55 protein-coding genes, 1 tRNA gene and 1 pseudogene (2 of these 57 running past the window's edge) are annotated in these 57671 nt (G+C 58.0%); 24 read left to right on the top strand and 33 right to left on the bottom strand.

Going from position 1 to position 57671, the window contains the following annotated elements; all coding sequences use genetic code 11:
* On the bottom strand, positions 1–81 hold the 5' portion of the coding sequence (locus U6G28_04105) for a ribonucleoside triphosphate reductase (protein ID WRS30875.1). Its footprint begins 1761 nt before the window's first position; the window shows 81 of its 1842 coding nt (coding positions 1–81); it begins with the start codon at positions 79–81; the stop codon falls past the left edge of the window.
* A gap of 225 nt (positions 82–306) precedes the next feature.
* Positions 307–1227, bottom strand: coding sequence for a phosphatase PAP2 family protein (locus U6G28_04100; protein ID WRS30874.1), 921 nt, complete (start codon positions 1225–1227; stop codon positions 307–309).
* 80 nt (positions 1228–1307) lie between these two features.
* On the opposite strand from U6G28_04100, the gene U6G28_04095 reads away from it, so the two are divergent.
* Positions 1308–3743 (top strand): DEAD/DEAH box helicase, encoded by a 2436-nt coding sequence (locus U6G28_04095; protein ID WRS30873.1) that lies wholly within the window; start codon positions 1308–1310, stop codon positions 3741–3743.
* Between the two features lie 174 nt (positions 3744–3917).
* Here U6G28_04095 and U6G28_04090 read toward each other — a convergent pair whose 3' ends face one another.
* From U6G28_04090 to U6G28_04050, 9 genes are all read right to left on the bottom strand, one after another.
* Positions 3918–4298 (bottom strand): PIN domain nuclease, encoded by a 381-nt coding sequence (locus U6G28_04090; GenBank protein ID WRS30872.1) that lies wholly within the window; start codon positions 4296–4298, stop codon positions 3918–3920.
* Positions 4283–4750 carry a hypothetical protein gene (locus U6G28_04085; protein WRS30871.1) on the bottom strand — a complete coding sequence of 156 codons (468 nt, stop codon included), beginning with the start codon at positions 4748–4750 and terminating at the stop codon, positions 4283–4285. The genes U6G28_04090 and U6G28_04085 overlap by 16 nt, the downstream gene beginning before the upstream one ends.
* 37 nt (positions 4751–4787) lie before the next feature.
* Entirely contained in the window at positions 4788–5372 is a 585-nt protein-coding gene (locus U6G28_04080; GenBank protein WRS30870.1) for an Rv3654c family TadE-like protein, read from the bottom strand.
* Positions 5369–5740 carry a hypothetical protein gene (locus U6G28_04075; GenBank protein ID WRS30869.1) on the bottom strand — a complete coding sequence of 124 codons (372 nt, stop codon included), beginning with the start codon at positions 5738–5740 and terminating at the stop codon, positions 5369–5371. Before U6G28_04075 ends, U6G28_04080 begins: the two co-directional genes overlap by 4 nt.
* A gap of 26 nt (positions 5741–5766) precedes the next feature.
* On the bottom strand, positions 5767–5952 hold the full coding sequence (locus U6G28_04070; protein WRS31191.1) for a DUF4244 domain-containing protein: 186 nt from the start codon (positions 5950–5952) through the stop codon (positions 5767–5769).
* 238 nt (positions 5953–6190) lie between these two features.
* A complete protein-coding gene (locus tag U6G28_04065) occupies positions 6191–7282 on the bottom strand; it encodes a hypothetical protein (protein WRS30868.1) in 1092 nt (363 codons plus the stop codon).
* A 2-nt stretch (positions 7283–7284) separates the two neighbouring features.
* The gene (locus U6G28_04060; protein WRS30867.1) at positions 7285–8430 is read right to left on the bottom strand and encodes a TadA family conjugal transfer-associated ATPase; all 1146 of its coding nucleotides are present in this window, start codon (positions 8428–8430) and stop codon (positions 7285–7287) included.
* A complete protein-coding gene (locus U6G28_04055; GenBank protein ID WRS30866.1) occupies positions 8414–9364 on the bottom strand; it encodes a hypothetical protein in 951 nt (316 codons plus the stop codon). The genes U6G28_04060 and U6G28_04055 overlap by 17 nt, the downstream gene beginning before the upstream one ends.
* A 131-nt stretch (positions 9365–9495) precedes the next feature.
* The gene (locus U6G28_04050; GenBank protein WRS30865.1) at positions 9496–10314 is read right to left on the bottom strand and encodes a hypothetical protein; all 819 of its coding nucleotides are present in this window, start codon (positions 10312–10314) and stop codon (positions 9496–9498) included.
* Between the two features lie 45 nt (positions 10315–10359).
* On the opposite strand from U6G28_04050, the gene U6G28_04045 reads away from it, so the two are divergent.
* The 3 genes from U6G28_04045 (at position 10360) to U6G28_04035 (ending at position 13251) form a co-directional block, all read left to right on the top strand.
* Positions 10360–11298, top strand: a complete 939-nt coding sequence (locus tag U6G28_04045; protein WRS30864.1) for a hypothetical protein — start codon at positions 10360–10362, stop codon at positions 11296–11298.
* A gap of 56 nt (positions 11299–11354) precedes the next feature.
* Entirely contained in the window at positions 11355–12377 is a 1023-nt protein-coding gene (locus tag U6G28_04040; protein ID WRS30863.1) for a hypothetical protein, read from the top strand.
* A gap of 190 nt (positions 12378–12567) precedes the next feature.
* Positions 12568–13251 (top strand): Crp/Fnr family transcriptional regulator, encoded by a 684-nt coding sequence (locus U6G28_04035; GenBank protein WRS30862.1) that lies wholly within the window; start codon positions 12568–12570, stop codon positions 13249–13251.
* A gap of 328 nt (positions 13252–13579) precedes the next feature.
* Here U6G28_04035 and U6G28_04030 read toward each other — a convergent pair whose 3' ends face one another.
* Together U6G28_04030 and U6G28_04025 are read right to left on the bottom strand one after the other, a co-directional pair.
* Entirely contained in the window at positions 13580–13741 is a 162-nt protein-coding gene (locus U6G28_04030) for a hypothetical protein (protein ID WRS30861.1), read from the bottom strand.
* Positions 13742–13798: 57 nt separating this feature from the next.
* A complete protein-coding gene (locus U6G28_04025; GenBank protein ID WRS31190.1) occupies positions 13799–14152 on the bottom strand; it encodes a WhiB family transcriptional regulator in 354 nt (117 codons plus the stop codon).
* Positions 14153–14247: 95 nt separating this feature from the next.
* Between U6G28_04025 and U6G28_04020 the strand changes: the two genes are divergently transcribed.
* The 3 genes from U6G28_04020 to U6G28_04010 all read left to right on the top strand — a co-directional run bounded on the left by U6G28_04020 (position 14248) and on the right by U6G28_04010 (position 17694).
* Positions 14248–16485, top strand: coding sequence for a transglycosylase domain-containing protein (locus tag U6G28_04020; protein ID WRS30860.1), 2238 nt, complete (start codon positions 14248–14250; stop codon positions 16483–16485).
* A gap of 30 nt (positions 16486–16515) precedes the next feature.
* On the top strand, positions 16516–17520 hold the full coding sequence (locus U6G28_04015; protein ID WRS30859.1) for a metallophosphoesterase: 1005 nt from the start codon (positions 16516–16518) through the stop codon (positions 17518–17520).
* A gap of 97 nt (positions 17521–17617) precedes the next feature.
* Positions 17618–17694: transfer RNA gene (locus tag U6G28_04010), tRNA-Pro, on the top strand.
* Between the two features lie 195 nt (positions 17695–17889).
* Here the strand turns inward: U6G28_04010 and U6G28_04005 are convergent.
* The 5 genes from U6G28_04005 to rocD all read right to left on the bottom strand — a co-directional run bounded on the left by U6G28_04005 (position 17890) and on the right by rocD (position 22467).
* Complete coding sequence (locus U6G28_04005) at positions 17890–18717, bottom strand: HAD-IIA family hydrolase (protein ID WRS30858.1); 828 nt, start codon at positions 18715–18717, stop codon at positions 17890–17892.
* Between the two features lie 98 nt (positions 18718–18815).
* Positions 18816–19781 (bottom strand): lysylphosphatidylglycerol synthase transmembrane domain-containing protein, encoded by a 966-nt coding sequence (locus tag U6G28_04000; GenBank protein ID WRS30857.1) that lies wholly within the window; start codon positions 19779–19781, stop codon positions 18816–18818.
* A gap of 105 nt (positions 19782–19886) precedes the next feature.
* Positions 19887–20237: a DUF4342 domain-containing protein gene (locus U6G28_03995; GenBank protein WRS30856.1), complete on the bottom strand. Its 351-nt coding sequence runs from the start codon at positions 20235–20237 to the stop codon at positions 19887–19889.
* A 320-nt stretch (positions 20238–20557) separates the two neighbouring features.
* Complete coding sequence (locus U6G28_03990) at positions 20558–21031, bottom strand: ribose-5-phosphate isomerase (GenBank protein ID WRS30855.1); 474 nt, start codon at positions 21029–21031, stop codon at positions 20558–20560.
* A gap of 203 nt (positions 21032–21234) precedes the next feature.
* A complete protein-coding gene (gene rocD / locus U6G28_03985; GenBank protein WRS30854.1) occupies positions 21235–22467 on the bottom strand; it encodes an ornithine--oxo-acid transaminase in 1233 nt (410 codons plus the stop codon).
* 376 nt (positions 22468–22843) lie between these two features.
* On the opposite strand from rocD, the gene U6G28_03980 reads away from it, so the two are divergent.
* Positions 22844–23254, top strand: coding sequence for a phage holin family protein (locus U6G28_03980; GenBank protein ID WRS30853.1), 411 nt, complete (start codon positions 22844–22846; stop codon positions 23252–23254).
* On the opposite strand, the gene U6G28_03975 is transcribed toward U6G28_03980, so the two are convergent.
* Positions 23239–24963: a hypothetical protein gene (locus tag U6G28_03975; GenBank protein ID WRS30852.1), complete on the bottom strand. Its 1725-nt coding sequence runs from the start codon at positions 24961–24963 to the stop codon at positions 23239–23241. The two genes, U6G28_03980 and U6G28_03975, sit on opposite strands and share 16 nt — an antisense overlap.
* Positions 24960–25217, bottom strand: coding sequence for a hypothetical protein (locus U6G28_03970; GenBank protein WRS30851.1), 258 nt, complete (start codon positions 25215–25217; stop codon positions 24960–24962). Before U6G28_03970 ends, U6G28_03975 begins: the two co-directional genes overlap by 4 nt.
* A 167-nt stretch (positions 25218–25384) precedes the next feature.
* On the opposite strand from U6G28_03970, the gene purB reads away from it, so the two are divergent.
* Complete coding sequence (purB, locus tag U6G28_03965) at positions 25385–26824, top strand: adenylosuccinate lyase (protein ID WRS30850.1); 1440 nt, start codon at positions 25385–25387, stop codon at positions 26822–26824.
* A gap of 15 nt (positions 26825–26839) precedes the next feature.
* Here the strand turns inward: purB and U6G28_03960 are convergent, their stop codons facing one another.
* On the bottom strand, positions 26840–27589 hold the full coding sequence (locus U6G28_03960) for a hypothetical protein (protein WRS30849.1): 750 nt from the start codon (positions 27587–27589) through the stop codon (positions 26840–26842).
* The gene (locus U6G28_03955; GenBank protein WRS30848.1) at positions 27582–29060 is read right to left on the bottom strand and encodes an alpha/beta hydrolase; all 1479 of its coding nucleotides are present in this window, start codon (positions 29058–29060) and stop codon (positions 27582–27584) included. The genes U6G28_03960 and U6G28_03955 overlap by 8 nt, the downstream gene beginning before the upstream one ends.
* Positions 29061–29224: 164 nt before the next feature.
* On the opposite strand from U6G28_03955, the gene U6G28_03950 reads away from it, so the two are divergent.
* Positions 29225–29470: a heavy-metal-associated domain-containing protein gene (locus tag U6G28_03950; GenBank protein ID WRS30847.1), complete on the top strand. Its 246-nt coding sequence runs from the start codon at positions 29225–29227 to the stop codon at positions 29468–29470.
* A gap of 158 nt (positions 29471–29628) precedes the next feature.
* Here the strand turns inward: U6G28_03950 and U6G28_03945 are convergent, their stop codons facing one another.
* Both U6G28_03945 and U6G28_03940 read right to left on the bottom strand, forming a co-directional pair.
* Positions 29629–30432, bottom strand: a complete 804-nt coding sequence (locus tag U6G28_03945) for a glycosyltransferase (protein WRS30846.1) — start codon at positions 30430–30432, stop codon at positions 29629–29631.
* A gap of 79 nt (positions 30433–30511) precedes the next feature.
* Positions 30512–31414 (bottom strand): DUF5926 family protein, encoded by a 903-nt coding sequence (locus U6G28_03940; GenBank protein WRS30845.1) that lies wholly within the window; start codon positions 31412–31414, stop codon positions 30512–30514.
* Positions 31415–31514: 100 nt separating this feature from the next.
* On the opposite strand from U6G28_03940, the gene pgm reads away from it, so the two are divergent.
* The 7 genes from pgm (at position 31515) to U6G28_03905 (ending at position 40575) form a co-directional block, all read left to right on the top strand.
* A complete protein-coding gene (gene pgm / locus U6G28_03935) occupies positions 31515–33188 on the top strand; it encodes a phosphoglucomutase (alpha-D-glucose-1,6-bisphosphate-dependent) (protein ID WRS30844.1) in 1674 nt (557 codons plus the stop codon).
* Positions 33189–33283: 95 nt separating this feature from the next.
* Positions 33284–34516 (top strand): MFS transporter, encoded by a 1233-nt coding sequence (locus tag U6G28_03930; protein ID WRS30843.1) that lies wholly within the window; start codon positions 33284–33286, stop codon positions 34514–34516.
* A 27-nt stretch (positions 34517–34543) separates the two neighbouring features.
* Entirely contained in the window at positions 34544–35728 is a 1185-nt protein-coding gene (locus U6G28_03925; protein WRS30842.1) for a phosphatase domain-containing protein, read from the top strand.
* Between the two features lie 240 nt (positions 35729–35968).
* Positions 35969–36997, top strand: coding sequence for a hypothetical protein (locus tag U6G28_03920; GenBank protein WRS30841.1), 1029 nt, complete (start codon positions 35969–35971; stop codon positions 36995–36997).
* 7 nt (positions 36998–37004) lie between these two features.
* Positions 37005–38432, top strand: coding sequence for a hypothetical protein (locus U6G28_03915; GenBank protein WRS30840.1), 1428 nt, complete (start codon positions 37005–37007; stop codon positions 38430–38432).
* A complete protein-coding gene (locus tag U6G28_03910; protein ID WRS30839.1) occupies positions 38429–39271 on the top strand; it encodes an ABC transporter ATP-binding protein in 843 nt (280 codons plus the stop codon). Before U6G28_03915 ends, U6G28_03910 begins: the two co-directional genes overlap by 4 nt.
* Positions 39271–40575 (top strand): ABC transporter permease, encoded by a 1305-nt coding sequence (locus U6G28_03905; protein WRS30838.1) that lies wholly within the window; start codon positions 39271–39273, stop codon positions 40573–40575. Before U6G28_03910 ends, U6G28_03905 begins: the two co-directional genes overlap by 1 nt.
* 12 nt (positions 40576–40587) lie before the next feature.
* Here U6G28_03905 and U6G28_03900 read toward each other — a convergent pair whose 3' ends face one another.
* From U6G28_03900 to U6G28_03870, 7 genes and pseudogenes are all read right to left on the bottom strand, one after another.
* Positions 40588–41559: a class C sortase gene (locus U6G28_03900; GenBank protein ID WRS30837.1), complete on the bottom strand. Its 972-nt coding sequence runs from the start codon at positions 41557–41559 to the stop codon at positions 40588–40590.
* 321 nt (positions 41560–41880) lie between these two features.
* Positions 41881–43377, bottom strand: coding sequence for a SpaH/EbpB family LPXTG-anchored major pilin (locus U6G28_03895; protein ID WRS30836.1), 1497 nt, complete (start codon positions 43375–43377; stop codon positions 41881–41883).
* 221 nt (positions 43378–43598) lie between these two features.
* On the bottom strand, positions 43599–45731 hold the full coding sequence (locus tag U6G28_03890; protein ID WRS30835.1) for a hypothetical protein: 2133 nt from the start codon (positions 45729–45731) through the stop codon (positions 43599–43601).
* A 623-nt stretch (positions 45732–46354) separates the two neighbouring features.
* Positions 46355–48016, bottom strand: coding sequence for an NAD(P)-binding protein (locus tag U6G28_03885; protein WRS30834.1), 1662 nt, complete (start codon positions 48014–48016; stop codon positions 46355–46357).
* A gap of 488 nt (positions 48017–48504) precedes the next feature.
* A pseudogene (locus U6G28_03880) lies at positions 48505–49602 on the bottom strand (thiamine pyrophosphate-dependent enzyme).
* Positions 49603–49612: 10 nt separating this feature from the next.
* Positions 49613–50869 (bottom strand): transketolase C-terminal domain-containing protein, encoded by a 1257-nt coding sequence (locus tag U6G28_03875; GenBank protein ID WRS30833.1) that lies wholly within the window; start codon positions 50867–50869, stop codon positions 49613–49615.
* Entirely contained in the window at positions 50862–51431 is a 570-nt protein-coding gene (locus U6G28_03870; protein ID WRS30832.1) for a 2-oxoacid:acceptor oxidoreductase family protein, read from the bottom strand. Before U6G28_03870 ends, U6G28_03875 begins: the two co-directional genes overlap by 8 nt.
* A gap of 234 nt (positions 51432–51665) precedes the next feature.
* Between U6G28_03870 and U6G28_03865 the strand changes: the two genes are divergently transcribed.
* Together U6G28_03865 and U6G28_03860 are read left to right on the top strand one after the other, a co-directional pair.
* Positions 51666–52139, top strand: coding sequence for a nucleotidyltransferase family protein (locus U6G28_03865; GenBank protein ID WRS30831.1), 474 nt, complete (start codon positions 51666–51668; stop codon positions 52137–52139).
* A 2-nt stretch (positions 52140–52141) separates the two neighbouring features.
* Positions 52142–52462 (top strand): HepT-like ribonuclease domain-containing protein, encoded by a 321-nt coding sequence (locus U6G28_03860; GenBank protein ID WRS31189.1) that lies wholly within the window; start codon positions 52142–52144, stop codon positions 52460–52462.
* 49 nt (positions 52463–52511) lie between these two features.
* Here U6G28_03860 and dnaB read toward each other — a convergent pair whose 3' ends face one another.
* Positions 52512–53861: a replicative DNA helicase gene (dnaB, locus tag U6G28_03855; GenBank protein WRS30830.1), complete on the bottom strand. Its 1350-nt coding sequence runs from the start codon at positions 53859–53861 to the stop codon at positions 52512–52514.
* Positions 53862–54167: 306 nt separating this feature from the next.
* Here dnaB and U6G28_03850 point away from each other — a divergent pair, with 306 nt between their 5' ends.
* The 5 genes from U6G28_03850 (at position 54168) to rplI (ending at position 57435) form a co-directional block, all read left to right on the top strand.
* A complete protein-coding gene (locus U6G28_03850; GenBank protein WRS30829.1) occupies positions 54168–55553 on the top strand; it encodes an MATE family efflux transporter in 1386 nt (461 codons plus the stop codon).
* A 225-nt stretch (positions 55554–55778) separates the two neighbouring features.
* A complete protein-coding gene (gene rpsF, locus U6G28_03845) occupies positions 55779–56069 on the top strand; it encodes a 30S ribosomal protein S6 (protein ID WRS30828.1) in 291 nt (96 codons plus the stop codon).
* Positions 56070–56091: 22 nt separating this feature from the next.
* Complete coding sequence (locus tag U6G28_03840; GenBank protein ID WRS30827.1) at positions 56092–56637, top strand: single-stranded DNA-binding protein; 546 nt, start codon at positions 56092–56094, stop codon at positions 56635–56637.
* A gap of 79 nt (positions 56638–56716) precedes the next feature.
* Positions 56717–56956, top strand: coding sequence for a 30S ribosomal protein S18 (rpsR, locus tag U6G28_03835; GenBank protein ID WRS30826.1), 240 nt, complete (start codon positions 56717–56719; stop codon positions 56954–56956).
* Between the two features lie 20 nt (positions 56957–56976).
* On the top strand, positions 56977–57435 hold the full coding sequence (gene rplI / locus U6G28_03830) for a 50S ribosomal protein L9 (GenBank protein WRS30825.1): 459 nt from the start codon (positions 56977–56979) through the stop codon (positions 57433–57435).
* 211 nt (positions 57436–57646) lie between these two features.
* Here the strand turns inward: rplI and U6G28_03825 are convergent, their stop codons facing one another.
* On the bottom strand, positions 57647–57671 hold the final stretch of the coding sequence (locus U6G28_03825; protein WRS30824.1) for a transglycosylase domain-containing protein. The gene runs 2258 nt beyond the window's last position; 25 of the gene's 2283 nt are visible here — the last part of the coding sequence; its start codon lies beyond the right edge, outside the window; its stop codon occupies positions 57647–57649.

Raw genomic sequence — 57671 nt, 5'->3', positions numbered from 1 at the left:
CGCATTCGCGTGCACGCGCCAGTCCGCACGTGATAGGTACTCATCAATAGTTCCCAATGCGTCAACGTCATAGCGCGCCATTTTGCTCGTCTCTCTTCGCCTCAATGCTTGCTTATTCTGATCGGCCCAGCCGGGCCTCAATCGGCCGTCCGAATGGCCTAGGGGCCGGTGAGTGCTGAACTCAATTTCTAGCCCAAATAACTAGATATCGTGGTTAGACACGCCATTCAACACTATATGTTGTACTAATCGACTGTATTACAAGCCTGTAATTTATGCATTAGGACAATTGTCCCGAACCGCATATTAGCGCCCGAAACTGCCTGCCAAAGACCTCACGGAAGCAAAAAGAAGACCACTAAATGAGACGGTAATCAGGCAAGCGGCAGCAGCGAGAATTAGGCCCGGCGAGTTTAGGGCTGCGAGGTCGACTATCTGCGCCTGGCTCACGGGCGGCGCCGTGTCCCATAGCCCGTAGGTAACTAGACCAATTCCGATCAGCGACAGGACGATTCCGAAGGCCGAGAAAGCGACGCCAATCGCTAACCCAAAGCCACCCACCTTCGGATCCCATTCGGTGGGTAGGGTCACCATGGCGCTAAGCAGGACGATCGCCAGTGCGCCAAGGACATCCGATGGGCGATGCCACGACAGGGCCATCACTGCAATCGAGGTGGCGGAGGTGACGAGGAAGCCCAACAGAGCCAATGGCCCTCTCGCTCGCAGGGGAACAACCGCGACCAGAGCAACCGCGATGGAGGCAATCACCGTTACATGCCCAGATGGGAACGAGTTCACCAACGAGTGGCCGACTCCCAGGTCGGGCCGAACCAGGACGGCCTTCAGCAACTGGGTGAGCCCGTTGGCAAGAAGCAGCATCAGAAGAACGCGGACACCGAGGGGAACACGCCGCCTGGTAACGGCAGTCCCGAAGGCAATGATGGCTGCGATTGCCACCGTCGTCTCGGAGACTAAGGAAGAAAAGCTCTCCGATAAAGGACCACCAAAGTCCAATCGCGCCTTAACGGACTGCATCGACAGGGTGTCTATTAGCTGACCTGTCGGGGTTGTCACCGCGAGAGACCAGAGTAGGGCAACCAGGATTACAGCAATTACAACGATAATCCCGCGCCGCAGGGCTACGCGATGACTAAAATCGCGTATTTGCTCGTCAAGCGCCGAATATCTCGGAGCCGACGCAGGCCAGTAATCGGTGCCAGAACTCATTTGCCTCCAAAGCTACAGAGAGAAGACTAACCTGCCAAGCTAAAGTGTTGGTGCCAGCCAGTGGGAAAGGCAGTGATTCGATGAGTCCTCAAGACGATAGCCTCGCGGGACCCGTGTCGAGTCAGTTGCTCGACTATTTGGTTCGGACCGGCTCAAAGGATGACCGCCTAGTTCACGTACAGCAGATTCCCGGCCGGAAAGAACGGACAGCTTCCTGGCCGCAGTGGGTCGATGCTCGCCTGCGCAAGGTCTACTCAGAGATGGGGATCAACTCGATCTGGTCCCACCAGAGCGAGGCGCTGACGGCCATTGCTGACGGCAACGATGTCGTTCTCTCAACCGGGACCGGCTCAGGCAAATCGCTAGCCGCCTGGGTACCAATCATCTCTGATTTGCTCGGTGCATCTGAAGACACTTCACTTGCCGCCCATCGAAACAGGCCCACCGCGCTATACCTGGCCCCTACAAAGGCCCTGGGCGCAGACCAACTTTCGCACCTCAACCGCTTAACTGCGGGACTCGATAAACCAATCAGGGTGGCCCCGGCCGACGGGGACACTTCAAGTGAGGCGAAGCAGTGGGCCCGCGCTCATGCTGACATCGTTCTGTCGAACCCGGATTTCATCCACCATGTCATGTTGCCCTCGCACGACCGGTGGACCCGCTTTCTGCGATCACTGCGGTACGTCATTGTCGACGAACTCCACTATTGGAGAGGAGTCACCGGCTCACACGTCGCCTTGGTACTTCGACGGCTATTGCGGGTTGCTCGTCACCTAGGAGCGAACCCCCAAGTCATAATGCTGTCAGCAACCGTGCAAGATCCGGAACTCGTTGGGTCTCAGATGGCCGGGTCGACCCGCGTGAGGGCGATCGTGGAGGACGGTTCACCTGCCGCTCCTCATACTCTCGTTTTGTGGCAGCCAGCTCTTCATCCCGCCGAGAAGCTGAAGAGGGAGTTTCAGGAGCAAGCCGAATTCCCCGAGTATCCGCTCCCGGCGATGAGGGTCAGTGTCTTCACGGAGGCGTCGAAGCTGACCGCGGCCTTCATGGAACGCGACGCCCGGATTCTTGCTTTCATCCGTTCCCGGTACGGTGCAGAGGCAGTCGCCGAGCAGACACGCACACTCCTTTCCAAGAAGGCATCTCCACTTTCGGGAAGAGTCTCCGCTTATCGGGGCGGTTACCTACCCGAAGAACGTCGGGAGTTGGAACGAGCTCTGCGCGATGGCGATTTGAGGGCCGTCGCCACGACCAATGCCCTGGAGTTGGGGATTGACATCGCGGGTCTTGATGCCACGATTACTACGGAGTGGCCGGGCTCCAGGGCATCTCTCTGGCAGCAGACCGGCCGTGCTGGCAGAGCAGGACGCGAGGGAGTCAGCGTTTTCATTGCCGGAGAGAATCCTCTAGACAACTATTTGATCCACAATCCGCAGAGTCTCTTTAGGGAGGTAGAACCCAACATTCTGGACCTGGCTAACCCGTATGTCTTAGCGCCGCACCTCTGCTCTGCAGCAGCTGAAATTCCCTTGACTGAGTCAGACCTACCGACGTTCGGACTGGCAAACACTGAACTTCTAGATCAACTTGTGGCCGAGGGTTTCCTGCGACGCCGTCCCGATGCCTGGCATTGGAACTTCGGACTTGAGGGACGTCCGCATGCGCTAGTTGATATTCGAGGAGGAGATCGTGAAGTTCAGATAATCGAAATTCGTTCCGGGGCGGTGATTGGCACTGTTCCTGAGGATCGCGCCGACGCGGAGGTCCACCCCGACGCGATCTACATCCATCAAGGGCAGACCTTTCACGTCCTAGAGCTAACAGCCATCAACGAAAACGCTTCACAGCGGATTGCTGTTGTGGAGCGGGTTAGTACTCCGCTGAGAACCAGGCCAGGGAAACACTCGGAGGTTCGCATCCTTGACGAACAGGAGTCGTGGACCTCTGACGATGGACTTGTCACCTGGAGCACTGGCGACACCGAGGTGAGTAGCCGGGTCACCGACTACGACACCCTGCGACTGCCACACATGGAGTTGGTGTCGAATCGCGAGCTGCAGATGCCGGAGCGGATCCTCCCGACGGTTTCTACCTGGTACACCCTGAATCCGGGGGCGCTCGCTAAGGCGGGGATTGAAACTGCGGACGTTCCAGGAGCACTTCATGCGGCGGAACACGCTGCTATTGGGATGCTCCCCCTCCTGGCCTCGTGTGATCGTTGGGATCTAGGCGGTCTTTCAATTGCCGAACACACTCAGACAGCCAGACCTACTGTTTTTGTCCATGACGCGTATCGGGGTGGCTCGGGCTACTCCTCATACGGTTTTGCCCACGCAAAAGAGTGGATGACGAAGACGCTTGAGGTGGTGGAGGGGTGTTCGTGCGAAGAAGGCTGCCCGTCGTGCATCCAGTCGCCGAAGTGTGGCAACCGGAATGAACCGCTCTCGAAGGTTGGAGCTATCGCACTGCTTCGACTTTTGGCGGAACGGTCGCCGGGACCTGAAGGGCCGTAGACAACTTCCCAGATGTACAGCGCTGAACACCGCGGAATCTCGCCTCTATCTCGGATGACTGCGTGCCCGCACAGTTCTCGATCTTGTTGTCGGCTTCCAGGCTGGAGCTTTCTAACTCTAGTCAGTCGTATGTTGGGTGGGTTCTTCTGGCGCCTGCGTCCCAGATGAGCAACGCTAGACGATGATTAGGTGTAGGTCTGGGATGACGGAGCGAATGTCTTTCGGGTCCGAGGTGACGACGACATGATCCATTTCCGCGGCGTTCAGAGCGAGGCTGACATCCACGATGTCTGAGTGGCCGGACCTGTCACAGAGGACACCCACGGCCCGAGCCGTGAACTCATCCAGGGAAACAACCCCCACAGGTGGGCTGTTCAGCAGTCGGGATACTCTGGCTTGTCGCGCGCCTCCTCGCCAAACTTGAGCAACTACTCCGGCGGGAACGGAAATCTCCACATCGCGGTCGCGTGCTTGCGTTAGCAGCGAGCGAATGGTCCAGTCTCCTCGCTCCAGTGCGATGAGGGCGCCCACATCGAGTGTTAGTCCTCGCGGCATATGGACTCCATCTGCTCTTCACCCCAGGCAACCTGCTCAGGGGTCAGTGGACCATGTTCGCTGTCTAAATCAGCCAGTAGTGCAGTGAGCGTGTCTTCACGCTCGGTCTTCCGTAGAACCTCACTTATGAACCCGGATACCGAAGGTGCGAGCCCCAACTCGACTTGTCGGCGAATCGCTTCGACCTGTTCATCCGGCAGACTTATTGCAATCTTTATGGTCATACCAGAATCATGCCGTGTATCGCCTGCTGGCAGGTCGCGACCCGGGAAATCTATTACATGCGGTAAGTCGATAAGGACGGGCACTGGCCAGATTGGGTCACCGAAGTTCACGTCCATTCCGGTTATCTGCCGGGCGAGTTTCTGAACAGCAGGGGTTGCGTTACCTGCCGGAGTGCTATCTGCCGGAGTGCCGTACTGGCGGATTGGCGTCATAGGAGAACCGGTCACGTATACCCCCACTTAACCGGTCCCATCTACCCTCCACTTAACCGGTGACGTCTACCCCCCCACCTAGGAGTGGGCGCAAGCCCGTCCCCAAACCCTCGTGGGGTCTAGCTGGGCCTGCACAAGCCTTTGCCTGGACGGTCACCGCAAAGCCCAGCAGGGTCGCCGGTCTTGAGACCTTGACGCGGATATCCCCCAGTGTGTCGACATCGCATGTGTCGAGTTGGACGCCATTCAGTTCGGCCACAGCCTGACTAGTAGCACAGCCAGTCGGCGCCGCCCCACCGGCCATGATGAGCGAAATCGGCGTGGCATCAGCGCCCGCCAAAGCTGCCATATCTGCGACGCCTTGAAGTTGACTCCGATGCGCATAGACGGACGAGGCAGCGACAACGAATGTGGCAATAATCAGCAGTGCAACGATTATTCCTACTATTGCTACCGTTGCACTCCCCTCTTCATCTCCGTGGATTGCCTCCCCCAACGAAGCATCCGTTGCGTAACGTAATTCGTCTCCCGCCTCACCCCCCTCCGCGGTACAGCCCGTTGCGTAACGTAATTCGTCTCCCACCTCACCCCTCTCCGTGGTGTAGCTCGGTTCGTAACGCACATGGTTAGGGGTCATGGTTGGCTCCCGAGAAGTGCCCATGGGATAGCGTTTTCGTAAGTTCCGCTCACCTTGCATTCAAGGGCGCCGACACTCCATCCGCCGAGTTGAGCGGCGGCCTTCGTGCCACGAACCGTAAAGCTCGATCCTTCGCTGGTCACCGACATGGACGAGCCAGTTCCTTCTGCGACGGACGCCCCAAGCGAGTGCGCCCTGGCCTCCTGCCGTACCTGATCGCAAAGTGCCGCTTTGGACGTCCCTGCCCCGACTACGGTGAGTGTCAACGCTAGGACTAGAAACAGTGATCCCAGTCCGAGCGCCAACTCGACCGTAACCATCCCAGACTCTGGATGGTCGGTCGGCGGCTCTTCAAACGTAGATTTCATGATTGCTGGGGGAGATCGAAGCTACATCAAATGCTCAGCGCTGTCTGGATAATGCTGTTGAGCATGGCCTTCACTCCACCAGACTTGAGCACCGCCAAAAGTAAGCCCGCAAATGCGGCGGTAGCTACTGCTCCGATGGCATACTCAACCGTCGTCGACCCCTCCTCGTCTTCGCTAGCAGACAACGGCTGTCGCAGACCACTTCGCTCCATGTACCGCTCGCTTTCAATGGACAGGTTGACCCATGCCCTAACGACTGCATCCTTGACTGGTCTCATTTACTTACCTTTCTCGTTGGCTGCCACTCGGCCCACGCGGGTGACATGCAATCTCTGGTTGGACCAATGGGACTCGATCCTGGGCCTTCACGCCAGTGCTTTTCCGTTGGCCTGTGGACTCATCGCCAAGACCCCTCCAGTGGATAAGTGGCTGTTAGTAGCTACTGCTACGTCACCCAATCAGGCCCCCAAGTTCTCCTCCGACCAGCGAAAAGAAGACCGGCACCAAACCAAGAATGATGAAGGATGGAAGTAGCAACAGGCCCAGAGGAAAGGCCAACTTAACGCCCAGCTTCTCTGCGGCTTTCTTCGCCTCGCTCGCGGCGCTGGCCCTCGCATGTTCCGCAACACCCGCCAGCAACGCGGTGGGTGAGATGCCGTCAACCCAAGCTGGTTCCAATGCGCGGTACAGCAGTTCTCCGGTATCGGGAAGAGGATCCCACGCTTCATGCCATGTGGCCCCAAGTTCCAGTTCTTTGCCGATTCGCCCGTACTCCCTCTCGCCCGAGGCAGACCCGATCGCGCTCAATACCAGAGGAATCGCCATTCCGCCCTGCAAACCCGAGACGGCCAGGTCGCAGTAAACAGGCGCCCTATGCTTCCCCTGGCCGGCGCGCATGGCACGCCTGGCCATTCCCCGACTAACGCCATTGCCGAGGGCCGCGAGCGCCACCCCCAAAACCAGCAACAGCACCTGGCTAGCGCCATCGAAAAACCACTCGATTGGGTGGGCCCCAAGCGCCTCGCCACCCAGCAGTCCGACAAGGGGCAGCGCAGACAGGACCCGTACTGAAACTCTCGGACCCGAGAAAGCGACCTGCAGGGCCTGATCTGCCCGCTCCCGTTCAGAAAGTGCGTGGGAAGTTCTTTCTAGGACTGCCGCGAGCGGAGCTCCTGTCTGCTCTGCGAAGCGCATACTGACGAGGGCGATCTGTCCCGCTTCTCCCGAACGCTCAAGGATGCCCTCAACGTCCAAGACCTCCTCGCCACCCGGCCTGAGAACGCGACTCAGAGTGCGTTTCCAAGCCTTTCGGGGGGATTCTCCCGCACGCAGTCGAGACGCGGTTTCAGCGCAAATTGAGATTAGTTCAGACTCCTCCAGTTTTCCCGGCTTCTTTTCGCAATGTATCCGCCCTGTTTGTGAGCACCTCGTTGGGAGGAGTTTTTCCAGACGAATCGCGGTCGCCGTTCTCTGCCATGCCCAGAGACCAAACAACCCCATGATGGATAGAGCCAATCCGACAAGAGCGCCATCTGCGGACATGATTAGGGCCCGCGCCGCGGGTCGGAACTGGCAGACAAACAACTCTTGGCGGGTCCAAACTGATCACCTTGCGCTGCCCTGGACCTATGGATCTCTATCCCTTGTAGGACCCCATCAGTTGACCGCAACTCCCCCAGAGCTACGACCCTCCTTATTCCCACCTGGTCCCGACTCAGAAAAACCAACAGGTCAAATGCTCGACCCGCCAGGGCACTGACCGCCTGTTGATCCATTCCACCCAGGGCGCCCAACGCGAAGAGTCGCGCTGGGACATCCTCAATCGAGTTTGCATGAATGGTTGCACAACTTCCGCTATGACCGGTGTTCATTGCCGTGAGTACCTCACGCACCTCGGAACCCCGACATTCCCCCAGTACCAGTCGATCCGGTCTCATTCGCACGGCGGCGCGTACCAGGTCGTCTAGAGAGACTTCGCCTTTACCCTCTACATTTGCCGCCCTAGATTGAAGCCTCACGACGTGAGGATGATCTATCGTCAACTCGCTTACTTCCTCGATACACACGATGCGCTTGTCGTGTGGGACTTCGCTAAGGAGTGTGGCAAGCAGTGTGGTTTTCCCGGCACCGGTCCCTCCACAGATAAGTAGAGAATTGGCCTGCTTGACCGCATTCAAGAGAATCTCGGCTGTATCTAGATCCAGCGATCCTCCTTCCACAAGATCTTTGACAGAGAACGGTTCGGTACGCACCACCCGAAGGGAGATCGCTACTCCCTGCCGAGAGACCGGTGGCAGTACGGCATGAAGTCGAAACCGATCTCCCAGGACCGCATCAACCACAGGACTTGCGTCATCCAGTCTCCTTCCGGCCGCGGCCGCCATTCGTACGGCTAAGCTTCTAACTTCATCTGCGTTCCCGAGGTCCAATGAGGTTCGTTCCAGCCCTGCGCCTCGGTCAAGCCAGGTGGTCGTCTCGTTTATCAAGACATCCGTTACCCCCTTCTTGAGGAGCAGTTTCATCACCGAGACAGGCATCCCCAATTGAGCTGCACTCAGTTCCTCCCAAGCGCTAAGCCGCATCCCGGAAGCCAGATACTCCGGACTCGTTTCTGCCACAGCCGTGGCAATACGTTCACCTTGCGCCGCGAGTCGTCGGGAACGAATTAGGGCGTTAGATCCCTTCAGCAATACGCCTCCAACCCCGCAGCGATTTCGGATTTGGTGCACGCCTGCGCTGGAGGTGGAATCTCTGCTCTGCCACGGAGAAGAGCGATGAGACCCTCCCGACCGTCAAGACACTAAGTCGCGCATTCAAAGAGTCCGCGTCTAGCGCGGTGAATGCGCGAACGGCCGGTTCCACATACCGGTCCGTTGCGCGGCCCAGAAGTACTGGACGGACCTCCTGGCCCGCTTGAGCCAACTCGTCCCAGAGTCGAGCCATCCCCCTGACGTCGCCACCACAGTCGATCACACTCACCCGGGGAGAAGCAGTCGCCACGGCGACGACCTGTTCCGGGCGAGGTCGAAGTGGACCGGGACTAGCACTGGTAAGTGTCGGCACACCACTGACTCGTGGGAGCGCTGCGATTGCCGCCGCTCCCGGCGGCATATCAAGAGCGTCAATGTCTTCCCAGAAGAGAAGTTCCAATCCGTTTAGGAAGGGGAAGCTCGGCGTGGCGGAAGCGTCCAGTACGACTCCGCCCAGAGTTTCGGCCAACGCGAAAGCTGAAGTAGTAACTCCGGAGCCTCCATGCCAAGAGCCCAGCAAGATTGAACTACCCGATGTAGTTTCATCGTCTGCCCAGTCCCGAACTAGTCGCATCAAGTCCTCGGCGTCTTCCGGCAAAACCATATCCGGCGCTTCCAAGTCTGCAGATGCATCCCTGATCGCTGGCTCGCAGAGCACCCTTATCCACCCGACTGGCAACTCAGTGGAGAAATTCGATCCAGTCTCGGTCAGAAGCAGGGCACTCTGCGGTAGCTTTCGATCCGGAGATTCCTTCGCTTGACCCCGAAGCGGTATCGGACTTACCCCAGCGATTTCACAAAGATCCCGCACGACTGATTCCAGTCGCGCGTTCTGAAACGCTGTATATATTGGTCCTCGGTCAGTACTTGCCACAGCCTCATTTCAGCGTGAAAAGGACGGTGGTTCCAGAAGCGAGAACGCAACCTGTGTGACAGTTCCTCAAGCCCAGGCTGTGGAAAATCATCTGTGAAGATAGCGTCGGCAGGCGAGGCAGATCTACCTATTCAGTTCGAGTAGTCGAGAGTCTGACCTGCCTGAACGCTCCTGGCGATTAGTTTGCCACTCGCGCATCCATCAATAAGGGATTCCAGAAGGAACCTATGCCATTGTTCGGTTGAACCTAGCTCCATTAATGCGCTGAACTTTTGTTGATTCTGACTCGCGCGCGCAGAAAGAATCGCCACTCCCGTCGGTTCGACTCCGGTTCGCGCGAGCAACCACTTAACAAACAGAAAACCCGTAGGCAGATTTCCAAAAGCGAATGGTTTGCTGGTCAGCATTAGCCTGAGCACCTCGGCGCTTCGTGCAGTAGCCGACACCGAGGTGTCATCTGCAACACGCATGATCGACCGTAGAACGTCCGGTTCCTGCGGCACCGCCACCTTCGTTCCCGACATCTGTCCCGTAGCAACCAGAAACGAACAGATCTCCTTATTGAGCGAGGCGAGAACTGAGGGAACCGCTCTCGAACCCGTGGTCCTTGCGTCCCGCGTATTAAGAGGAGGTAACTCTGACTCCAAATGCCACACGGCCCTCCAGATCCCTAGCATTGCTGCGGACGCCGCCTCTGTGTCCTCATCCGGCGACTGCCCCTGTTCAATTCGCATTGTCATCTCACGAAGCTCAGTTGCGCTCCCTCGAGCCCCCTCCATCCATGCAAGAAGGACGGCTTCCTGCACGGCGGCCTCAGCCCTCGCCTCTTCCCACCCTCGCCGTAGTCCTTCGGCGAACCTGAGGTCGGCACAGGTTCGGTGGACCTGATCTTCGAGAACCTTGATTGAGGGAGCTACGCTGTCGCTCGGTTCGATCTGTGATGACTGCACAGACCAACCGTAACGCTGGCCGCCAAGCCCGACTACTGTGAAGGCATGACAGAGCGCAGGAAAAATACACCAGTTACAAACACTGGCCGTACTGGCGCTAGCGTCGCGCTGCTGTCATCATTTACCGCCCCTCTGGGACTACTGCTTCTATATTCCTCATCGGCCGCCGTAATGGAAGCCGCAGCTGAGGGCACCCCTCTATCGTCATACATTGGGATGGTTGGAATTCTGGTTGGCGGCCTCATCCTATTTGCTCTCGGCGTGCTCTCCACGGCAAGTTCTACCGCTCTCTATGTCTTGACCGCTTGGGCCGGAGTCCTCGCACTAGTCTTTACCGTGCCACGTTCCGTCAGGGAGTCACCCTTTGGTAGACGCTGGTTCGCGTTCGACGTGGTCTTGGCCCCGCTCACTTGGAGTTGGTTGCCCCTACTAATCTTTTGCGCTTGTGTCGGAGCGACAGTCTCTGTGATCTTGGTTCGTCGTTGGCAGCAGGAGGCCGCCCCACTCGCCGAACCAACCGTACTAAGGGACAAGAATGCCCAAAATGGTGCGATCTCGATATTGGTCTCGCTGGTGCTGGTCGCAGTCTTGTGGGTCACCGTCGTGGAGCAAGCTCCAGCGAATCTTGAGCCGTTCGCTCTTTTCGGAGCGCAGGGACTGAACATGCCTGCAAGATCCGGCGTCGCCTTAGCGATCTCTTGCGGGGTTGTGTTTATCCTGGCCGTCTCCACTGCGCACTCGACGCTGGGCGTAACTGTCGGGGCAACGCTGCTGATGCTATTGCCCGGTCTTTTGCTTATCCCCCTTTGGGGCACTCTAACGGGACAGGTGGCAACGCCTTCGGCTCCAGCAGAGACGATGGTTGCTCTCGCCTCGCCTGTGATGGCGACGATAGGTGCGACGCTTCTCGGGACAACCGTTCCAATCCACTACCTTCGCCTTGCCGGGTGGAATCCTGAGACCCAGTCGGTGAGTCAGGACTGAAACTGCGGCCTCGGGCAGTAGGTTTGGCGTGAAATACGTTTAGTCAGGAGGCCACCGTGTCCCAACGTAACCAGGACCCAGAAGAGTCCGAAATCTTGACCGGTGAGGAAGTGTCACTCGATTCCTCAGCCGAGGTAACCGATGCCGACCTGGTCGGGAACGTTTCTACCGCAACCGAAACCGTGGTTGATGAGGCTCCGGGCACCGCTTTCCCAGAGGTCATTGACAGCGTCGATGAGACTGTCAGTCTTCCCGTTGAGGTCGGCGACCTTCAGACCATAGACGAACCGCTTCCGCCGGTGGATGTTCTACAAGGTCGTGCCGATGACACCGAGTCAACACACATAACTCGACGTTCGCTGCTCACAGGCTCAAATGAGACAGACAGTAGCTACACGGAGCCAACCTTCACAGAGGCGACCGTGGTTCCAGTTGAAGAAACGACGGTTGCTCCAGCCTCGGGATACACCTACGATCCGACCTCATCAGCAGACAACATGGTTCTGGCCGATGCCACCGTCCTGCCGACTATCCGCTCGAAGTCTGGGACTCGCTGGCTCACCTCGGTGTTGACGGTGTTACTGACGCCGGTCGCCTGGTACCTGCTAAGTGATGCTGGGGCGCGACTTGCTTTTGCCCCCGGGAACCCCTGGGAGACTTCTGTCATCAACCCAGCTGCCCTAATCGAGCTAGGAATCGGGTTGTTAGTCGTTGCGCTCATCGCATTCCTCGCCGCACAGTCCAGTCTGGGACTGCTTATCTCCGGGGTTGTGATGTTCGTGGTCGGATCGATCTTCCTTATCTCCCCCGTCCTCGCCCAGCAGTTGGTAGACGACAATCTCACGGGAATCAGAAACCTAAACGCGTTTGGCGGCAATGTCGTCGGCTGCTTCGAGCTAACAGGCTTCTCCGGTCTACTTACGGTTGCTGGATTCTTCATGGCCGCCCTGGCAGTCGCTCTAGCTTACGTACGCCGGGCAGGACGTCGGGAAGAGGCCACCCGGGCACTGGTCGCCGCTACCAATCCAGAAGGACTAAAAGCGCACTGGGCGCGGAAAGCAACCAACAAATCAAAGTAGATCTTCCTTTGAGGAAGCTGGCACCCCTCGTTCGTCCGGTATTGTGAACGAGGGCCATCTTCTCCTCGCAGTACCAAGCGATGAGAAAAATGCCCTGGTATGGCCCTATGATTGACGTGGGAGCCATCACAGAGTCCCACCGCGTCAGTTCGGCGCCACGAAGACCCCAAAGAATGAAATCGGAGCAAAGATGAGCCTCGACAACCAGTTCATCAGCCGCGTACCTCTGTTCGCGGGCTTGAACGAACAGCAGTTTGCGGCACTTGCTGCAAGGACCTCCCACACGTCTCTTCGCCGTGGTGAGGTTCTGTTCGAAGAGGGCGATCCCGGAGAGCGCCTTTACATAATCACAGAGGGCAAGATCAAGCTCGGTCACAGTAGCGATGACGGACGTGAGTCCCTGCTGGCGATTCTGGGCCCCGGCGAGATCATCGGCGAGTTGACCCTGTTTGATCCGGGTCCGCGCTCAACCACCGCCACTGCAGTGTCTTCCGCCTCACTGCTTTCATTGGACCACACCGACCTCATGTCGGTGCTGGACACCAGCCCTGAGGTGGCGAAGCATATGTTGCGCGCGTTAGCCCAGCGTCTGCGCCGCACCAACGAATCCCTCTCGGACCTAGTCTTCTCAGACGTTCCGGGACGAGTCGCTAAGTCGCTTCTGGATCTTGCTGATCGTTTTGGAACGGTGACCGACAGCGGGGTCCACGTCCCTCACGACCTCACCCAGGAAGAGCTGGCTCAACTGGTCGGCGCTTCACGTGAGACCGTAAACAAGTCCCTGGCAGACTTCGTTTCGCGGGGATGGATTCGCCTTGAGGGGCGCGCAGTCACGCTACTTGACGTTGATCGGTTGGCTCGCCGAGCACGCTAGACCAGTCGTGAACGAGGGGATCCTGCGCTTTCAGCAGGATCCCCTGTTTTTGCGTTACTTAGTATGTGACAAGCCGTTCTTTGACGAACTCTCGGACAGAAACGGCTAGCCAGACGCCAGAAACCTTAACAACGCGCCCAGCAAAACAACACGTTCAGGGCTTAGGGCGGTCTTAACGAGTCGCTGCGCCGTGGACAGCCAACGAACACGCGAAATCCATTCGTCCCCGCGGTCCTGAAACCACAGGTGCGAGTACGTGAACCAGTGGGTGACCGCTCAGGCCGAAGGACTCCCCCTAAAATAAAGCCCCAGGCGCGAGTACGTGAAGCTACTCCGACTTCGGGCGCTTCAGGTACGCAACCAGGTTCTCGGGGTTGGACGGTCCGGGTACAACCTGAACCAGTTCCCAACCGTCATCACCCCAGGTATCGAGAATGCCCTTGGTGTTGTGGATAAGCAGCGGAATTGTTACGTATTCCCATTTCGTCATGAGCCAAACCTTACTGGTCAGGGGGCCAAAACACGACCCATAGTCTCTTGATCCGGGTCAAGCCGAGAGAGATCTTGTCTGAGGTTGGACCAGGGACACAACACGCCCTGAACTGGAACCACGGATCTCCACAGCATCCGCATCGTCAGAGGTTCTGAGCCACTCAAACCAGTTTTCCACGGCCGGGTAGCGCCTGCGCAAGGCCCGTCGCTCCCGTTCTGTGAGCCCACCCCACACTCCGAAATCACATCGCCACTGCAAAGCATCAGCCAAGCACTCAAGCTTTACAGGGCAATCTTTGCACCTTGATTTTGCCTGGCGCTGCGCCGCCCCCCGCACAAAAAGTGCGTCTGGGGGATCGTCAGCACACAGGGCATTTCCAACCCATTCGTTCGGGTCGATCGCCTGCATCATTGGGACGTCCACCTCCATGCAACAGACCACGCCACTGTGACCCGTCGCTCTTACATCTTCGTGTGGCACAGCCTAGTCAGTACACTGGCGTTATGCCTAGTTCAGCTAATCGAAATAGGAAGCGGCGAATCAACGTTGTGCAGTTCGTTGCTCTGCTGACCTCCATTGCGATCATCGGGGGTCTGCTCGGCGTGCTGGGCGCAGGTCTGATGATTCCTGCGGTCGGGGCAGCAGGGGCCGCCGTGCGTGCGATTCCCGAGACCTTTGACGAGATGCCGGCCGAACTGGACGTTATTGAACCGTCTGAGAGCTCAAAAATGGTCGATGCTGAAGGACGGGTCTTAGCCCGATTCTTTACCGAACTGCGCACCATCGTCGACTCAGACCAAATTGCCCCGGTTATGAAGAACGCAATAGTCGCGATTGAGGACTGGCGATTTGAGAGCCACCACGGAATAGATCCAGAGGGCATGGTCCGGGCGGTTTTCAATAACGTGGTCGTAGGTGGCGGAACGCAGGGCGCCTCGACCATCACGCAGCAATACGTCAAAAACATCCTGGTCAACAAAGGAATTCAGGCAGGCGATCAAGACCTCATTGATGACGCGCAGGAGCAGTCGGTGGTCAGAAAACTGCGAGAGGCGCGCTACGCAGTCGCTCTTGAGTCAAAGCTAACCAAAGACGAAATCCTCACCGGATACCTTAATCTGGCAACATTCGGGGCCAACATCTACGGGGTTGAAGCCGCCTCACGCGCCTACTTCTCGAAGTCCGCTGACAGTCTGACGGTCGCAGAGGCCGCCCTGCTCGCAGGGACAGTGAAGTCGCCGGTTGAGTACGATCCCCTGATAAATCCGGAAGCCGCCCAAGAACGTCGCGACCTAGTCCTCCAAGAGATGGAGCACCGCGGCTATATCTCTGAAGAAGAGCGCGACGTGGCGCTCGCGACGCCCGTTGAAGAAATGCTCAACCCAGAGAACCTAGTCTCCGGGTGCGCGAGTGCCGGTAGCTCAGCGTACTTCTGCGAGTATGCGGTTGCGGATTTCCTGGCAGACGAGGCATTCGGCCCGGATCGTGCCACGCGTCAACGTCTGTTGAACACCGGGGGACTAACGATTCGTACGACCCTTCAGCAGAAGAACCAGGACGCGGCCTACGCAGCGGTAGTCGGGGGGATTCCCGTCGATGACTCGTCGGGGCTAGACACAGCATTAGTTTCGCTTGATCCAAAGAACGGTTACATCGTCGCGATGGCACAGAACACCCGTTTTGGAATCGCGACTGAGTCAGACCCTCGTGCCACGACTCTTTCCTATACCACCGATACCGCGCATGGAGGTGGAACCGGATTCCAACCCGGATCAATCTTCAAGATGTTCACGCTGGTCCAGTGGTTCACGGAGGGCCATTCAGCATACGAACAAGTGGGACGTGCCAACCGTGTGTTTACCAATGGCATGTTCAAGTGTGGCGGCCAGCCATACGCGACCGACACCTGGACCGCGGGCGACCTCGCGAACAAAGACGGAACATTCGACCTCATCAAGGCGACCAACTATTCGGTGAACCAAGCCTTTGTGGACATGGCAACGAAGGTTGATTTCTGCTCGATCTTCGAGAAATCAAACGCGATGGGCGTCGTTGACGGGATAACCGGCGAGACTGTTGCCATGTATCCGTCCGGAATTATCGGTACGGCCTCCACCGTCACGCCGATGTCGATGGCCGTTGCTTACGGAACCCTGGCCAACAATGGTGTCAGGTGCAACCCGATGTCGATCACCCAGGTCGAGAACGCCAACGGCGAAGTCATCAAAACTAACTCACCCAACTGCGTTCCCGCTATCGACGCAAACGTGGCCCGTCAGGTTTCGACCGTACTCACCAAATCAGCATCAACGTACCCGAATCAAATCGACCGACCGATGGCCGCCAAGTCAGGTACGACGGATATGAACGACAACACTTGGCTGGTTGGGTTCACCCCGTCTCTGGTTGCCATCACCTGGACCGGACACGCTGACGCCTCTGCTACACCTATCGGTGACATCGTCATTAACGGTCAGTACTACCCCGTGGTCTACGGCGAGACAATCAGTGCTCCTATCTGGGCTCAGTACATGAAGACGGCTCTTGAGGGCACAGAGATTGAAGCGATGCCGGATGTCTTCATCGGGAACATTCCCACTCCCAAGACAACTACTACGAAGAAAACCCAGACAACGACATCTGGAAACTCTTCCACGGGCAGTTCCTCGTCCGGCGACTCCTCGTCAGAACGTTCAACAACGCAGCAGACATCTCCATCGAACGAGGAAAAGGCCGACTAAGACCATCTCCGCGGTAAGGCTGGTATAAGCATGACTCCCACTCCTTCACTAGAAGAGATTGGCGGTAGAGAATCCCTATTGGGTTCGCGCTTTGTCGGAATCATGCGGACGACCGCCGCAACTGGCGCGATCGCAACAGCGCTTGGAGCCACCGCCGTTGGGCTGGCGCATGTCGAATCCCGGTTCCCAACGGTCCGATATGCAGAAGTACCTATTCGCCCACGCAAAGGACTGGACGAGTTGCGGATACTCCAAATCTCGGATCTGCACATGTTCGAGGGACAGGAGTTCATCGGGGATTTCCTCGCCCGCGTCGCAGAAGAGGAACAGTTTGACTTTGTTATATCGACCGGCGACAACCTAAGTGACCACAGTGGTGTCCCGCTGCTTCTTGAAGCTCTGGAGCCTCTGATGGAGTATCCCGGCGCTTTCGTCCTTGGTTCAAACGATTATTACCTACCGAAGCGCAAACCGTGGATCTCTTACCTTGACCCCACCCACCACGCAGAGGCAAGCGAACGGGTTTCGTACATGAACCCTGAGTTGCCCTGGTTTGACGTGGTGCAACGGATGGTCGGGGCCGGATGGATTGACCTGTCGAACCGTTCTGCCTTGACGACAATTTCTACGCCCGCAGGGGATGTCGATGCCGCTCTGGTCGGCGTGGATGACCCTCATATTCGGCGTGATCGGTTCCCACAGCCCGTGGCGCAGTGGGATGATTTGAGCGCAGTTCGTTTGGCGCTGAGTCATGCGCCGTACAAGAGGGTGCTGGACCACGCGACCGAACTCGGATCTGACCTGATCCTCACAGGTCACACCCACGGCGGTCAGGTTCGCCTTCCGGGTGTTGGTGCCATCGTGAACAACTGCGATATCCCCAATCGGTACAGTCGAGGTCTGTACCCCTGGATGTACGAGGGGAGGCAATCCTGGCTCAACATCTCTGCGGGTCTGGGAACTTCACGATTTGCCCAGATTCGATTCTTCTGCCGGCCAGAAGTTTCTCTGATCACATTGAAAGCTACGAACTAGCGGTGCCCAATCCCTCATTCGTGCGTTTGGTTTGAGGTCGCACCAGTTCCTATACTTGGTACGTCTGGAACCGCGAGGTTCTGGCTCCTTCGGGATTCGGGGTGTGGCGCAGCTTGGTAGCGCGCTTCGTTCGGGACGAAGAGGTCGCAAGTTCAAATCTTGTCACCCCGACCAGTTGAGAGCCGCCGGTTTTCGTGGCAACAACGGAAATCTGTGGTCTTAGTTTGTTCGGCCTAGCCGTCTTTCTCATGGATTACATCGATGAGTTCTTTCAACGCTGCCGAGCGCGTAACACCCCAGGTCGGCCAATACCATGGTCACACCGCGCACCCCGCGAAGTCTTAGCCGCAAGACAATCGGTGCCACTAATCAGGAGGGCAGCGGCATCCGGTCAACCGCGGCCGGAATCAGTTGACTCAGATTCTCGACCACCCATGTGGGGCGGATTTGCGGACCCGCGGCGACAACATCTTCTAGTGTCGAGTCGCCGGTAAGCGTCACAGCACTATCAGTGCCAGCGTTGTGCGCAACCTGAATATCAGTCTCGAAGGTATCACCGACCATCAGTGCGTCCGAGGGAGAAATTCCCAGCTTCGCCAACTCTGCAGTCAGCATGGTCGGATTGGGTTTACCCATGACCATCTGACATTCGATACCGGCACTTTGCTCCAAAGCGGCAATAACGAAGCCCGTATCCGGTGTCGCGGTGTTCGGACCGTTGGGGCCGTGGCGATCAGGGTTCGTCGCTATCAAGATCGCCCGCTTGTACGTGTAGAAGGCATCGAATGCCTTCGCCAGCTTCGGGTAAGAAAAATGCTGGTCGCAAGACGCGATGACAATATCGATCTCAGCAGGGTCTTCCGTCACCTGGATACGATTCTTTTCCAGATTCTTCGTCAGGTCCGGCGCTCCCATCGGATAGACCTTTGCGTCGGGGTAACGCTCAGCAATCCAAGCCGACGTCGCCTCGATTGTGGTCAGGACTTCTTCCGAGTCACAGTCAATACCAAGTTTCTTTAGGCGTCTAACGTGACCTTCGCGGTCCGAGGAGGACTCATTAGAGAGAAATCGGATCACCCGCTTCTTCTCTCTCAACAACTGTATCGTCTCGATGACGCCTGGAAGGACGGTGTCACCAAGGCACAACGTGCCGTCAATATCGAAAAAGTATGCCTGGTACCAGCGTTCGGGGGTCATTGGCTCTCCTTACTTTAGGAGCAAGGTTAGTGGAGCATCCGAGCGGACCGAAGTTAGGGCGAATGCCACGAGAATTCGTTCGGCACATACCCATTGGGCTATAGAAGGTCTTGTCGTTGCATATAAAGGAATGCTCCGGCGCCTATTGGGACCTGCAAATAGAAGGTGACCAGGCGGAACATTAGAACTCCGGAAGCGGCAGACGCTGCAGGAACACCGATTAGAGTCAAGGCTCCGACCGTCGCGGCAAGAGTTGTTCCGATTCCGCCAGGACTGGGGATCGCCGATCCGATACTGTTGCCAACCAAATACATGATGATGCCCTCAGCAAACGATATTGGATGGCCGACACCATACATGCAAAAGACCAGGGCCAACGCGTAGGTGCCTGTCTGAACAAATACGCCTAGCATTGCCCAGGCAAGGTCGATGGGGTTCTGCTTCACATACCGAATCTGTGGCTGGATTTGCTTCCAGTAGTCCTGGGTCTTGGCGATTGCGAGGCGCCGAACCTTGGGAATCACCAGCGTGAGCGCTAGCGCCACGATTACTCCAACCATCACTAGGATAACGGTTCGCAACGGGAAGTTAACGTGGGGGAACTGGTGGTCAAAGATCAGGGCGACAATCACCATGGTGATCGACATAGCAACTTGTGCCAGAGCAATAAATGCGACGACAGCCGACGCTGAAACGGTACTCATCCCCCGCTTCTTCAGATAGTCAAGGTGAAGAGCTACGGGCCCCAGCCCGGCCGGGGCGGCAACTCCAACAAAGGAGGACGCCATCTGAACCAGGGTTGCGTCCCTCATCGGGACTTTGATTTCGGCTAGCTTATCCAGGGGGACAGCAGCACCAACCCAAGAGATTGCGCCCACGAGGAATGCGGCAACAATCCACCAAACATTAGCTTTCTTCAGAACGGTAGCGATCTCAGATGGGTGAATTTCCCTGCTCAGAATGAAGATAACGATACCGACAACAACGATGGTGAAGAGGGCACGGAAAGTTTTGGTTCCGGTCACGGCCTTGATCTTCTCCCAGGTCGTCGTCTGATTCACCATCCATCCCACCTGTCTGCCCAACCGCCAAGACAAACTCGAAATCGGCGCATTATCAACGGATTCGTCTGTCCGTCGCTATAGAACTCAACGCCGAGTCCGGTTCACCTAGTTGGCGTCTTGAACTTCCTCATCAACTGGGTCCGTCTCAGACGAACCAGTGATTTGAACGAATTCCGTTACTTCGACATCGTCCTCATTCACCCGAACAATCTCCACTTTCAAAGGAGATGCAAGCGTCGCGACAGCGCCCACGGTAGCGACGAGCGGTGCCGCCAAAGCCAGAACCCCGCCAACAATCGCTCCTCCGTTTAGAGGCAGATTGAGAAGCTCCGTTCCCTCAGCGTTGCGGACGATGATCCGTCGGACATTTCCCTCCTCGATGAGTTCCTTTACTTTCGCCGAAAGTTGGTCGGACGCATCGGCAAACTTCTCTGAGAAAGACTGCGCATTACTCATTGCTGGCTCCTTAACTACAAGATTCACCTAGGTTACCGTGGCTTCAGGAGTGGCACCCGAATGCTGGTCGAGGAGAACCGGACCCAATTCAGGTGGCGTCGTGTACGACTGCGAACAATCATCAGCGCGGCCGCCAACGAGTAGTCCTGCGGACCCAAGTGTGGCCATCCAGTCGAGGACTCTAGTGTCAGCGGGGGCACCCTCAATCCATCCGACCCCCTCAAACGGATCTCCAATCAGATAGGGGGGATTTCGCCGCGATTTTACGGCGTGTCGGCTCCCTATCTGATTGGCAACCCAGAGAAGACGGGGAGGAGGGGCTAGTCCTCGCAGCGGACCGCCTCGTACTCTGCCATCATCTTGATGCGGTCCATGTGCCTCTCATCATTCGAGAAGGGGGTGCCCACAAAGATGTCAACCAGACGAACAGCCTCATCAATGGTGTGCTGGCGCGCGCCTAGAGCGCAGACGTTGGCGTCGTTGTGCTCACGAGCGAGAGCTGCGGTGGACTCATTCCAAATCAGCGCCGCACGAATCCCATCAACCAGGTTCGCCGCCATCTGTTCGCCGTTTCCTGAGCCCCCGATAACGACACCCAGAGCCTCCTCACCGACCTTCTGATCGGCCACAACGGCCTCGCCGCACGCAATGCACATCGGGGGGTAGGCGTCCATCTTGTCGTAAACGAACGCCCCGTGATCAACAACCTCAATTCCTTCACGGCTTCCAAGGTGCGCGAGTAGCGCTTCGCGCAGTTCGAAACCGGCATGATCTGCAGCAATGTGGACCTTCATTGGATCTCCCATCTAACTCTTTTAGCTTTCAGACTATCGGCAGGCCAGTGTTCCGCGATGCAAATCCATTTCCTAGATCGCGCGGCGAGTCGCGGCAACGCAAGGCAGACGAGCGAAGGCTTACCGGCGATAAGTCAAACGAGGGTGCCGCCAAGGGGTGTTGGTTCAACGCGAAACAGGGAGCGAGTTTGCGGCACGGAACACTAGCTCTGCGCACTTAATGATCGCACTGTGTCTCTCAGCGCCTCGCAGAGAAAATCTATGTCAGACTCACTTACCATCAGCGGTGGACTAATACGAACCACGCTTCCGTGAGCGTCCTTCATCAATACCCCTCGCGAGAGCATCGCATGGCAAACTTCGCGCCCACTCGTTACTTCTGGGTTGAAGTCAATCCCGACCCACAGTCCCTGTCTGGAAATGCCTTGAATAACGTCCGGATACTCGGACATTAGCCTTTCGAGGCAATCTCCCAGCTGTTCACCTCGTACTTGCGCATTTCGCTGGTAGTTGCCCTCGCCGATCATCCGGATAACCTCACGACCCACAGCGGCCGCAAGAGGATTTCCACCGAAGGTAGATCCATGCGTTCCCGGTGTCAGATGACTCAGCACATCGGCACGTCCGGCAACGGCGGACACCGGGAGGATTCCTCCGCCAAGCGCTTTCCCCAAGACCATCAGATCGGGTTTTATTCCGTAGAGGTCCGAGGCAAATGTTTCTCCGGTGCGCCCAAAACCCGACTGAACCTCATCCACAACCATCAAAACATTGTTATCTGTGCAAAGCCGTCGCAATCCTTCCACGTATCCCTCCGAAGGAATACGAACCCCGGCTTCTCCCTGAATCAGTTCAACCAAGACCGCGACGGTGTTCTCATTGATCGCCTGACGAACCGCATCAAGATCGGAGAACGGGACGGTCACGAACCCAGGCGTATAGGGACCAAACCCCTCTTTCGCATCAGGATCTGTTGAGAATGAAACAATAGTCGTTGTCCGCCCGTGGAAGTTCTGGTCAATGGTGATAATCTCTGCGCACTGCGGAGCGACCTCCTTCGCCTCGTATCCCCACTTCCGCGCCGCCTTGATCGCAGTTTCCACCGCCTCTGCGCCGGTATTCATCGGAAGAACCATGTCCTGACCCGTCAGCTCCGCCAGTTCCTTGCAGAAAGCTCCGAGCTTGTCGTTGTAGAACGCCCGAGAGGTCATCGTTAGTCGGTCCATCTGATCTTTCGCGACGTTGATCAACCGCCTATTCGAGTGTCCGAAGTTGACGGCGGAGTATCCGGCCAGGGCATCTAAGTAGCGATTCCCATCAACATCTGTAACCCAGGCACCGTTGCCCTCTGAGATGACGACTGGAAGAGGATGATAGTTCGGCGCGACAACACCGATCTCGTTCTGCATCGCTTCCCTGGTATTGACTTTCGACATTGAAAACCTCCTGGTATGAGGCTACCCGGACACCCGGCCAGTGTCTGCCACGCTGACCACTCAATAATCTGGTGTCTGCCACGCAGCCTGCCCAATAGCAGGGTGTCTGCCGCGCAGACCGCTCGTTCAGACGAATCCCGGTTACGCAGTGGGCGGTTTGCTCGCCGGAGAAGCAACGCGGGACACCGCGTAAACCGTCAGAGACAACCATGGGATACCGGCGACCGGGGAACTACAGCGGGACACTAGCCGACGACTCGGCTGATAGCGAGTCCAAGCCGTATCGATTTGGTCGGCGAGACTACTCGCCCGTCATCGAAGCACGCCCTCGTCGCACGCCACTACCGTGATACCAACGATGTGCTTTGATGTAGTAATGGGAGATTTCATCAGTAGGACCATCGGAAACATGGCGGGCGTCTGGCTAGCATCACTATGGGTTGGCGGCGTCACCTTCGTCGCCTCCGGAGAGGTTTGGCAGACACTCCTCAATCTGTTCGTGATCGCGATTATCTTGGCGATCGTAAACTCGGTCATCCGTCCGGTCGTGAAGGTCCTAGCATTTCCTCTATACATAATTACCCTGGGCCTGTTCGCATTTGTCACGAACGGCTTGATGTTCTGGCTTGCAGGATGGCTCGCGGGTCAGTTCTCCCTCCCCTTACACGTTGACGGCTTTTGGCCGGCCGTGTGGGGCGGTCTAGTTACCGCTATCGTCGCGGGCATCATCGCCGCAGGACTCAACGCAATACTTCCCGGCAAACAGAACCGTTACGACGTACGCTGATATCTTCGCTCGCCCAGCCTGGTTCCTCCCGTCCATCCTTCGGGAAGGTTGACTGGCCCTAGCGTCCTTCTTGTCGCATACACAAGAGAGGCGGTCCTTGTTTCCTCCGTGAGTCCCAGCGCCCCGATACGAGCCTGCTCCCAATCACGAAAGCTACGCAGGTCCGGGTCCGTCTCAGCGAGTTCGGACAGTCGCTCTGCCGCAGCCGCATAGGTTGGCATTCCGTGGGCGCCAACCTGCGGGGGATCAGACAATCCCGACCGGTCGAAGTGTACGACCACATGGTTACCTTCAGTACTTGAGGGCCTGCCATCCAGAGCCGGAACAATATCCGCCGTATTCTCTAGGGCGAGGACACGCACCGACGGATCAGGAACCGACCCAACAGGTCCTCCCGCGGTGAGAACAGATACGACATTGAATCGTCCGCTTACCTGTTCACTTGCCGCAACCGACAGCGCTACCGCTCCTCCCTGTGAGTGACCAACGAACTCTACCGTCGCCCCCGGTTGAATACCCGCAAGATCCATTGCCGCAAGAACTGCCACGTGCTGATCCGAAAGCTTCCCCGCCACCTCCTCGAAGTTTGACATCAAGTCCTGAGGGTTGATCGACCCCGGCAACCACTCCTGTGTTCCTCTGATTACCACGCTCCAAGACGGGTCGCCTTCCGCCCTATCGTGTCTGAGAATCTGGATTTCACCGATTCCGTCCACCCGCGGGGAGTTTTCCAGGCTTCGAAGCAGTGCCGCGGCTGTCGTCGGCGGCCCGGGCCAGGGAACGCACGCAGGTGCCCTCGCAAGGGCCCTTCCCGCCAGCGCCGCCGTAACCCTCACCGGATGGCGCGAGGAGTTCCAGTCCGCGGGCCACCCCCACGGACGGGTCCCGTCACTAGAGACCGGCGTCCCCTGAGCCGATCGCTCAGCGTCAGGACCACCAAAACGCGACTCATCAGACGACACGGGGAATCCCTGAGCCAATCGTTCAGCGTCGGGGCCGCTGAACGAGACTATTTGCGATGAGTGCCTGCCGTCCATTGCTCTCCCCCACGCCACCTTCCCCTCACCAACAACCACGACACCCGAGGGCGAGGGAGCAACCAGCCCGCCGATACGCAACCACAAAGACGCGAGCGGTCCGGCCAGTCTTGCCGTGGACGAGGGGTCTGCCGACATCTGTGCAGCCACTTCCCGTAACTGGCTCTCCGTCTCAAGACCCGCTGTCTGCATCGTGGCCTCGCTGTCAGGAAGTCCCATAACCGAAACTAAGTGCGGAATTTGCCCCAGTAATTCTCCTAAACCCCTCCCACGGCCCGGTCCGCAACTAACCGCGCGCAGAGCATCACAGTGCTCAAAGAAGGTTGCCGCATCGGCATCCGCCGAAGCGTAGATCAGCGCCGCCATCGACAGCCATTCCGCGTGGTCGTCAATGTCGACCTGAAGCCTGATCAGCTTGTCTCGTATCTCTTCCAACAACGCCTTGCACTGAGCAGACAGCGTCTCCTGTTCCTCGACGAGCAAAAGAGTAAAGGGGTCCTCCGGCATTGCAAGAGTGAACGGACTCAGCGTCCACGTCTGTGCTCGTGTGATCGAGGTCAGGGTTTGGCCGACCGCACCCGCAGCCCAAGCCGTAACGTTGCTCGCTTGGACAACCTGCTCCGTATCAACGCGGGTCTGTGCGGACCTGACCCAGTACCAGTCATCGCTCATCCCCCGCCCCTCACAGTCAACACAGCCTCGAGTTCATTGAGCGTCACCGAGAGTGCATGCAATTCGCCAAGCTGATCTCGAGCATCTGCAACCCGACTCATCAAAGAGACTCGCTGCTCCTCGGCCCGAACACTGCCGGGACCCTCCCAGCCCTGCACGTGCGACGAATGGAGGGTCCACCAGGCGTCCTCAATCGCCTGGAACGCGCCGAGAACCCAGAGTGGATCAACCGTTGTTCCTAACGCTACCGACATGCGAGGAACCCTAGTCTTTTGCGCTGAGGCCCGGCGCGCGGTCTGCATGTACCTGTGGACTATTTCCTTGCAATGTGGTTGGGCAATACGTCGCCCGGCACAGTTCCGTATCCTTGAGGGGTCGAGGCAGTACTCCCTACCGAACTCAAGCAACACGAGGAGCCCGCGTGCCCAGCAATGCCCGCCGTTCACCCCGATTCGCTGACCAGCAATTCTGGGAGGAGACGCACGCACCGGCGCTCTCCCCCCTCGACGGTCGCTACCAGGCAGCCTCCGCGCCGCTAGCGGACTGGTTATCAGAGGATGCCCTCAATCGTGCTCGTCTTTACGTTGAAGTGGCGTGGATTGAGTTCCTCACTGACCACGAAGTTATTCCCGGCCGCAGACCGCTATCTGACGAAGACCGTGCATACCTCTACCAGCTTCCATCGGACTTTAGCCGACAGCGCCGCGAGCGTCTCGCTGAGTTCGAGGCAGAGACACGGCACGACGTGAAGGCCGTTGAGTATCTTCTACGCGAGCACATGGCTGCCGGAAGCTCGGAGCTCTCCAGCCTGGTCGAACTCGCGCACTTTCTCTGTACCTCAGAAGACATCAACAACCTCTCTTATGCCCTGTGCGTCAGGGAAGCCCTACATCAGGTCTGGCTCCCGGCGGCAACTAACCTGATGGCTGATTTGAGCGCTCTGGCGGCCTCCTCTGCCGATGCAGCAATGCTGTCTCGAACCCACGGACAGCCAGCAACCCCTACAACCATGGGTAAAGAGTTGGCCGTTTTCGTCGGTAGATTCCAGACGCAGATTGGCAACATTAATGCGACACCCATTCTGGGAAAGCTCAACGGCGCAACGGGCACTTACTCGGCTCACGTTGCCGTGCTCCCAGACGTCGACTGGCAGGACCTTTCAGATCAGTTCGTCGAGTCTCTCGGTCTTGAGTGGAATCCCCTCACAACACAGATTGAACCGCACGACTGGCAGGTTCGCCTCTACTCGGAACTTGAGCACTTCAACCGAATTGCCCACAACCTAGCGACGGACTGCTGGCAGTACATTTCCCTGGGTTACTTCAAGCAGCGTTCGGAGGGCAGTACCGGATCATCAACTATGCCCCACAAGATCAACCCGATCCGATTCGAGAATGCCGAGGCTAACCTAGAGATGTCCAACGCCATCCTTGGTGCCCTTGCAGCAAATCTGGCGACAACCCGGATGCAGCGCGATCTAACCGATTCTTCGCTGCAACGTAACATCGGAGTCGGATTCGGATACTCCCTGGTTGCCCTTGAAAACCTTCGCGCTGGTCTGGCTCACCTAGATGTGGACCGCCATCTCATGGAAGAGGACTTGGCGGCTCACCCAGAGGTACTGTCCGAGGCGGTCCAGCAAGCGCTAAGGCTCGCGGCCCTTACCGGGAGCGAGTCGTCCGACGAGCCCTACGCTCTCCTAAAGAACCTCACTCGCGGTCGCCAGGTGAGCATCGAAGACATCCGCGAAGTTATCAAGAAGGCCCAGATGTCCACCGATCTGCAGGACAGACTGCTCAAGATGGAACCCGCCGACTACATTGGCCTGGCCCGGAGTCTGGTTGGTCCTGATCAAAGCTAGTCGGTTCTCCCTCGATCACGGCCGCCACGTCGGATCAAACCTGGGCGCACCGTACCTGGCGAACAGGTCATCAACACGCGCCGCCTCGTCCACATACCCGAGGTCACGCATGTCGAATAGCACCGATTCGTCATCCTTGGTGTCCTGTTGCTCGGCGGCGTCCCGAGCTTTTTCTTGAGCGTGCTCCAACCTATCGTCCGATTCCACCCGGGACTCCTCGGAGTCCGTTGGCACCGAACTAGAAACTAGGACACGGCCTCGAATCCCGACCGGGGCCATCTCTGGGTTATTCCAAATTGCCTCAACCGCGCGCTCAAAGACATCTTCGCCGAGGACCCCTAGGCTCAGTTGCTCAGCCTTTGACACGCCCTCCAGCTCAGAATGATTCGGGTCGTGATCCGTCAATATCACGTCGAAATTCACCAGGGTTGGTTTACCGAAGCCCTCAAAAACCTCGGCCCGGACATCTATGTCGGACCACTTGCGCACTTCCTCAACCAGTGGGGAGGCGTCGAGTACCACCATAATCAGATTTCGAAACCGCTCATTTCGGCCCGGTGGAATAACCGGCTTCAAGTGCCCAACCGTGCTGCGAACCAGGCTGCGCACTGCCCCCAGCGTGCGGATGGTCTTTGGCCCGGTGATCTGTGGAAGTTCCCGTTCTCCGGAGCCTTCCCCGTGCCCCTTGTTGATGGGCAGTAGCTTTCCGGCCTTTATTGCCATGTTGCGCCTGGTACGTTGCAGTCGCTTTAGCTGCTCACTCATCGCCCGTTCCCTCCGTCTGTTCGGGGTTCTGGTGGCTCAGCCCCAGCAGGGAAGTTGTTGACGCCACCAGATCAACCGGCTGTGACACAAGCGGCTCCGGGACCTCTATCTCGTCGCCGAAACTCACCGGCTTCCAGTCATCGGTCGGACGAATGTCAACGTATGCATCGAACGTTGACCTCTTCTGTGGCTCCACCAACTCCTGCCACGCGTAGTGCTGCGTAACTCTGGTCTGCTCCCCGGGCTTTGGCAGATACTGTTGCAACGCTTCAAAAACCTCGGATGCGCGCCCCCACTTGGCAACGGTGTTACGAACTTCCGCCCCGAGCAACGTCTGTGTGTAGGTGGACGAGGAGTGGGCGTAGAACAATGGGTTCCTCTTTGGGATATTCAGCTTTCGCTTCACAACTACACGCTGGTCGGCTTCACGTCTGGAGGTTCCATCCATGGACGGGATTACGTCTTGATCGTGTTCCAGCGCGAGCATATTCACGCCCTCACGAATCTTGAGTCGCCGAGCGGGGGCACCAAGGGTTATCGCCGCGTCAACAGTAAAACCCACCTTTTTTGGTTCCGTCGCAGCGAGCGCAGCCGCGATGATTCCTCCCTGAGAATGGCCAACTATAAGCACCCGTTCGTTCACCATGTCCTCCGATTCGATTCCATCGGCGTACATGGCAGAGCGCACAGCAGCGACGAGGCCCATTCTCGCGGCCGATGCCATGTTTAGCTCCTCGCGAATGTTCGACTCGATATCCGCGGGATTTGGCATTGACTCCAGATCCATGTGGTCGGTGCCAGGGAGTGAGACCAACCAACGTCTGTTCTCTCCCTGTCCCACCCGAGTCACCTTTATCGGCAGACCGTATGCCTCTGCCCAGTAAAGGTCGTCAATGTCAGCAGCCAGATCACCAAGATTCTGCGGTGGCGCAAATCGGCGCGCCAACGGATAGGGGTGACCCTCGGGAAGTGCTCTTTTCTTACGGGGATCCGGGTCAGCGCTATCCCACCAAACTAGTGACTTAACCGGTCCTCCCCGGAAGTATCCCAGCGCGGTTCCGATCGCCAGCATGCCCACCATTAGTGAGTCGTAACCGGTGCGAGGTAAGAGCGGCAGCTGTTTGCGCATTTCCCCGGTTTCATCCAGACCGAGGGTGATTCGCCTAATCATCGCGTTTTGCGCACCGCGCATCGCGGTCTTCCCAATCCGGGACAGGGAGCGGATTGTGAGAGTGTCTAGGCCGGGGTTATTGAAGTAGATTCTCTGAGCTTTCTCAACCGCCTCCGCGCCGACCCGGTCCGCCTTCTCGTCGAGAAGACTTCTGATCGCAAGCATCCGCGGCGTTCCCGATGCGACCAGCGACCAGAGTGAACTCTTCGTCAGAGGCCAGACTAACGGGGCAAGTCTGCGCCACAACGCACTCCGGGGAACACTTCGAGGTACGCGGCGCAGAGGGTAGTACTCGGTCAATCTTCCCTCCTCACTAGACGTTCCAATTTACTGAACCCTCCGCCCTGTTGCCCAGGGGTGAGTTTTGCTCAACAGGCCAATCTGCCCTTCGCCAACGATCTCCCTATTGCCGAGGGGATAAGTTTGCGCGAGAGTATTAGGAAGCGACCTGTTTGGAGGAAACCATGACTGAGGTTGACCGCACCGTAGAACTGTTCGTCAATGGGATGACCTGTGGTCACTGCGTTGCCAGCGTGACCGAAGAACTCGAAGAAGTTCCGGGGGTAAAAAACGTCGAAGTGATTCTGGGCGGGGATGACAAACCTTCGAAAGTTACCGTGGTGACCGACATCCTCCTTGATGATGAGGCGCTCCGCGACGCGATCTCCGAAGCGGGCTATCAACTAACCGAGATTCGGAGGGATATCTAGGGTTTGTCTCCTGCCACAAAACGGCCCCTAGATCGCGTGGAGAACCGGTACATCGCAAGACAAGCAAGCTAAGGCTTGCCGGACGAGTCACACGAGGACTCCCCCAAGAAATACTGGCTCAGTGCGTGAGATAACGAGTGGATTCGCGGCGCGGGGGACTAGTCCTGTTTGGCCAGGCGCCTTCTCAATGCGCGAATGTTTTTGATCCTACTTGTCTGAAGCACGACCCAGGCGTCTGAACGACTAGGTTGCCACACGGATCCCCTCGGCTTCGACTCATTCGGTACGTGCTCGAAGGCGCAGGGGAAATCGCGAACTCTGGAACCTGACGTAAGCAGGTCCATCGTCATCGCCAAGTCAACCGCTGACCCAACGTGGAACGGCATGACCTTCGTTAGGGCTTCCCGGGTAAGGCAGCGGTTCGTCGCCAGCGGGTCTCTAGAAACCCAGCCGGTCATGACCAGTAGCTTCCGGGCGGCGGATCGAGCAGGGCCTCTCATCTGGAAGGGGTCAAAGTGCTCTGGAACTCCGAGAGCACAGTCGCATTCACCGGAGAGAACTGCATCAACAAGAACTGATGCTTCCACCGCCGAATCACCAAGATCAGGGTCCAGGAAAAGGATATGACGGGCGGGCCAGTCCGCGCGATCGCGCATTGCAACGACCTTCACTCCCGTCTCTAGGGCAGATGATCGTCCCCTGGGAACAGAATGGCGGACCACTGCGGCTCCTGCCATTCGGGCCACGGCGCCGGTGTCATCATCCGAACCATCATCGACAACAACAATCAAATCCACCCTAGGGATCGCACGGCAGGCCCTAACCGTCGCGGCAATGGTGCTTCGGTCATCACGCGCGGCAATAACAACCGCGACATTCTGGGGACCGGTAGTTTGTGGCGCACCGCGATCCGCTGCGTCACTATCACGCGTGACGCCAGCATCTCCATCGGACCTGCCCACGGCTCAATCATATCGCCACCTCGGCGGGAGGTGACGGGTGTCCGTCCGGTAATCGAACCGCCGAGACCTATCGAAAGACCTACCTAATGGTGACCTGCCGCGAGATCAGGCCAGCGCGAACCCGCTTTTGGTCGTCGTTCAGCGGTTCCTTAGAAGCTAGAGCCACCTCCAGTGCCTTCTGTAGCTTTGCAGCTGGCTCTGCCAACTGCGCTGCAGTAACGTCCGGGGCGACCTGGAAAACTGGAATTGCGATACCGCACGCACGAAATGCCCCGACGAAACGCGATCCCTCACCAACGCTTGCTCCGCCATCAGACTGAACGCGAGCGAGGGCGGTGAACAGTTTGTCTTCGGGCACATTCGTTACGTAGCGGATGAAGTTATTGTTCATCTGGCACCAGTACATGCCGGGTACGCCCGGAACCTCTTCCGTTGGGACCATGTCCTCGCGGTTCTGCTCAAGCGCGGCGAGGGTATCGGCGTCGTGCTCCTCGTCCGGGTCGAACCAATAGGAGAAATCCTCGGTGATCTGCATCGGGCTCTCGTCATCTGAAGCGACCGTGCGAAGGAAGGACTCGTCCAGCAGTTCTTGAAGTCTAGGAGCGGGGTCACGAACATCAATCGCAACAACTCCATCCTCGCCCGCCTGCTTAAGCTCAATGGCCGCTTGAAGCGCACCGCCCAGGTCATGTGACAGATCACCTGTGTTGAACCGAGTCTGAAGGCCAACCAGAATTCGACCGTCGCTACGGACCATGGCGGGCGCGCCATCGGGAAGCAAGGTAACGAAATCGAACTCTGTTCCCCCCAGATCCTTGTTTGTCTTAGCCGCAAGGATCGCGCAGGGAATAAGTTCACGCATAGCGACCAGTTCGCGTTCAACGGCGATTCCCTCGAAGGGGCGTTCGACAAACGCGATTGGAGGCCGGTATGCGGCGGCCTTGGCTGGAGTTATCTTCTTACGTCGGCTTGCTTTACCCATGGCAGACAGGTTAGCCGTAGGTCACCCCTACCTGTCTACAATCAAGGAAGTTCGAGCATCAGCTCACGTACCAAACAGCCCTAGAACAAGGAAGTCAAAGATGCACCAGCGAGCTGGGCAGCAGGCGCAGCCCTCAGACCTAATCGACGTCGACGCGTTGCTTGCCGCCTACTACGACACGGTTCCCGACGTGAATACTCCCGACCAGAAGGTGGTTTTCGGTACCTCTGGACACCGGGGTACCTCTACCAACGGCACGTTCAACGAGGCGCATATAGTTTCGATCACAGCTGCGATTGTTGAGTATCGCGCCCTGCAGGGAACCAACGGACCATTGTTTGTTGGCGCCGATCCTCACGCCCTCTCGGAACCGGCTTGGCGAAGTGCGCTCGAAGTGCTCAGTGCCGCAGGAATCCAAACCTTCATTGACTCTCGCCGTTCCTGGACTCCGACCCCTGCAGTCTCACTGGCAATCCTTGAGGCGAACGGGGCTCCCGACAATCTACGGACTGAGGGACCGGGTTTAGCAGATGGGATCGTTATTACTCCCTCTCACAATCCGCCGACTGACGGAGGTTTCAAGTACAACCCCCCAACAGGTGGCCCAGCTCAGTCTGAGGCAACGGCTTGGATCGCGTCGCGCGCCAATGAACTGCTGGCCGGGGGGTGGCGCAACATACCGCGTAACTTCGACTCGAATGTTACGGATCTGCCAAACGTGGAGTTCCACGACTATCTCTCACAGTACGTGACCGCGCTAGATTCAATCATCGATTTCGAGGCGATACGCGACGCTGGGATTCGGATTGGGGCGGACCCCCTTGGCGGCGCGGCAGTGGGCTACTGGGGTGCCATCGGCGAACGCTACGGAATCGACCTCACCGTCGTAAATTCGACCGTAGACCCACGCTGGTCATTCATGACGCTGGACTGGGACGGCAAGATCCGCATGGACTGTTCCTCTCCCTATGCCATGGCGTCCCTGCTCGAAAAGATGGTTCCTGATGAGGACGGGCACTACCCCTATGACATTGCCACCGGCAACGATGCCGACTCCGATCGGCACGGAATTGTCACCGCCGATGGCCTAATGAATCCGAATCACTTCCTCGCAGTCGCAATCGAGTACCTTTTCACCCACCGACCCGGTTGGCAAGAGAGTGCGCAGATCGGCAAAACGCTGGTCTCATCCAGCCTCATTGACCGGGTCGGCGCGTCTATCGGGCGGGAGGTCATGGAGGTTCCGGTCGGATTCAAGTACTTCGTTTCCGGTCTACTGGATTCTTCCCTTGGATTCGGGGGCGAAGAGTCGGCGGGAGCATCTTTCCTCCGTAAGGACGGCACTGTTTGGACCACCGATAAGGACGGCATAATCATGTGTCTGCTGGCCGCCGAGATTCTCGCGGTGACCGGGAAGACTCCCTCGCAACTACACCGGGAGCAGACGAGCCGTTTCGGCCAGTCCTGGTACGCGCGGATCGACCAGGTAGCGACCAAGGCGGAGAAAGCTCGCCTGGCGGAACTATCTCCCGAGGACGTGTTGGCAACCGAGTTGGCTGGCGAGGCAATCACTGCCAAGCTGGTTCGAGCTCCCGGAGACGGCGCACCCATAGGAGGCCTGAAGGTAACAACCGAAAACGCCTGGTTTGCAGCGCGTCCCTCCGGCACTGAAGACGTCTACAAGATCTACGCTGAGTCGTTCATTAGTGAGGACCACTTACGCCTGGTTCAAGAGGCCGCAAAAGAAGTGGTTAGCGAAGCTTTGTCCAGCTAGGGTGTGTCTCATCCGGTGTGATTTTGCGCCCTAATCGCCGTGGTTACACCGTTTTCAGATTGACTCTATGACGCTCAAGGGCAGAGACTCAAAGGGTGTTCAACCGCTACCGTGAAGTCCTGTCTTTGCCGGGAGCCTTGGCATTCTCAATGGCCGGGGTGCTGGCCCGCGTACCAATGGCATTTGTTGGTATCTCCACCATCCTGATGGTTCGTTTCATCTACGGTAGCTACACGCTGGCGGGACTGGTTTCCGCGGCGAACGTCATTGCGTATGCGCTCTGTGCTCCGCTGTTGTCCAGGCTGGTGGACCGCTTCGGTCAGGCCCAGGTGATGATCCCCTCGATCACTATCTCGTCACTAGCGATGGCGGGCATGATCTTCTCGGCTATGAATGTGGCGCCGGCTCCGGTCCTGGTGGCGTTTTCGATCATCAATGGAGCTACTGCGGGCTCGATCGGGGCACTAGTTCGCGCCCGGTGGGCGCACACTGTCACGGACGCACGACAACTCCAGTCGGCCTACGCGATGGAGGCGGCGTTTGACGAACTCGTTTTTGTTTTGGGTCCGGTAATCGCGACTCTGCTCGCCACCAGCGTTCATCCCACGGCTGGCCTTTGGGTCGCTCTGTTTTTCATGGTCTTCGGGTCCCTGGCGTTCCTGTTGCAGACCAAGACCCAACCACCGGCCAATGCGGGAAAGAAGGACCAGAAACGCAGTTCCGTCATGCGCGATCCCGCGATGATCGTTCTAGCACTCACCTACATCGGAACTGGTGCCCTGTTTGGAGCAAACGATCTGTCAGTCGTTGCTAGCGCCGAAGCCGTCGGTCTGTCTTCCATCGCGGGAGTCATTCTGGCCGCGATGTCCCTCGGGTCATTGGTCTCAGCACTGGTGTACGGATCGCGGGTCTGGAAAAAGCCGCTTTGGATTCTGTTCACCCTCGGTGTGGGCCTACTTGCACTCGGGGTTTCCCCCTTCGTGCTGGCACCAAACCTTTGGGTTTTAGCCATCATGATGTTCATTGCCGGAATCGCAATCGCGCCGACGATGACCAACGTCAACACCATCGTTCAACAAATCGTTCCTCCAGCTCGCCTCACCGAGGGTTTGACTTGGATGTCAACCGCCATGACGTTCGGAACCTCTCTTGGATCAGCTGTGGGCGGACCGGTGATCGATAACTACTCATACCACGGAGGGTTCCTGGTGGTCCTAGGCTTCGGCTGGGCAATGTTTCTCACCGCCGCCCTGGGGTACAAAACACTTAAGAAACGCATCCAAACCCACCACGTACCCCTCCCCGAAGAAATTTCTGACCCTGTCTAGGTGTCCTGGTATGCCTATCATTTAGGCATGCGTGGCGACCTACTTGGAGATGTCCTTGGAGCGGGCGGCACTTTTAGGTACGGATTTCTGGCCGCTGCGGGTTGGCGCCCGTGTGTCATCGGCTTTGGCGGTTACGGTTCCCAGCGCGAAGTTCGGGTGATGGGCCGCGTTCTGATGACCGAGAAAAACCTAGGGCGTGTTTGGCTGAACCAAAGACGCGGATGGAGACAGTTCTTCGATTCTCAGGTTCCCAGCTACCCAGTCCTAATTAAGGCCGGCGATGCTATCCGAGTGATCGAAGCCGATAGTGGTGGATACATCGACCAACACATTACCGGTCACGGGTTCGAGCCAGGATGGCGTGACGTTCGGGTCCACTTGATCAACCGAGGCGACTGGCAGAAGCACCGAAAACGACTACTTGAAGGGATGGACCCCGATCACATCTCCGCCTCCAAGTTAGCTGCTCGAGCCCAGAGCCTCGGGGTAAGGATCGACAGAGGTATCGATATTCCGGTTAGGATTGTTGGCGACTTTGAGACCACCGGAATCGTCTGCGATATCGACGACACCATCATGGTCTCAATGGTGCCTCACAAGCTACTAGCGCTGCGATACATGTTGCTCGACAAGGTCTCTACGCGCCAAGCGGTGCCGGGCATGTCTTACTTCCTAAATCGCTTACAACATCATCTTCATATTCTGGAACCGGCGCATCGGGAGACCGAAAAGCTTCCCCCGCCTTTTCTCTTCCTCTCGAACGGTGCCTGGAACACTATTCCGGTCCTGCGGCACTTCCTGGAGCGCGGCGAATTCCCTCGTTCGACCGTTCTTCTTCGGCCCTGGGGATTCAGCGAGATCGGTTTTCCAACCAGCGGACCGGCTAACAAGCTAAGCCATTTAGAGGACCTGGCTCGAATGTTGCCACAGGTGAAATGGGTGTTAGTCGGCGACAACGGTCAACGTGACCCCGAGATATGCGCAGAGTTCGGAAGGCGTTGGCCAAAGAATCTAGCAGCGGTGGCAATTCGAACCCTGCTTCCTCTGGAACACCTGACATCTCACGGAACAATGAAGGAACTCTCCAGGCTAGATCGGGCGAACTTGCCTGAGGGAGTTCCCCTTATTTTCGGAGAAGATGGCTACCATCTAAACCGATCCGCCAGCTCAATGGAGTTCAACAGAGAACTGATCGCACGGCTACAGGCATAGCTCAGTCTGCTTTTCTAGGACTGGGTGATTTTGAGCTAGTTGCACGGTTTCCGGTATAGGACTATACCCCCATTTTTCCCTGACTAAACCCTTAGATCCCGCAATTGACGGCCCCCGTGAGATAACCTCTGAACTGGAAGCGGGCATGGGGAACTCAAACTCTGTTATCAGCGACTGCTAGCAGTGCCTCTAACCCAGCCGCAGGTCGCTAGGTGAACACGCACAAACTAAGGAGTTGCCATGAAGCGTTCCGCCCTTATGCCCTTTGCCATCGGCGCAACCATGTTGCTCGCGCTTGCCGGATGCGCAAAGGACGGCGCCCAGTCCGGCAACTCGGGAGCAGAAGACGAGTACGTGCCCGGACCTCTTGATGAGTATATGAGTGTCCTTTGGGAAGGCGAAGACTGGTCGATCGACAAAGCCAAGGAACAGGATCGCCAGCGCGAGGACCTAATCGCTGAGTGCATGGCGAAGGAGGGTTTCGAATACATCCCCAATACCAGCAGGTACGGATACTCGGACGGCTCAGAAGAAATCGACGGGCCACAGTGGGGCACTCTGGAGTTCGCTGAACAATATGGATACGGCATCGTTGACTGGCCTGGCCGTGAGGACATGGAGAACCAGACTGGTGAAGACGAATACTTCGACCCCAACCAGGAGTACATCGAGTCTCTAAGTGAGTCGGAACAAACCGCTTTCTACGAAACCCTCTACGGCAAGGGACCAACTGACGAAGAATGGGAACTCATCGAGGCGGGCGAGATGGAGCACGAGTGGTCCTGGGAGACCTCTGGCTGTGACGGTTGGGCGATGCACGAGATGGACGATAACTCCGCGTCTGCCCTCTACGAAGACCCTGAGTTCGAGGACATGATGACCGCGATGCAGGATCTATGGACCGACATGTACTCCGACAGCGAGTATCAGAGTCTCAACCAGGAGTGGTCTTCGTGTATGGCAGACAGCGGCTTCACGGGACTGTCCGATAAGGACAATGTCCAAAACGACCTGTACGACCAACTTAATAAGATTTACGAGGACTCCACCAGTCCGAATGGCGACTGGAATGAGCCCGACAAAGCCGTAATGGACGAGTTCCAGAAGCAGGAGATCGCCCAGGCAGTCGCTGACTACAAGTGCAGTGAAAAGATTGACTACGACAAGAAGTCAATGGAGATTCAGCACCGTATGCAACAAGAGTTCCTGGACCAGTACAAGACCCAGTTGGACGCAGCAATCGCCAAGTACACGACCAAGAACTCGTAGGAATCACGTGAAGAACGAAACGCCGGAAAGCAACGGCTCGGCAAACGACGAGACCGCCAAGAAACCTAAGGGCCTAACCGGAACCAGGCTGGTTGCAGTCATCGCCGTCATTGCGGTGGTCTTTCTTCTCGCAGGAGCGATACTGATGCGGTTCATAGTCTCGCCAGCCGAGATTGCGGCCCGGTCCGAGGCTCCCGAACCGGGCCCGGTGACCGCCGTAGTCGAAGAGCGCGTCGTCAGTAATGAGGTCGTCATTCGCGGCGAGGCAAGCTACGCGGACTCAGTCGAAGTCAAGCTGGACACTTCTTCGTCCGAGGGACGTCCTATTGTCACCGGACAGGTTCCGGCCGTCGGCGCCGTGTTGAACGCAGGAAGCGTTGCGCTTGAAGTGACGGGCCGCCCCGTGATCGTGCTGCAGGGCCAGTTGCCCGCTTACAGATCACTGTCAATCGGAATGAGCGGACCTGATGTGCTGCAGCTAAAGCAGACGTTGGCTTCAATGGGTTATGACGTTGGCGATCCGAACTCGGACCTGTACGAGTGGCAGACGTCGGAGGCCGTTGGTCAGCTCTACCTCAATACGGGATACCAACCCTCTACTGGTGGACCGGAGGCGCGCGACGCACTAAGGGCAGCAGAAGCCTCCTATCGGTCTGCCGAGACCGCGCTTACCCGAGCGCAGACCTCTTACAACACCGCGTACAACGCGGGCGAACAGGATCTTGCGATTCCGTGGGCGGAACTGAACGAGGCACAACAGACCCTCAGTGACGCTTACAGCGCCCTCGAAGAGGCACAAATCGGGGTCCAACCAACGCTTCCCGCGGGCGAGGTGCTGTTCCTCCCCTCGTTACCGAGGCGTGTTGATGCCGTGTACGTTGAACGAGGGGGTGAGGTAACCGGACCCGTAATGCTTGTCTCGGGCGCCGACCTAACCATCGTGGGGACCGTTAATCAACAGGACGCGGCTCTACTAGCCCCGGGGATGGAAGCGTTTTATTCCAGTCCAGGAGGCGAGGAACTCACAGCAACCATCGCCTCAATCGAATCCCCAAAGTCGGCTTCTTCAAATGGAGACGACAGTTCCGATGGCGGTGATTCGAGCGGTAGTGGTGACTCGGCGGGCCGGTACAAATTGACCCTTACCCCCGATGATCTGACAGATGAACAGATCACCGCACTTCGGGAGCAGAGCCTCAAGATCACCATTCCCGTAGCCTCGACCGAGGGCGAGGTAATGGCAGTCCCGTTGGCAGCCCTATCCGCCGCAGCTGATGGAAGCAACGTGGTTGAGCTTCTTTCCCCAACCAAGGACGACCCATTCGCCACCGAGATGGTCGCAGTCACCACAGGTCTCGGCGCACAGGGGTTCGTCGAAATCACCTCCGACGACTCGCGTATTGCGCCCGGCGCAAAGGTTGTGGTGGGTCGGTGAAACTCCGCAGACCTGGGGGGAAACGTGCATCCAGAACAGGGCACGGAGCGGCGCAGATTGCGACAAGTCTCTGGCCACCGCTGGACGACAAAGGATCAGCCGAGCCAGCGGTAGCAGAGGTAGAGTCGATCCTGCCCGATGCGGAGCCTGTTCCTCAGACCTTTGATGGACCTCTGGTAAAACTCGTTGATGTAACTCGGATATTCCCTGGTCCACCTGCCGTTCAAGCGCTTCGCAACGTGAACCTCGAGGTCGAAAAGGGCGAGTATCTGGCGATCATTGGTCCGTCGGGGTCAGGGAAGTCGACGATGTTGAACACCTTGGGGCTGCTTGACCGACCTAGTTCTGGTCTGTATGAGTTTGACGGCGTCGATGTCTCTGGGCTCTCTGATGATGAACGTGCCGATCTGCGGGGAGGGGCCATCGGCTTCGTGTTCCAGTCGTTCCATTTACTTCCAACCCGAACCGTTCTTGACAACGTCATTCTCTCGACCACATACGCCGGATTCCCGAGAGAAGAACGCGAAAAACGAGCACGAGACGCCCTGGACCGCGTTGGGATGGGACACCGTCTCGACTTCTACCCAGGGACACTCTCGGGAGGTGAACGCCAGAGGGTGGCGTTGGCCCGGGCGGTGGCGACCTCTCCCAGACTGCTCCTGGCCGACGAGCCAACCGGTAACCTGGACCGAGCAAACTCCGAGGGCGTCATGCAGTTGTTCGAGGAACTATCGGAAGACGGCCTCACGATCATAATGATCACTCATGATTCCGCAGTGGCTCAGAGCGCCCATCGCAGGGTTCAGATCAGCGACGGTCAGCTTTCGAGGGTCGCCTGATGAAAACCAAACGAGCAGCGGCTCCCGCCGAACGTCGTCGCGTCAACAGTCGTCGAAGGGGAAGGCCCCGCCCCAAGTCCTCGCGCACAGAAAAGAGCGGATTCACCTTTCGCGACCTTATCCACGAATCCCTCGAAGGTGTGGGCTCGAAGCCATCACGCCTATTCATCACCCTATTTGGCACCGTTCTGGGAATCGCGTCTTTAGTGGCAACTCTGGGGCTGGCCCAGACCACTGCCGGGCAGATCGCCAAGAACTTCGACATGATTCAGGCGACTCGCGTTTCTATCGAACCGGGAAAGACAAGCGGTCCGCGTAACAACGAACGAGCTACCGCAGTAATCCCGTGGGATGGAGTCGAACGAGTGGATCAACTGGTCGGGGTTGAGGAGGCGACTCTCTATTCGGTGGTGCCCGGGGATCCCGTCGTACGGGCCGTCCAAATCGTGGATCCCTCCGAGGCTCAGAGCGCCTCGCCGCCAGTAATTGCTGCGTCGCCAGAGCTGGCTGATGTCATGGCGGCGAACATTCAAACTGGAAGGTTCTTCGACTCGGGTCATTACGACCGGGCGGACAGGGTCGTTGTGCTCGGAGCTGCGGCCGCCGAGAAGCTTGGCATCAACCGCGTTTCTGGACAACCATCAATCTTCATTGCAGACCAGCCGTACCAAGTGCTTGGAATCATCGACGAGGTGGGAACGCGGGCAAATCTGCTGAACTCCGTAATTGTTCCGGTGACGACGGCACAGACTCATCTGAACCTAAACACGATTGACTCGCTCGACATCCTAATCGACATCGGGGCAGGAGAAGTTGTCGCTGGCCAAGCGCCAATAGCGCTTAATCCAAATGACCCAACCGGCTACAAGGTAAAAGCTCCGCCTTCAACTTCGCAGCTCCAGGGCCAGGTGCAGGCCGACATCAACGTGCTTTTTGTGGCAATCGGGCTTGTCGCCCTTTTGGCGGGAGGCGTGGGCATAGCTAACGTGACTCTGCTGTCCGTCTCGGAACGCCGAGGCGAGATCGGGCTACGGCGAGCCCTGGGGGCGAGGACCAAGCAGATAGGTCAGCAGTTCATGCTCGAATCTCTCACAACCGGCACACTGGGAGGTTTGATCGGGGTTGCGCTGGGACTGTTTGCAATAGTCGCGGTCTCTCTTTTCCAGCACTGGACGCCGGTTATTGCACCGTGGGTCCCTGTCGCAGGAGTATTGCTCGGCGCGTTGGTCGGCCTAATTGCGGGAAGCTACCCGGCGATAAAGGCAGCGAGAATAGAGCCCGTGGACGCACTTCGCTCGGCCTGAGGTTCCTTTTAGTCAACCGGCGTCTGTGGCCTCCTCATTGACTTTTTTGGGGAGGGGGAGTTGATGTTGTTTTTGCTCTGATTCTGCGGAACGCCGCCTTGTCTTCGCGGGGTAGCCCGCTCGCCAGTACCAGACCGCCACTGCCACGACTGTTGCCAGGTAGATTACTAGCCACCAGGGAAAACTAGGCACGCTAGGTCTCTCTCCCGCCGCGTCGAGGTCGGCCTGCGGAGTCGGCCAGACTCGCTCACCCGTCACCAGGAACCTATGCGTGTTGATCCCCAGCGGAGTACAGGTAATCAAGGTGACCAGGTCCTTGTCAGGCACGGCCCGAATCTCCTCGGTCTCGTTCGGTTCTACCACTTTGGTTTCTATGACGCGGTAGGTAAAGACCTCCCCCATCACCTCAACGCTGAAGGTATCGCCTTCCTTTACCCGGTCCAGGTGGGTGAAAATCTCCGCGTCTGCCAAGCCGCGGTGCCCTGTCAGCACCGACCGTGTCCCCACGCCACCCACGGGCAAAGAGGTTCGTTGTAGATGACCGACACCCTTTAGTAGCACCTGGTCCGAGGTGCCGTGGTAGACCGGCAGATCCAGTTTGATACTGGGGATTCGTAGCCGCGCCATCACGTGGTTCGGGTCATTGTTCAGCAGATTCCAGTAGTTCAGGTCCCCGTTGTCGACACCAGTTCCTTCGACGAGGTTTGATCCGGCCTCCATCACTCCTCCTGCTTGGAGTTGCCGGTTGTACTCTTGAGCTTTCGCAATCTGCTCGCGCGCGTACTCCGCTCCACTGGCCCGGTCTGCCGCAGCCTGGTCAATGATGATGTTCGACTGGTTGTATTGGGACACCCACTGCGCCGCGTACGGGTAGGCGAAGACCGTCGCGGCAGCAAACACCACTAGGGCGATCGCCAAGTTCAGCCAGCTGAATCTCCAGCGGCGCTGCTTTAGGGCATGCTGTGCCGGACTTAGTCTTTTCACACCAACCCTTTCTGTGGCGGCCAAATCTCCTCAACTGTCAAACGGTCTCACGCTAGCGCCAGGCGGGCTAGCTCCCGGGCAAGGGAACCCCTGCCAATTGGGTTGTGCGTGGCAGAACCGGAACCAAACGATGCACTGTAAGTATTCGCCGCTTCTTCCTTAGCAACCAAGTGGATCGCTGCTCAGAGCAGGCGCCCCGTACACCGCAATAAACGCCCATGCCGGTTACTATGACGATGGGGGCGAGCCACTTGGACCCACCCCCATCGCTACCTGTTTTACGCTAATCGACAGGCGAACTTAGCGATTATCAGTTGTTTCTTAGGCATCCTGATGTTGGCCGCGGTTACGGCGAACCAGGTAGAGGCCCACGGCCAGCGCGACCAAGCCGGTGCCAACCAGTGCCAACAGCACCCGGCCCTGCGCGCCTGTTATTGGCAGCGAAGGCAGATCGCCCGCGTCAGAACCGATCTGCGTGTTCACGATGGTGGTGAACGCACCATCTGCACCGACCGAGAGAACGGTTCCGGCACTTGCGTCGCCCTTGTAGCCGGCAGGAATCTTCGTCTCATATACGCAGTAAGATCCCGCGGCTAGGGTCATCTCCCCGGTCTTACCTGTTGCGGCTGAAGTCAACGTTCCGCCGGACCATGCCGGCAAGTACCCCGCAGCCGTGAGACCAGCGTAGGCGGGGCAGGTTCCCGTAGCCGCGTTCGGCAATCCGTAGATCTCAAACTCAGCGCCTGCCAATGGGACGTTGCTGGTTTCACCAACATTCTTGGCTTGCTTCATCACGTATGCCCCATGGTGGAGCGTCTGTGGAGTAGTAACCTCGACCTCTGTGGGCGGGGTTTTACCATTCACCGTGATAGCGGCCGTGTTGGACGTGTTGTCGGCGTCCTCACCTGCGGTCGCGGTAATCTCCCAAACCAGGGTCCACTTGGCAGGGTCAGCAACCTTTTCATCAAGCTTGGCGAGGCCTGCGGATGTCAACTCCATAGAGAGAGCAGGTGCAGTACCCGGCAACGTGTAGTCATCAGTAAGGTCGAGCTCCTGCTTGGTTGTTCCATCCGTCAGGTACACGCGCGAACTCACGTAAGTGATGCCTGCACCCAAGGTGTCAGCAATCTTAAACTCTGTGTAGGTTTTGCCCGCGCCCAAGCTGAGGACGTCATAGTTGACGTTCCACACGATGTTATTACCGACAACAGTCGCATCTTTGGAGGCGACATCCACGACCACGTTCTTCGGGTAAATATTGACGTTGTAGTTCCAGGCGTCACCCGGCTTGGCGCCCGGATAGGGAACCGTCAGGATTGTCGGTTGAGCGACAGTGGTGGTGCCCGGCAGAGGACTCGACTCGTAAACAACGTACGCTTTATCGGCACTGACGTTGAAGGTAGTGTCTCCCGCGGCGCCCGTGTACTGCTCAGTCATTGGCGTGCCCAGTGCAATCGGGGGAACGCCTGTGCCGCTGAGTATGGGTTCTCCGGTAGTCGGGTTCACGGAGACCGACAGGTTCTTGAGTGCCAGCCACCCCTCTTGGGTTGATAGGTCGATTCCGGTGATTGGCACCACGGTGAAGCCAACACCCGGTAGCGGTTTCAGGCCATCCAGTTCAGTCGGATCAATCGCCGAGCCGTCAGCCGGCAAACCTGTGGGGGTGTCCGGATTCTCGAACTTGTGGACGATAATCGTTCCCGTACCGCCGTCCCCGGGCACCGCCGCCATTGCGACACCGCCACCCAGCGCACTTATCGCTAGGACGGTCGCGCCCACCACGGCGGAGAGAATCCGCCCTCTCCTCTTTGTCTTCATCTCTTCCCTTTCGTTTCGACGACCGTCCATTGTGTCGTCTAGCCTCTTCAAATCCCAGCTGAAGGCTGGGCCTTCATGAGTTTTATCTACTACTGGTTATCCGCCGTTCTTTCAAGCTTATGTATCGCTGGGCGGGCACCTTGCCGTCTATGGTCCGGTGGGTAATGGTCCCTAGCTCCGTTGCGCCAATTGGGCGCGGGTTCAAGCTATTCGCTGTCGCGTCATTCACCGTCGGGCCTCACCCGCCCTCTTTTGATCTTGATCGCGTAGAGCACGAGGGCCACTGCTACCAGGGTGCCCGTCGTCAATACAAAGATGTGGGTTCCGAGACCACCGGTCACCGGCAAAGCCGGAAGATCCGGACGTGGGGTCTCGGCATAGAAGTCCGCAGTCACCGTGCCCTCCGCACCGTTAGTCTGACCGGTTACGCTGACAGCGACGGTATTCTGATGGGTCTCGCCGGGACTCATTTTGAGGGTGCCAGTGCAAACAAAGGTGCCGTTCACAGCCAACTCGGCTGGGAGCGTGACCGGCTGCGACCCGCCTGGCCACGGTCTGTAGCACGAAATGGCTGTGATTGAGGAGGAGCCCTGCACCGTTTCGTCGCTCAAAGGGTTGACGGTCAACACTTGGTCATCGGTGTTCTTGATTCGGAAGGAGATGACGTTGTCTTCAAAGGGGTTGAGTGCCACAGGACTCTCGTCGCCACCGCTATTGATGCTGCAGTTGTTGGGATTCCCAGTCTGGAACTGTCCGGGCTGACAGAGTGCCGGGTTGACGGAACCAACGGGTTCCATGATTCCCTTCTCTACCGTGAACTTCGCCGTGGGTGTTCCGGGCTCGACCGACGCGCTGAATGTATCGAAACCATCAACGAATCCTCCACCAACGGGCACAGCGGAGAACGTTGCGAGATCCTGGTGGTCAGGGCTACCTTCAAGCATGGATAACTTGCCGGCGCAAGACAGCGTCTCTCCGGGCGACAAGACCAGGCCCGAGAAAGTGTGGGGCAAGGTGTCGAGTGGATAATGCACTCCACCCTGTTCGTTGGGACCGGTGCAGAACTGCCACCTGACGTTGTCGATGCCTTCGATGGTCTGGTCGTCAAATGTAACCTGAGTCAGACCCCTGTCACCGGTGTTGGTGATCCAAGCAGCCACATCGATGTCGGTGAAGGTAGCCAGGTCGTGGTCAACATCGTAGAGGTAGGTGTCCTTTAGGGTGCATGGATTGGTTGGGCCACCGCAGCCGAGAGGCCATTCCACACCCTTCTCCACCTTCATCGCCGCTGCTCGTGGAGCGATCTGCGTGTCCTGCTGAGGCTGCAAGGCAACACCCGGGGTGACGGACTCAAGTGGCTCAACCTGTGCCCATGCCTGGTCGCACTGTGATCCTGAGCCTGTTTCGGCTACTGAAGCGTTCTTAGATGACCCCTGTTTCGTCGCCCCGTTCGCCTGACCTTCTCCTTCAAAACTTCCGTAGCCACCCACAACCTCGGCACTCGCATCTTCGCGTGCCGGGCACGTTGAGTTTCCGACCCACGGCCCGGCTCCCCATGGGTTCTGCACGTCGTACGAGGGCAAATCAGATGCGCCCGCATTAGGAATCGCAGGGGCAGGCAACGACGGCTCCTCCCGAGGGGCCTGGTCGAACGTAATCCATACCTGCGCGCCGATCACTGCATCTTCCGTATAGATCGGTTCTTCATCATCGCTTTGAATTTTCGTGTCGACACCGGAGAGAACCTCGGATGGAAGCGTGCCTCCGGCCGTCAAGTCGCTGTCATTAATTGACCCCGCTACCGCACCGCCGCCTTGCTCCTCGCCCTGGTTCGCATCTGGCCTGTCAATCTTTCCGGCCAGGGATACGACGATTTCCTCGTCCGTGTTCATGTCGGGAAGACCGTACTGGCGTGTGGTGAAGTTCCCGTTCGCGCGCTTTCCGATCTGCGGGATCACCTGGTTTGCGAGGGAGACCTCAACGTCATAAACAGCGCTGCTAAGTGAGAGAGTCATCTGGCCGCCAGTTAGGCCCTCATGCCCTTCCTCATCTAGGTTGCTGGCGCGGATCGTGACCTCCCAAGCGAGTGCACAGACCGGAGATCCCTCCGCGCACTCCATGGTTAGTTTGCCGGTAGAGAGGTCGGCTTGCGGCGTAACAGCGGACTCCTGGTCTCCGCTCTGCGCTGTAAACTCCCCCACTTGCGAGCCACTTTGCGGTACAGCGTCCGCGGTAGCGGGATCGCCAGTGGCTGTAGCCGTGGTAGCGAACCCTGTCAGTGTCGCGCAAGCAAATGTGCTGGCAACCGCGAAGGTCACGAGATGCCGCACCCAGCCACCGCCCGTTGCCGCCATCGATACCCCCTCCGGGAACGGACAGTCTCACCGTCCCAATCACGCACCCCCACACACCGGGAGAAACCGCCGAAAGGCGGTGACTCGCACCGAGAGTAAAACCTACACATCATTATGCCGAGTAACCCCCCGCATGGATAGCATCATCCCCCGGCCGGCACCAAAGACCCGACTAGGCAGGTAACCGCGCCCATAGGGATAGGGAGTTTCCTGGGCACACTGGCATAAGCCGCTGCGTCGCCAGTCGAGAAGTAGTCGATCATTCTTAACGCAGTGGGACGATCTGCTCGCGTGAGTTCATGGCCGCTCCTTCGTTCGGTGTCAAAGCAACGGTATTCATCCATCTAGGCAGTCTTCAACGGAACGAAGCAGAAAACGGGCGCTATGGTCCATCATGGGGTCCAACTAATGATCCATGCCCCGCAACAACCCAGACGGAAATCTCAGCGCGCCAGCGTCACGAGGCCAACGGAACCAGAGTGTCCGCGCGGTGACGTCACAGGCCGCGCGCACAACGCGGAACAATAGACCGCGTAACGAAAGCTAGGCGCAATGATTCCGCGATACGCGACAGTCGCGCAATCGCCGCCCCATTATGCTTCGCACCAGCACTGTGACGGCCGCTAGACCTCTTCCGCCACCATTGAGATTGCGCCGCACGGACACTCTTCTGCGCAGACGCCGCAACCCTTGCAGTAGTCGTACTTAAACTCGTACTCTCCCGGCTTGATCTTGGTGATGGCATTGTCCGGGCAGACTCCGAAGCAGTTGTCACACCCGAAGCAGTTGCCGCACGACATACAACGACGAGCCTCAAAAATCGCCGACTCTTCGTCTAGTCCCACGACCACCTCATCGAAGGTTGACGAACGCCTTGCACTCTCGATTTTTTCGCGAACCTGGTGCGGCGCATCGGCGTAGTACCAGGTGTTCATGCGACTCAGGCTGGCGAGCTGGTGCTTGGCAGGGGGAAAATACTCGTGTCCGTGCAGGTAGGCGTCAATGTATCTGGCGGCTTTCTTCCCGTGGCCGATAGCGACGGTTACTGTGCGCTCCGAAGGAACCATGTCGCCGCCAGCAAAGACCCCCTTCAGTCCGGTCATCATCTGAGAGTTGACCTTGACAACCCCGTCTTCGATCTCGATGTTAGGAGAATCCTCAATCAGTGACAGGTCCGCCTCTTGCCCCAGCGCCATGACCAGCGAGTCGGCCCCCAACTCCTCATATTCACCGGTTGGTTGCGGGAATCCGTTCTCATCGAGTTCCATCTTCTCGATGGTGATGCTCCCCTCGTCCACCTGCTTCACAGTCGAGAGCCAGCGCATCATGATGCCCTCTTCCTCGGCCTCCTTAACCTCAGAGTCGTGGGCTGGCATCTTATCGCGCGTGCGACGATAGAGGATTACCGCCTCTTCAGCACCGAGTCGCTTGGCGGTTCGCGCCGCGTCGATGGCAGTGTTACCACCGCCGTAAATGACAACGCGACGACCCAGCATCGGCTTTTCATCCTCCAACTCCACGTCCTCAAGGAGCGAGACGGCATCCATGATCTTTGCCGACTCCGCTGCCGGGACGTAAGCGCGGCGGCCAATGTGAGCGCCGACAGCCAGAAACACGGCGTCATAGTGCTTGGCAGCGTCCTCAACGTCCTCGACCTTTGAGTTGAACTCAAAGTTGACACCCATCTCCTCGATCCGCTTGATCTCGGCATCGAGGATTTCACGCGGCAGGCGGTACTTCGGGATACCGAAACGCATCATGCCGCCGGCCATTGGGCCAGCTTCACGCACAGTGACGCGGTGGCCCAGGCGCCGCAGATGATAGGCAGCGGATAGCCCGGAGGGTCCCGCTCCGACAATCAGGACTCGTTTGCCCGAGGGCGGAGCAGTAACCGAAACCTTCCACCCCTCGTCGATTGCCTTGTCACCCAGGAAGCGTTCAATTGAGTTGATCCCAACGGCCTCGTCGACCTGCGCACGGTTACACGCGGTCTGGCAGGGGTGGTAACAGACTCGACCCATCACTGCCGGAAGCGGATTGTCGGCCATGATCTGCCGCCACGCACCCTCGTAATCGCCCTCCTCCGCGCGGTAGAGCCACTGCTGAATGTTCTCTCCCGCAGGGCAACCCTGATTGCAGGGCGGGAGAAGATCGACGTAGACCGGGCGCTCGGTGCGCCATGAGCCCGTCTCGTTGAGAAGCGAGGAGCCAACCTCAAGGGTGATTGCAAACGGTTCTGTCGCCGCTTGTTCGTCAGAGGAACGAAGTGCCTGTGTAGTTGTCATTTCTAGAGCGTCCCTTCTTCTGCAACGAGGCCTTCGCCGGGCGTGCCCTCGTCCCCCTTGGGTGCCTCACCGTCGCTAATGACTCCTAGACCCGAATCAATGGTGTCCAGGCGCGAATCTAACGTCCGATCGTCACCGACATCGAAGACTCCGGGCGGGGAGACCTTCTCCGCCTGGGAAAGCGAGGCTTGTTCGGCCACCTCTGCTTGTTCCGGTACGCCCATCGAAGCGGCTGCATCGATCACGTCGTGCTCCTCTTCGGCCAGGCGACGGCGTTCCAATGGCGTGTCTTCGGCTGTGCCCGAGCCTGCCCGGACGTGCGAGTGTCCGAGCGCGGGATCAGCGAAGGATAGCTCGCCGCGTTCCACCTCGGGTCGCATCACCGTCGAGAAACTCTCGCCCGCCAGTTTCTCCCTGGCTGCCGTCGCCGCAGATGCCATCTCCGCCTGCGCTCGCTTGGTTTCCGAGGCGGCGTGGATGTACTTGTCGTAGCGTCCCTCTGGATCGGACGGGGCGTCAATGACTCGAGCGAGGACGTCCTCGTCTAGCAGATCCGGTTCGATAAGTCCGTAGCGACGGATGTTCCGGTCGCAGATGGCCTGAAGCCGAGCCAATCCCTCCTCGTCCCTCTCCGGACGGAACAGGTGCGAGAAGCGACGCTGGCTCTTCAGGTACTCCTCTACGGGTGCCGGACGGCGAATCTTCTGGACCGAGGTAACCTCGCCCGCTTCCGCCTCGAACACCGGGAAGAAGCCGGTTTGGGTGGCAAGGCGTGCCAACTTGATGGTTTCGTTTGAGGGGGTACCCCAGCCCAGCGGGCACGGCACCAGCACGTGAATGTAGCGGGCCCCGCTGAAGGTCATCGCCTTACGGACTTTGTATTCCAGGTCGCGGAGGTCGGCGACGGTGGCGGTAGCGACATAGGGGATTTCGTGTGCCATGGCAATGCGGGCCATGTCTTTGCCCTGACCAAAGACATTGCCGGGGTGCTCGCCAACCGGCTGTGTGGTTGCGGTGCGGGCCGTTGGCGGAGTGGCACCTGAGCGCTGCACGCCGGTGTTCATATACGCCTCGTTGTCGTAGCAGACGTAGAGGACGTCGTCGTTGCGCTCGAACATGCCCGAGAGACAGCCCATGCCGATATCGACCGTGCCGCCGTCGCCTCCCTGTGCAACAACGCGGGTTGCCCGGCCCTTGGCTTTCATGGCTGCGGCGACACCCGTTGCGACGGCGGGCGCGTTGCCGAATAGGGAGTGAAGCCACGGAACTGTCCACGCGGATTCCGGATATGGAGTGGAGAAAACCTCCAGGCAACCAGTCGCGTTAACCGCAACAAGGTCACCCTCGGTGGCGGCCATTGCGGTGTCTAGCGCGTATCTGGCTCCGAGCGCCTCACCGCAGCCCTGGCAGGCGCGGTGGCCCGAGGTGAGCGAGTTGAAGCGGTCCGGATCCGACTGGATCGAGCGGTCAATGACCTCCGCGAGTCGGTTGCCCACTGCGTAAGAGCCAACCTGGTAAAACTTGACTGACTCACGCGCCGGAACGGCAGTCTCGCGGGTCTCGGGAATTCCTAGTTCAACTTTCATGGCTTCCTCCTCAGCGCCCCAACGCCTCATCGGCGCGCTCGCGGGCGTGGCGCATCAGGTTCTCAGCAGCGGGTCCGGACTGCCTTGTCTGCTCCTCACGCTCAAGTTCGTGTTCAACAAGTTCCTTGTCGAGATCGAGGAAGGTGAGGGGCTCGATGGTGTCTGACATCGCCTGGTCCAGCATCCCGTGGAGGGAGTGCTTGGTGATTGGACGACCACCCAGGCCAGCAACAACCTCATACATCGAGGTGTCCGCAGGGATTGCCGGGCGGATGTGGGCGCCGACGATGCCGCCGATACCCACCGAGAACGCCTTCTCTACCACGATCACCCGCTTCACGTGCGCCAGAGCTTCGCGTACCGCCTCAGTTGGGAACGGACGGAAACTGACGATTCCGAGGACTCCGACCTTCTCCCCCTTCGCGCGTCGTTCGTCAACGACGTCCTTGATGGTTCCGAGGACCGAGCCGAGGGCGATGACTACGGTTTCCGCGTCATCCAGCCGGTAGGGCTTAACCAGGCCGCCGGAGTCACGGCCGAAAATCGCCTGCCATTCCTTCTGGACTTCGGGGATGAGGTCGAGGGCTTGCATCTGGCGGTGGTGGGCGAGGTAGCGGACCTCGGTATAGGCTTCAGGGCCAACCATTGCACCGATGGAGAGCGGCTTGGCGGGGTCTAGAACCTGACGCGGTTCATATGCGGGGAGGAACCTATCAACGTCCTCCTGGTCTGGGATGTCCACGACCTCGACCGCGTGGGTAAGAATGAAGCCATCCATGCAGACCATGACGGGAAGTGAAAGTTCTTCGGCGATTCGGAATGCCTGGACGTGCAGATCGGCCGCTTCCTGATTGTTCTCAGCATAGAGCTGCAGCCAGCCGGAATCGCGTTGACTCATGGCGTCCGTGTGGTCATTCCAGATGTTGATCGGGGCCCCGATCGCGCGGTTGGCCACCGTCATGACGATGGGAAGTCCGAGGCCGGAGGCGTTGTATACCGCCTCGACCATGAATAGTAGACCCTGGGAAGCGGTTGCCGTGTAGGTTCTCGCGCCGGACGCCGAGGCGCCGATACAGGCGGACATGGCACCGAACTCAGACTCCATGTTGATGTATTGGCAATTCCCGAGCTTGCCCTCCTTATACAGGGCCGACAATGCCTCAACGATGTGGGTTTGGGGGCTGATTGGGTAAGCAGCAATCACCTCGGGATGACAGTGCGAGACCGCCTTCGCCATTGCCTGCGAACCCTCGATTTGCTCAAGCATTGCCACTTTCCTTTACGAAGTCGTATGCGGCTCTGGCCGCGGACGCGTTCGAGTCGCCGAGTCTGCCCTTGAAGCGCTGGTGGATTGCGTCTTCGACACTGCTAATGTCAACGAGCTTTGTGTATGCGGCCATTGCCCCCAAAAGCGCCGCATTGGGGAGGGGCCGACCAACGTGTTCACGAGCGATCTCCGAAGCGGGGACGGTGATGATCTTGTCGCCGACAGCGGTGTCGATTAGCCCCTCGTCCCTCAGTTCCTGAACGGAGCGGCCGGTGTTGATGAGCGCGTATCCGTCCGGTTTCATCCCCGAGAAGACGTCCATTACCGACAGCAGCGTCGGGTCCTGAACGATGACTATGTCGGGTTCGAGGACGGGTTCGCGCGTCCTGATCTCGCTGTCGGAGACACGGCAGAAACTAACTACGGGAGCGCCAGTGCGTTCCGAACCAAACGATGGAAAGGCTTGTGCGTGGTGTCCTTCTTTGAAGGCTGCCATAGCCACCATGTCGGATGCGGTAACGACTCCTTGGCCTCCTCGCCCATGGATTCGTATTTCGACCATGTTTCGAGGGTAGGACTGAAGTCAGACCTCAAAGACATTGCGAGGGAAATTAGCAAGATTGCAACGAAAGCAAAGGGTCGCCGTTTGGTCCACAAGCCGTGACAGACGCCATATTAGTAACACTGGCGTCAGGGATTTAGGTCTCCCTCAGGAACCGAACAGGACAAACCGCACCGCCTTCGACGCGAATACCCTCGCCATTGTTTATGCGATAGTATTTGCTATCATCCTTATGTGGACACGGGAACGCTTGAATTACGAGCAAAGGAAGCGGAGCGGCTTCTAACCGAAGGGCGCAATCAACTCGTCGCTGCGGTTAGAGAAGCTCACACATCCGGGATGTCTCAACGTGAGATCGCGAAGGCCGTTGGCAGAAGCCAGCCGGAAGTGAACCGCCTCATTCGGTTCCATGGTCACAGCCAGGGCGGCATCTTGCTACGTCGAAACTTGTCGGAACTCCGGGCGATACTCACCTTGGAGGGACTTTCCAATCCCCGCGTGTTCGGATCGACTGCGAGAGGACAAGATACCGAGGGCTCGGACATAGATCTGCTGGTGACGCCAAGCATGCCCCTTAGCTTGATGGATCAGGCCAGGATTGGTGAGCGTCTCCACGATCTGCTCGGGGTGCCCGTTGACCTGGTTCTTGACAATGCACTTCGCGCAGATCTTCGAGATCAAATACTGAGTGAGGCGGTACCGCTGTGAAGATGACCGAAGTGGAGTTATTTGAGGAGGCGCTTGTCCAGCTAGCTAAGATACTCGAGTATTCCAAGCGCAATTTGGAGGACGAAGTTGTAGTCGATGCGATCGCGCTTCGGTTAGCAACAATGATCGATACTCTTTCGCGTTTGTCTGAGTTGACTCTTATGGAGAGCTTTGGCGAAAACTGGAAACTGATGCGTGGGATGCGCAATCGAATAGCTCATGGATATATGACCGTCGATCCAGAGGCGGTTGCCGCAACGGTTCAAAAGGACCTCCCCCAAATAGAGAGCGCTATTCGGAGTTACCTCTCCGATTCAGCTTAGGAACTGAGAAGGGAGACACCGCTTCGAACCCGTCCGCGCCTAAACACGGCTAGAAATCTCCCGGGGCCGGGATCGTTGCCATGTTCGCGAAGTGTGCTTGCGCACCCTTGAAAACGACCGGGATCGTATCAGTCGGCCCATTCCTGTGCTTTGCCACAATAATGTCTGCCTCTCCCGGACGATCATCCGGATCGTAATACTCCGGCCGGTTCAACAGAATAACCACATCCGCGTCTTGTTCGAGCGAGCCCGACTCGCGCAGATCAGCCAGCATCGGTCGGTGATCAGCCCTCGCCTCGGGCCCACGATTCAACTGAGCCACAGCCACCACTGGAACGTCGAGTTCCTTCGCCAACAGCTTCAGGGACCGCGAGAACTCACTAACCTCTTGCTGCCTCGACTCAACCGCGCGACCTGACGACATCAGTTGCAAATAGTCGATTATGACCAGCCCGAGGTTACTCTGCTGCTTCAGGCGGCGGCATTTTGAGCGGATCTCATTCATTGACATGTTCGGAGAATCATCAACGAATAGCGGCGCAGACGAGATCTCTGAGACCCGCTTCGACATGATCTTCCAGTCGTTTGCATTCATGTCTCCTGAACGCATCTTCGAGAGCCAAACCCCCGTCTCCGCTGAGAAAAGACGCATTGCGATCTCCGAGCGAGACATCTCAAGAGAGAACACCGCGACCGGGATGTCGCTATGAATTGCGGCCGCCCTGGAGAAGTCGAGGGCCAGTGTCGATTTACCCATTGCCGGGCGCGCAGCGATGATGATCATCTGACCCCCGTGCAGACCCTGCGTCAGGCGATCGAGGTCCGCAAACCCGGTTGGAACACCGTTCAACTTACCTTTGTTGGCGGCAATGTCGTTGAGTTCTCCGAGCGCCTCCTCCGACAGTGTCGCAAGGTCAACGTAATCTTGACCGCTACGCGACTCGGAGACTGCCATGATCTCGGACTGCGCCAAGTCCAAAAGTCCGTCGACTTCTCCACCATCCTCGGCATAGCCGAGTTGGACAATCCGCGTTCCCGCACTCACCAATCCGCGAAGGCGCGCCTTGTCGCGAACGATCTGCGCGTAGTAGGTAGCGTTCGCTGCGGTCGGCACCATCGCCACCAGAGTGTGCAGGTAGGCGGCTCCTCCGATCCGACCCAACGCACCCTCGCGTGACAACTGCTCAGCAACAGTTATCGGATCGGCTGGCTCACCCCGCGAATACAGCGCCAGGATCGTGTCAAAGACAGTCTCGTTTGCCGGCTTGTAGAAGTCGGTACCCTTGAGCATTTCGCCCACGTCACCAATGACGTCCTTAGACAGAAGCATTGATCCGAGAACCGACTGCTCGGCCTCGGGAGCTTGAGGCGGGATGCGGTCAAATGAATCGCTGTCCAAATCCGCTCTCCTCTACCACTGCCTGATTCTCACCAACATACAGCCAGTGTTCGCAGGATAGGGATCGGCGGCGCATAACGCCAATTCTCAATGTGGATAGAGTGTGAAGAACTAGGGACAATCATGTTACGAACTGTGAATTAACTGTGGAGCAAATGAGGATAGCGTAGTGGTCTTGTTGACGATAGAGGACCAAACACGGACTTTCATGTTTTTCGAAATAGGCTCAATCCCTAGAAAAAGCCCTATCCACAGACCAGTCCACAGCCTGGGGATAAATATTGGAGACGAAATTGGTGGAAATAGATGAGTGAGTCGAATTCGGGGGATAACAACCCTAGACCGCAGGTCGATAGTTCAGCGCGGGGCATCCTCGCACTGGCAGTTCCCGCACTCGGATCCCTCGTCATTGAGCCGCTTTTGACTCTCATCGACTCGGTCATGGTCGGGCACCTTGGGACCGCACCACTCGCCTCCCTTTCGCTCGCTTCCACCATCCTCACAACCCTGGTCGGAGTCTTTGTCTTTCTCGCCTACTCGACCACCGCGATCACCGCTCGCGCTCTGGGTTCGGTCAAACCGAATGAGGGTATCCGCGGGGGTATCGAAGCAATGTGGCTCGCCCTAGGACTCGGAATTGTCCTGGTTATTGCCCTTGTCGCCGGAGCCCCCTGGGTGGTTTCAGTAATGGGCGCCGAGGGTGAGGTGGCAGTCGGTGCCATCACCTACCTCCGCGCCGCATCTTTCGGGATGATTGGGATGCTGGTTATCTTGGCGGCCACCGGTACCCTTCGGGGTCTGCTTGACATGAAAACTCCCCTCTACGTTCTGGCCATCGGCTCGGTCATCAACGTCATCCTCAACGCCACTTTGATTTATGGAGCGGGACTGGGGATCCTTGGCGCAGGAATCGGACTTTCAATCACCCAAACGCTGATGGCAGCAATGCTTGTTTTCAAAGTTGCCAGTCAGGCCCGCGAGCGCGGGGTGAAACTTCATCCTTCTACCTCAGGGGTTCTCTCGTCCGCGTCCGAGGGCTTTCCTTTGTTCATCCGAACCATCTCACTTCGTGCGGCTCTGTTGGCAACTGTGTTTGTGGCGACGAGAGCCGGCATGCTGGCTCTCGCCGGTCACCAGGTAGTCAACTCAATCTGGTCAATGACGGCGTTCGCCTTGGACGCGTTGGCCATCGCAGCGCAATCATTGGTTGGGGTCTCACTAGGTGCGGGTCGCCGTGATGAACTCCGATCCCTTGTACGCAGACTCACGCTCTGGGGACTAGTTGGAGCCGGGATACTGGGACTGCTGGTCGCGATCACCTCCCACTGGTTACCTCTGCTTTTCGGGTCAGATCCGCAGATGCACACTGTCGCGAGTCGCGGTCTTTTGATCGCGGGGCTCCTTATGCCCATAGCCGGAGTGGTGTTTATCCTCGACGGAGTGCTTATCGGAGCAGCCGAGGGACGATATCTGGCGAAGATGGGCCTACTGACCCTAGTTCTCTACCTGCCCGCGCTGGGTGGCCTCATGTGGTGGATTTCCATGCACGAACCGCTGGATGCAGCCGGACAAACCATTGCACTCGGCTGGCTGTGGGTCGCGTTCGCCGGATGGTTCATGCTTCTAAGAGCAATAGCCAACGCCATCAGAGCCTTCTCTGACAGAATGGGTGAACTCCAGACGACGAACTAGGCGCGGCGGCCAAGACTCGTTTCGTCCCGCGCAGGACTTCCGCCTGATATAGAGCGGTGTGACGGGACCCTCTTGTTCCTAGTGCTCTTTCCCGGTGATTCCACCTCGTATCCCCTGTAAAGTAGATCGCTGGGTCTGTCTTCGCACGCGTGAATCAGATCCGGTCGCAAGACCCTCCTGTCACGGACCGTCCGTGACCGCATAGACCGTAGGAGGTTGGGACATTTGCGTAAATATGAACTAATGGTCATCCTTGACCCCACCATTGAGGAACGTTCAATCGGCACCTCGATGGAGAAGATCCTCCGCCAAGTAACTACCGAAGGCGGAACTGTGGACAACATCGATGTCTGGGGTAAGCGTCACCTCGCTTACGAGATCCAGAAGCACTCCGAGGGCTACTACGTGGTTGCTGACCTAACCTGCAGCTCCGACATGGCCAAAGAGATCGACCGTCAGCTTGGCCTGAACGAGTCGGTTCTTCGAACCAAGCTTCTGCGCCGCGACCAGAAGTAGCACTCACAAGGGAGTTCGACTCATGGCAAACGACACTGTAATAACCGTTGTTGGAAATCTGACTGCCGACCCGAACCTGCGTTACACGCAGTCCGGAGCCGCAGTTGCTGACTTCACCGTTGCGTCGACTCCTCGTACCTATGATCGAAACTCCGGTCAGTTCAAGGACGGGGAAACCCTGTTTTTGCGTTGTAGCGTTTGGCGCGACTACGCAGAAAACGTTGCTGAGTCCCTCTCGAAAGGGGTGCAGGTAATCGTTCAGGGACGCCTGGTTCAACGCCAGTACACACCTCGTGATGGCGGAGAACAGAGAACCGTAGTTGAACTGCAGGTCGACGAAGTCGGCCCAACACTTCGTTGGGCGAAGGCTCAGGTGCAGAGGACTCCCCGACAGGGCGGCAGTAACTTCGGTGGCAATGGTGGAAACCAATCCGGGAACTACTCGGCTCCCGCGTCCCCCAGCAGTGAGTTTTCCAAAGGTGGCTTTGGAGCCCCTGCAGGCGGTCAGGTCGATGATCCGTGGGGCGCTCCCGGGAACGCCGACTTCGATCAAGACCCACCGTTTTAGCGAACATCAGATGCGCACCGTGAAGTAGTGGACGGGCGCGCAACCCACAGATTCTTCCAAAAACATAAGGAGACCAACTATGGCGAAGCCAGCTCTTCGCAAGCCGATCAAGAAGCGCGTCGCTCCGGCGCGTCACGTAAAGCTCGGCGAAATTGATTACAAGGACACCGCTCTGCTGCGCAAGTTCATTTCGGACCGCGGCAAGATCCGCGCACGCCGCGTTACCGGTGTCTCCGTTCAGGAACAGAGGAAGCTTGCCAAGGCGATCAAGAACGCCCGCGAGATGGCCCTGCTCCCCTACTCGTCCTCCGGACGCTAGAAACTCGGGAGGAACGCGAAATGACAACCAAACTAATCCTCAACCGCGACGTTGAGCGCCTAGGCCAGGCCGGAGACGTTGTCGAGGTGAAGGACGGCTACGCACGCAACTATTTGGTCCCCCGCGGATTTGCAACGCGTTGGACTAAGGGTGCGCAGAGGCACATCGACCAGACTCTTGAGCAACTCCGTAAGCGCGAAATTGCCAGCGTTGAGGATGCCATCGCCCTTCGTGAACGTATCGAGGAATCGCCTGTCGTCGTTATCACCAAGAAGGCTGGTAGCACCGGCCGTCTGTTCGGCGCAGTCACCGGCAAGGACATCGCAGCGGCTCTCGCTGAGAAGTTCTCTGTGCCCTTCGATCCTCGTAATGTCGACACCACCAATGCGATCAAGGCAACCGGATCATTCCCGGCGACCGTGAAGCTACTGGGTGATGTCGTTGCAAACGTAGAGGTTACCGTGGAGGCCGCGGAGTAGTCCGCTATAACTCCAAACACCGAAAAGTCCCCCCGAACCGGAATCGCTCGGTTCGGGGGGACTTTTGTGTGGACTCGGATTGCGTTCGCGCCTCACACTTTCATCAGCGACGCATTGCCGTCTAGGGTCAGGGCGTCGGACGGGGGTTCAGGTGCCCCGAAAGGCCCCTCGAACCGTAGCAAGCCCCTCGACGCAGTCGTGGGTTGCCCCTCTATGACTGGGGTTCCTCAGGCTTC

The organism is Actinomycetaceae bacterium MB13-C1-2 (assembly GCA_035621235.1).
Lineage (GTDB): Bacteria > Actinomycetota > Actinomycetes > Actinomycetales > Actinomycetaceae > Scrofimicrobium.
The sequence above is the reverse complement of the archived record's forward strand: the minus strand, read 5'-3'. Positions and strand labels throughout refer to the sequence as shown.

What these genes read in the sequence shown, in the direction of transcription:
- U6G28_04075 (WRS30869.1), bottom strand. Translation starts at nt 5,740, where the DNA reads ATGAAATCTACGTTTGAAGAGCCGCCGACCGACCATCCAGAGTCTGGG.
- U6G28_03960 (WRS30849.1), bottom strand. Translation starts at nt 27,589, where the DNA reads ATGAGTGAGCAGCTAAAGCGACTGCAACGTACCAGGCGCAACATGGCA.
- U6G28_03875 (WRS30833.1), bottom strand. Translation starts at nt 50,869, where the DNA reads ATGCTTGAGCAAATCGAGGGTTCGCAGGCAATGGCGAAGGCGGTCTCG.
- U6G28_04095 (WRS30873.1), top strand. Translation starts at nt 1,308, where the DNA reads ATGAGTCCTCAAGACGATAGCCTCGCGGGACCCGTGTCGAGTCAGTTG.
- U6G28_03995 (WRS30856.1), bottom strand. Translation starts at nt 20,237, where the DNA reads ATGAGTAATGCGCAGTCTTTCTCAGAGAAGTTTGCCGATGCGTCCGAC.
- U6G28_03850 (WRS30829.1), top strand. Translation starts at nt 54,168, where the DNA reads ATGAGTGAGTCGAATTCGGGGGATAACAACCCTAGACCGCAGGTCGAT.
- rpsR (WRS30826.1), top strand. Translation starts at nt 56,717, where the DNA reads ATGGCGAAGCCAGCTCTTCGCAAGCCGATCAAGAAGCGCGTCGCTCCG.
- U6G28_04030 (WRS30861.1), bottom strand. Translation starts at nt 13,741, where the DNA reads ATGACGAAATGGGAATACGTAACAATTCCGCTGCTTATCCACAACACC.
- U6G28_04000 (WRS30857.1), bottom strand. Translation starts at nt 19,781, where the DNA reads ATGGTGAATCAGACGACGACCTGGGAGAAGATCAAGGCCGTGACCGGA.
- U6G28_04005 (WRS30858.1), bottom strand. Translation starts at nt 18,717, where the DNA reads ATGACCCCCGAACGCTGGTACCAGGCATACTTTTTCGATATTGACGGC.
- U6G28_04045 (WRS30864.1), top strand. Translation starts at nt 10,360, where the DNA reads ATGACAGAGCGCAGGAAAAATACACCAGTTACAAACACTGGCCGTACT.
- U6G28_03895 (WRS30836.1), bottom strand. Translation starts at nt 43,377, where the DNA reads ATGAAGACAAAGAGGAGAGGGCGGATTCTCTCCGCCGTGGTGGGCGCG.
- U6G28_03890 (WRS30835.1), bottom strand. Translation starts at nt 45,731, where the DNA reads ATGGCGGCAACGGGCGGTGGCTGGGTGCGGCATCTCGTGACCTTCGCG.
- U6G28_03840 (WRS30827.1), top strand. Translation starts at nt 56,092, where the DNA reads ATGGCAAACGACACTGTAATAACCGTTGTTGGAAATCTGACTGCCGAC.
- rplI (WRS30825.1), top strand. Translation starts at nt 56,977, where the DNA reads ATGACAACCAAACTAATCCTCAACCGCGACGTTGAGCGCCTAGGCCAG.
- U6G28_04065 (WRS30868.1), bottom strand. Translation starts at nt 7,282, where the DNA reads ATGTCCGCAGATGGCGCTCTTGTCGGATTGGCTCTATCCATCATGGGG.
- pgm (WRS30844.1), top strand. Translation starts at nt 31,515, where the DNA reads ATGCACCAGCGAGCTGGGCAGCAGGCGCAGCCCTCAGACCTAATCGAC.
- U6G28_04070 (WRS31191.1), bottom strand. Translation starts at nt 5,952, where the DNA reads ATGGAGCGAAGTGGTCTGCGACAGCCGTTGTCTGCTAGCGAAGACGAG.
- U6G28_04020 (WRS30860.1), top strand. Translation starts at nt 14,248, where the DNA reads ATGCCTAGTTCAGCTAATCGAAATAGGAAGCGGCGAATCAACGTTGTG.
- U6G28_03990 (WRS30855.1), bottom strand. Translation starts at nt 21,031, where the DNA reads ATGAAGGTCCACATTGCTGCAGATCATGCCGGTTTCGAACTGCGCGAA.
- U6G28_03870 (WRS30832.1), bottom strand. Translation starts at nt 51,431, where the DNA reads ATGGTCGAAATACGAATCCATGGGCGAGGAGGCCAAGGAGTCGTTACC.
- U6G28_04025 (WRS31190.1), bottom strand. Translation starts at nt 14,152, where the DNA reads ATGCAGGCGATCGACCCGAACGAATGGGTTGGAAATGCCCTGTGTGCT.
- U6G28_03860 (WRS31189.1), top strand. Translation starts at nt 52,142, where the DNA reads ATGACCGAAGTGGAGTTATTTGAGGAGGCGCTTGTCCAGCTAGCTAAG.
- U6G28_03905 (WRS30838.1), top strand. Translation starts at nt 39,271, where the DNA reads ATGAAAACCAAACGAGCAGCGGCTCCCGCCGAACGTCGTCGCGTCAAC.
- U6G28_03980 (WRS30853.1), top strand. Translation starts at nt 22,844, where the DNA reads ATGGGAGATTTCATCAGTAGGACCATCGGAAACATGGCGGGCGTCTGG.
- U6G28_03950 (WRS30847.1), top strand. Translation starts at nt 29,225, where the DNA reads ATGACTGAGGTTGACCGCACCGTAGAACTGTTCGTCAATGGGATGACC.
- U6G28_03940 (WRS30845.1), bottom strand. Translation starts at nt 31,414, where the DNA reads ATGGGTAAAGCAAGCCGACGTAAGAAGATAACTCCAGCCAAGGCCGCC.
- U6G28_04080 (WRS30870.1), bottom strand. Translation starts at nt 5,372, where the DNA reads ATGACCCCTAACCATGTGCGTTACGAACCGAGCTACACCACGGAGAGG.
- U6G28_03920 (WRS30841.1), top strand. Translation starts at nt 35,969, where the DNA reads ATGAAGCGTTCCGCCCTTATGCCCTTTGCCATCGGCGCAACCATGTTG.
- U6G28_04035 (WRS30862.1), top strand. Translation starts at nt 12,568, where the DNA reads ATGAGCCTCGACAACCAGTTCATCAGCCGCGTACCTCTGTTCGCGGGC.
- U6G28_03975 (WRS30852.1), bottom strand. Translation starts at nt 24,963, where the DNA reads ATGAGCGATGACTGGTACTGGGTCAGGTCCGCACAGACCCGCGTTGAT.
- U6G28_03925 (WRS30842.1), top strand. Translation starts at nt 34,544, where the DNA reads ATGCGTGGCGACCTACTTGGAGATGTCCTTGGAGCGGGCGGCACTTTT.
- U6G28_04015 (WRS30859.1), top strand. Translation starts at nt 16,516, where the DNA reads ATGACTCCCACTCCTTCACTAGAAGAGATTGGCGGTAGAGAATCCCTA.
- U6G28_04090 (WRS30872.1), bottom strand. Translation starts at nt 4,298, where the DNA reads ATGCCGCGAGGACTAACACTCGATGTGGGCGCCCTCATCGCACTGGAG.
- rocD (WRS30854.1), bottom strand. Translation starts at nt 22,467, where the DNA reads ATGTCGAAAGTCAATACCAGGGAAGCGATGCAGAACGAGATCGGTGTT.
- U6G28_03885 (WRS30834.1), bottom strand. Translation starts at nt 48,016, where the DNA reads ATGACAACTACACAGGCACTTCGTTCCTCTGACGAACAAGCGGCGACA.
- U6G28_03970 (WRS30851.1), bottom strand. Translation starts at nt 25,217, where the DNA reads ATGTCGGTAGCGTTAGGAACAACGGTTGATCCACTCTGGGTTCTCGGC.
- U6G28_04100 (WRS30874.1), bottom strand. Translation starts at nt 1,227, where the DNA reads ATGAGTTCTGGCACCGATTACTGGCCTGCGTCGGCTCCGAGATATTCG.